Here is a 57671-nt window from a genome sequence, read left to right on the forward strand (position 1 = left end):
AAATTTACTCCAAAGTGTGGAAGTGGATGCGCATGTTGAGATCGATGGTAATCACTACCTGACAGTGGGCGAGGAGCAGAAGATTCAGGTGGGTCAAGACAGAGGGCTAGAGGTAGGCGGCAATAGCACCATAGATATTCAAGGAAATGAGCAAATTACCGTAGAAGGCAATCTTGAGCTTAAGGTGAACGGTACCTTAGACGAAACCATTAAGCAGAAAGTGACGCAAACCTATTTAGATCAACACAAACTTGATGTGCATGCTGACGCTGAACATACCTATTTAACTACGTTGCAGGAGCGTTTTAAAGGGGAGTACACCAGTACGAAAGAGGATTTAGCGAATTACGAGTATCAAAATAATTTGAAGATTACCGTCGATGGGGTAACCACAGTTCATTATAAAGATGACTACAACGTCACGTATGGTGGCAATGAAATAGTGAATTACGTAGGCAAGCGCACCGAGAATTACCAAAGCCTATGGGAAGAGTTTAGCAAATATACGATTAAAAAGAGCATAGGAAGAAGTAATTTTTTTGGATTAGTGACCAACGTGGTTGGGGCACAGGTTAATACCATGGGTTTTGTCGGCCAAATGATCGGTGCAGAAGGAAAGTACGTTCGACATAAATTGGATTATGCAAAATCTAACTACGAATTAAACTGGAGTAAGAAAAAGATAGTATTGAAAGAAGATAAGGTGAAGGCCTTGGGAAAGGATTTGAGCGCATTGCAGTCTGAGGTATCGGGCATAAAAAACGAGAAAGAAGGATTGAAGAAAGAAATGAGCGGGATTAATAAAAAAGTGGGTGCTTTGGAAAGCAGGACGAATGTGTTGATAATTTTTTCTTGAGTCTACAGGTGTTGATAAGCTTACAGGTAGAAGAATTGATTATTTAAATGGATATTAAATGGTTGCCATTGAGAAAAGAAAGGTGAGTAAATTGGATGGTTGGTTTTGTTTTCTACCAGCTATACTCTGGTATACCATTTTGCTGGCCTCCAGCTCACCTTATTTAATTTTGGGAATACCAGAAAATCACCAATTATCTTTTTTTGTGATTTTATTCATTATGATGGCAATTGGTTATCCAATGGTGAAAAGCGGTATAAAAGATAGGCCTTTTTGTATGCAGAATAAAATGATAAGAAAGATACAAGAAGTCGGAGGAGTGCCGCAAAAAGTGATAGTTTTGGCGGCAAAGGAAACCGGTATACGCGCACTTGATGATGACGTTGTTGAGGTCGATTTTGAGTATAAGCAGAACGATAAAATAATAAAAGCCAGCGCTTTAGGTTTATATGAGTGGGCAGATAAGTTGTTGCCGAATAAGTGTGTTGTGGTTTGGAAAGACCCCCGTAAAGATAATGTTTTTTTAATCGATACACTGCCTTGCGGTGAGGTGGGGGTTGACTAAAGGTGATGTTTTTTAAAAGAAAAAGAGAGGCCAAGCATGCTAGAGAACTACGCTGTTTACCCATGGGGAGTCGGGGAAATGTTGCTGTTGCTGCGTTATGACTATTAAGGTTATTAAGCCTTTAAGGCAGTCTTTGCTTTACCGACCTTATCGTTGGCATGGCGAACATTATCTTTGTGTGGCGGTGATTGTCCTAGCAGATTTATCGGGTGATACCGCCCGCGCGATGCCGGATATGAATTTATGGCGCGAGTGTTTACCAGAAATGGATTGTGATGGTGTGCTGGATCTCGTGTTGCCTAAACAAGTGCCCGAGTTCTTAGTCGCGGGGCGTGCTTATACCCATCATAGTGCAGATAAAACACAACTGGCTGTTCGCGCTCAGGTGGGCGAGCTCAGCAAAGAACTCCTTGTGTTTGGCGACCGCTATTGGCTTGATGAACATCATGCTAGTCAAGCCCAACCGTTCGACATCATGGACTTAAACTGGGCGCGAAGTTTTGGTGGGCCGGAGTACGCTTTTAATCCCCACGGTAAAGGGCACGGACCACTTGATAAGGGCCAAAGTATATGGCCACTGCCCAATGTTGAGGGGCTACAGCAACGTATGCAGCGTCGTACTCAGGCGCCACAGTTAACGGGTTTTGGGCCCATGAATATTCAGTGGCCACAACGGCATCAGTACTTGGGTACTTATTCTGAAAAATGGAAAAAATACGATTTCCCAGGTTTTTTTCCAGATATGAATCCCTTGTTATTTAATGTCGCGCAGCCCGATCAACATTGGTGTGGACGCGAGCAGGTGCCGCTAGGGGCAGAATTTGCGTTTTGGAATATGCATCCTGAGCATGCCTGCTGGCGGGGGCGTTTGCCGAATTGGCGCGCACGGTGTTTTCTGCGCCGTGATCATTCCACGGCACCCTTAGACGAGGAGCTTGCCTTACGGGCGAGTACGGCGTGGTTCTTGCCCCATCAAGAGCGTGTTGTGTTGATATTTCATGGCAATACGGCGGTTCGAGAACACGATGCCGCTGATATACGGGTACTGATGCCGGCGCTTGAATGTGGCCAGGAGAGTGCTAAACCTGCCGATTATTATTTTTCGGTGATGGAACAAAGGTTAGACCCCGAACAAGGCGGATTGTTGATGGATGCGGATCAACAGTTGATGGCTGCGCATTTGCTGGGGGCATTGAGTTTGGATGTTCCTGATTTGTACTCCACGCCTAGCTGGCGAAAAATGTTGGCTAGCCGAGCCCATGCGTTGCAGCAGCTTGAAGAACAGCTGGGGGCCGCCAATTTCAACGCTAATGACTATCCTTTCGAGCTGGTTGGCCCGCCTACTCACCAAGAGTGGGAGGAGCAAGAGTCCGGTTGGATGCAAGGTGATGTGCAGCATCAGCAAGGTGTTGTATTGCAAGAGATGGACGCTGTTCATACCGAATTTGGACAGTTTGAGGGGGGCGAGGAGTTTAGCGCCTTACCTAGCGAGGTTTTCGCCCAAGCGGAACATGCAAGCGCCATGCTTGATGAACAAGGTCCGCCTAAGCCGGTGCGGACACAGTTTGACCTGTTTATGCCTATCACCGGAGTGTTAGAGCAGGATAAGCCGGGCTTGCTTGCTGCAATGGCTAAGGGGCAGCTTCCCGAGGCCAAGCAGTTAGAGATTCTTGCTGCTCTGGCGCAGGCAGATAGTGTGCCGGAGCCCCTAGAGGGGTGGCAGCAAGCATTGCAGCAAGAGTTCTTGCAGGACGATCAACAAGGCCAGCCCATGCAACGTCTGGATGCCTTACAAGCCCAAATGTATCTGCATTCGGCTCAGCAACAAAGGCCGGTTGATCGTTTGAACGCGGCGCAAAGCCAAGCACGTAAACAGCGCTTAGTAGCGCAACTGACACAAGGGAAAAGTTGCCAGTATTTAGACATGAGTGGTGCTGACCTATCTGGTTTGCAGGTGTGCGATGCAGATCTGAGCGATATCTGGATGGAAAACGTGGTGTTGCACGGTGCGATTTTTGAACGTTGTCGTTTTGATAGAGCCGTACTGGCGCGAGCTGATTTGGCGGATGCACAGTTTGTCGATTGTCATTTTGAGCATACTAATCTTGCGTTAACTCAGTTGAACAACAGTTCGTTTACGCGCTGCGTTTTTAAGCAAACAGACTGGGAAAAGCTGTCTATGCAAGGCGCGTATTGGGCGGATTGTGATTTTCATGAGCTCATGCTTGAGACGCAAACGTGGTCAGATTCACGTTGGTGTGGCGGCTCGATGTCTATGTGTTCGTTCGATCACGTCATGCTGAACGATTGTCGCTTCGAGGGCATGACGATGAATAAGTTGACCTGGCAGTCGTGTCGCTGGCAGCACACGGAGTTTCATCAATGCCACCTCGAGGGTAGCGGTTTTTTACTAGGTTCTTGGAGCGATGTGCTGTGGGAGCAAAGTAGATGGGAAAACTGCGCATTGAATTATCAGAATACGGTAGAAGACAGTCGGTTTCGTAGGAGCCATTTGTATCAGTGTTTTTTCCGCGAAATGAACTTGCGTGAGTTGGCTTTTATCGATAGCGATGTGAGCATGTGCGATTTTAGTCGGTGTGAGCTAAGCGGAGCTCAGCTATCTAGGGTGCAGGCACGAGGAGCTAACTTTACGTCAGCGGTGTTGACGCATACCGATTTGTCGCAAGGACAGTTTATCGATGCTATTTTTACCGCCGCTGACTTACGGCATACCAACTTGAAGCAGGCTAATTTATTTCGTAGCCACTTGGGCTTGGCTCACCTAGATGACAGCACCGCCTTACATGACGCGTATCTAAAACAAGCCAATATTTATCCTCAGCGCAAAACAGGCCGCTAATCATGCAATTAACAGAAGTAGTGGATTTGGCGCAATATGGCGAAGGGATTAACGATCAAACGCTGTTCGGTTTGCATTTTACTGGGCATGACTTAGCCGCTATGAGTTTTGATCAGGTGGTGTTTGAGCGCTGTCATTTTGAAGCTGTGAACTTGGACGAAACACGCTTTTTCGCGTGCCGTTTTATTGATGTGTTATGGCAGGAGTGCCAGCTAAAGGAAACCACGTGGAGTGATTGCCATCTTGAAAGGGCTTGTTTTATTGCTTGCGATCTGACTCATAGTAGCTGGTTAAACGGGAGTGCGCCTGGATTACAGCTTACTGATTGCAACTTAACTCATACGGTGGTTCACGGTACGGATTTGACGGCAGCATGTTTTAAACGCAGTGTTGTGGAGCAGGTGGTGTTGTATCAAACCTGCTTAAATCAGGCTCAATTTATAGATATCTTTTTGTCTGAGTTCACTTTTTTTCGTGTTGACCTGCGTCAAGTCATATGGACGACGGTGAGCGCTGAAAAGACGGTGTTTCTTGAGTGTGATTTAAGCAAACTGAACTGGCAGGGTATGTCTTTACCGCATAGCCAGTTTATTGATTGCGCCATGAGCGGCATACGTTTAGCCCATGCACACCTACAGCAGTCCAGTTTTAAGGGCTGCCAGTTGGCAGAAGCCTCTTTTGATGGGGCTGAAGCAGATTTATGTTTATTTCCCCAAGCCATGCTTGAAAAGGCGAGTTTTATCGGTGCTCGGCTCGCGCATACCCTTTGGTTACGTTGTCAGGCCAATGGGGTGAAGTGGGATCAGGCACAACTGTATCAGGCTGTGTTCCATTATGCGGTAGCGCCTACCGCTACCTTCATCCAAGCGCGTCTACAGGAAGCAGATTTTTCCTACGCTGTCCTGCTGGGTGCCGATTTTGACCAAGCGCACTTTTCACGCACTAAGTTTCATGCCGCGGTCATGGATGCGTCAGCGGTCAAGCATCATCCGCAGGTGTTGGCTCAAGATCAAGAACTTTACGAAGCTGAGCTTTGGAGTCAGCAATTTCTATGAGAAGGATGCTTTATGTTCAGTAATACACAAATGATGGGTATGGATTTAGGTTTTCCAGATGTCTGTTTGACACCCCCTGCTTTGGTACCTATTCCTTATCCTGATATAGCGCTGGGGCCGACCGCCATTCCGGTCTGCTTTAATATTTTGCATTGCTTTGCCCCAGTGCATAATTTAATGACGATTACTCCTATCACCAATGGTGATAATCCTGGAATTGCCACTGGCGTTATTTCTCATACGGTGATGGGGCCATCGTCTCCCCGTACGGGGGCTTTTACGTGTTTGAATCGTTTTGCTCCCACGACACGTCTTACGTCTATTAATACACAAAATGCGATCAATACCGTCGGTATGCGTATTGTTCCAAGTCAGCTCAAAGTATTAGTTTTAGCTCCTTAACCTGTTTATATTTACGTTGACTGGTCGATCATGTCGGTATTAAATCGTGCGGAATTATTTTCTAAGCTTAACGCCCCGTGTTATCAGGCACTACAAGCGGCGACGGCATTTTGTAAATTGCGTGGCCATGCCTATGTCGAGATGGTGCATTGGATACATCAGCTGTTGGAGAACCCTCAGGCAGACTGGGCGCTTTTGCTGCAAGAGCAAGGTGTAGACCGAGGGGAGCTGCAGCGGGATATATTACGGGCGCTTGATGCCTTGCCTAGGGGAGCCAGTGCTATTTCAGATTTATCCATTTACGTGGATCAATGGGTAGAAAGTGCTTGGGTATATAGCTCTTTAACCTTAGGCGAACCAGTAATACGAGGGGCGAGCTTATTGATTTGTGCGCTTAGTCATCCCGCCTTACAGCAGCAATTACGGGGAATATCAACGCAGTTTGGCACCTTAAATGCTGAGTCCTTAGCGGCAGTGGCTGTGCATGGCTTGTCATCATCGATAGAGCAGCAAGCATCAAGCTTGCTAAGTTCACAGGCTCCCGCCACTACGGGCGGGGCACTGGCGCAATATTGCGACAACTTGACCGCTCGTGCTCAGGCAGGAGAGCTAGACCCGGTGGTGGGTCGCGAGGATGAAATACGTCGTTTATGTGATGTTTTATTGCGCCGGCGGCAAAATAACCCACTTTTGACGGGTGAGGCGGGCGTAGGAAAAACAGCCGTCGTGGAAGGCTTGGCCCAGCGTTTAGCCTTGGGTCAGGTGCCTGCCGCCTTGCAAGATGTGCAGTTGTATCGCTTGGACCTTGGCTTGCTGCAAGCAGGCGCAAGCATGAAGGGCGAGTTCGAGCAGCGTTTAGTGAGCCTGCTTGAGGAAGTGGCCCAAAGCCCGGTACCGATCGTTTTATTTATTGACGAAATCCACACCTTAGTGGGGGCAGGTAATACGCCTGGCGCCGCCGATGCAGCGAATTTACTGAAGCCGGCTTTAGCGCGTGGGCAGTTCCGTACTATTGGGGCGACTACGTGGCGTGAGTATAAAAAATACATAGAGCCAGATCCTGCTTTAACCCGTCGCTTTGAGCTAGTGCAGGTGGCAGAACCCAGTGTAGAGCAAGCGCAAAATATGTTGCGCGGTGTGGCGCGTCATTTGGCCGCTCATCATCAGGTGTTGATATTGGATGAGGCTATTGCCAGCGCCGTTAAGTTGTCGCATCGCTATATGGCGACGCGGCAGTTACCCGATAAGGCCGTAGCCTTGCTGGATACTGCTTGTGCACGCGTGGCGATCAGTCAGCACAGTCCCCCTGCTCAATTGGAGCATAGCCAACGACAACGCGACTACCTAGCTAGCGAGCTTGAATTGTTATTGGCCGAACAACGTATAGGTCGAGCTAATGAGTCACGCCTGCAAACGGTAGGTGATCAGCTCATTCAGGCAGAGCAGCAGTGTGAGCAATGGCAGCAGCGTTGGGAGCAAGAGCGTCACCTTATACAGCAAATTATCGCCTGCCAGCAGCGGCTGCTATCCATGTCCCTAGAGGATATGGGTAGAGAGGAACTTGAGGGTGAGCTACAGGCCTTATTGCAAGCTGTGGAGTGCTTGTGTGCACAGCAGCCATTGGTATTTAGTGTGGTGGATACGGCAGTGGTTGCCTCGATTGTTGCCGAATGGACAGGGATACCTGTAGGGAGCATGCAGTCAGACGAGCTGGACCAAATCAGCGAATTGGCTCAGACGCTGGGGCAACGGGTTATTCAACAAGATTATGCATTAGCGCAAATTGCTCAGCGCATACAAAGCTCTCGGGCGCGCTTGCTGGATCCCGAGAAACCTATTGGCGTATTTTTATTATGCGGGCCCAGTGGGGTAGGAAAAACTGAAACAGCCTTGGCTCTGGCCGAACGCCTATATGGGGGCGAGCATAATATTATTCTGATCAATATGAGTGAATTTCAAGAGGCGCATAGTGTTTCAGGATTAAAGGGGTCGCCCCCAGGCTACGTGGGCTATGGTGAGGGTGGACGTCTAACTGAAGCGGTACGCCGTAGACCACACAGTGTTGTGTTGTTAGACGAAATTGAAAAGGCGCATCCTGATGTACACGAGCTGTTTTTTCAAGTGTTTGATAAAGGCTGGATGGAGGACGGCGAAGGGCAGCGAATTGATTTTCGACATACGGTGATCTTGCTGACTTCTAACGTTGGCACAGAGCTATTCCATGAATTGGCGCAGTCGCCCGAGCGGCCCGCTGGGGATGAAGTGGTGGAGTGGTTGCGTCCAAGTTTGTTGAGCGTTTTTCCACCCGCCTTGCTCGGTCGCATGACTGTCTTACCTTACTTTGCTTTAGATCGATCAGGTCTAGAGCAGGTGGCGCGTTTACGTTGGGCTGCTTTAGCAGCAAGGGTAAAGGCTCAGTATGAGCTTGAGCTGGTTCTAGAGGACTCTGCTCTTAGCTTGTTATTGCAGTATTGCAAGTATCAAGAGTCAGGTGCAAGACTGATTGAAACTATGTTGCAACGGTACATTTTGCCGCCGCTGACCGAGTATTTGTTAGCTAGAAACTTACAGCACACAGAGCATACTCATATTGTGGTCAGCGCTCGGCAGGGTGAGTTCTACTGGGACTTTGTTAACCACGCGGAGATGGAAGCCCCATTGTCCGGAGGGGAGCTGTCTTGCCACTGAGCCAGTGGGTTGGCGGGGTTCCGGTTGGCGTTTGAGGCAGGTTCGAAAGGGTGCTGACCAAGCTGCTCAGGGTCAGCACCTATCGGCAAGGTTCCAGGGCTGCTAATGAGATCACTGAAGGGGTCTTCCAGCGACGTCTGATTAGAGGCTGGCATGGGCAGATCAAGCTCCGCTAAGTGCGGAGCTTTTTCGCTTTCTGTAAGGGGCTCCCAGTAGCAGCGATATGTGCCGACCTCAATGATGTGGCCGGATGGCCAGCTCAGCTCCTGCTTTACGCGAAGGGGCTGCCCATCTAATACCACGGGATTGTGTTCACTTAAGGTAAGGCAAGAGACCTCTTGGGCACTACGCCGCACCACCATTTGAAAGTTGGCGAGTGTTAAGTCTTGCTCAAGCTGTATGTCGCTTAATGGGTGAGCGCCTAGTAGCAAACCAGGCTCTGGTAAGGGATGACGCATTATTATGGTTTGGTCATCTTTGCGCTCTATGACTAGTTGCATAATTACCTTCCTATCGAATGCGAATCTGGCTTGAACGTACTTTCAAACTTTCTTCGGCGAAGATGGGGCCCCAAATAGGGTGTGTGTATTCGGCTGGACTTAAGCTATGCCCGGGGTCAATTTGCAGTAAGGCCCGAAAGCTGTTTCTGCATGCTGGAGCCTGCTCGAGTGAACAATAACTAAACGCTTGATAACGATAAGCCTGGGTTTGGAAAGCCTCTCCGCCCTGTTGTAACAACTGGTTATTCTCCAGCGAGCGCACAATTTCTTCGTAATTCCCTTGCTCATAATCATTACGTAGTTGGGCCAGCAGAGCCTGTTCTGCCGCGCTATAGCGGGGTGCTGGCTCGGGTTCTGGTTGAGGCTTTTTATGGGCACATGCTGCAAGGGTAGCAACAAAAAAACCCATGTAAATTAGCCGAAAATGTAAGTTTTTAGATACAGATGTAAGAGTTTTTGGGGACATATCACTGTAATGAAGGGTATTGATAATGGCATTGCGAAATGTTTAAACCAATACTTCACGAGGGATTGCTATAAGCATCCTACAAAAAAACAATGACAGTAATGTGTATTAATGTAGCTATCAAAGAGTGTCGCTTATGCGCGTAAGAACATCTGCTGGCAGCATCGCAGCAATGCTGATGACCGCGCTGGTGTTAAGTAGTTGCGCGGCGACTGAAAATAAGCTGGCTGTTCCGTATCAGGTGCGCTTTCAGGGTACCGCGGAGCAAAACCCGAATACTCAGGGACATGCTACGCCTGTACAAGTCACGGTGTACCAGTTGCGGGCTCAGGAAAAGTTTCAACAGGCTGATTATTTTGCCTTACAGCAGGCTGAGCAGTACTTGGGCGACCAGCTACTAGCCAAAGAAACCTTAATGGTGCCGCCTGAGGGGCAAGAGCAATTTTCATCTGCAGGCCATATCGAAGCACGTTACCTGGGCGTGGTGGCGGCATATCGTGATTTAGATCACGCAAATTGGCGCTTGTTGATTCCTTTACCTGCGGCTCGTAGCACAAATATCTATAAGTTTTGGCAATTTTCTCCGCGCCAAGCCGTACTCGGTATTTCCGTCAATGAGCACGGTTTAGATGTGATCTCTGAGCCTTAAGGTTTTCTTGTTAGCGTATACAGTGAAAAAATTATGATTTCTCCCAAAATCATCTGGACAGAGGGTATGTTTTTACGCCCTCAGCACTTTCAGTACTTCGAACAGCATTTGCTTTCTCAAACACAGATGAACCCACAAATGGCTTCCTTGCCTTATTGGGGTTTTAGTGTCTTGGAGCTTGATCAGGCAGCCTTGGCGTTAGGTTTTGTGCAGTTGGTCCAGGCTCAGGGAGTACTCCCCGATGGGGTGGTGTTTAGCTGTGTGGGGGATGAGCTTCCCACTCCTTTGCGAGTGCGAGCTCCGATTGCGGCGCAGCGAGTTTATTTGGCTAGGCCGCGTTTGCGTACTGACCATTGCGAGCTGGTATTCGATGAGTCTGCGCATAGCCAAGCGCCGTATCGCGTAGTGGAAAAAGAACTGTTAGATCGCAGCGACCCGCAAAATGAGCTGGCCTTGGTGCAACTGGGGCAAGTGCGTTGGAGCTTGTTGCTGGAGAGCCAAATGGACGCTGATTGGGTGGGGCTGCCGTTCTTGCGTTTAAAGGACGTCAACGGCTCAACCGATGAGGTACGCCTTGATACAGAGTACATGACTCCTGTGCTGCATTATCAGGTATGCCCAGTATTACGAGGTGTGTTGCACGAGGTGTATGGCATGTTGCAGGCCCGCAGTGAGCTGTTGGCCAATCGCTTACAACAGTTGGGACGTTTTATGACTGGGGACATGGCTGAGCTCATGGCCTTGCAAAGTCTGAATGCGTACCGTAATCGCTGTTGGGGCATGCTGCAACTGAAGCGCTTACATCCGCAAGAGTGCTACTTATTTTTGCTTGAATTATTGGGCAGCATGAGTACGTTTAGTGAAGCTAGGCGCTTGGCGACAGTGCGGCCCGAATATGTACATGATGATTTGCAACGCAGCTTTGCGCCTTTGCTAGAGGGCTTACGACTTGCGTTGAATACTTTGTTAGAGCAGTTGGCGGTACGCATTGAGTTGCAGGATAAGGGACAAGGTGTTTACGTAGGACAAATTAATGATCAACGTTTGCTCCAGCATGCCAAGTGGATATTGGCAGTGAAAGCAGAGGTGCCCGAGGCACAACTGCGGCAGTACTTTCCGGCACAGGTGAAAGTGGCAGGAGTAGACAAAATACGGGATCTCGTGCATTTGCAGTTGCCCGGAGTGGCTGTCAATAGCATGAGTCATGTACCGCGCGAATTACCTTTACATAGTGGTTATGTGTATTTCTCGCTCGCTCAGCACGGCGAGATGTGGCAGCAGTTACAGAGAACGTCGGCGTTGGCGGTACACCTGGCGGGTGATTTCCCAGGGTTGGAAATAGAGTGTTGGGCCGTGAAGCAGTCGTCAGAGCAGGTGGGTGTATGAGCGCCTCGGAACCCTTATTGGCAGCCGCGGCTCCCTTATTAAACTTGGTGGTGCAAATTCGCTATAGTCGTCATCACCCTGATCCGTCTCAGCTTCGATTGCGTCTCATTGATGAGGTGCGTCAGTTCGAGTTGCGGGCACAGCAGGCGGGCGTGAATACCGAGACTATTCTTGGAGCGCGGTATTGCTTATGTACCGTCTTGGATGAGGCCGCCGCGTTGACCTCATGGGGTGGCAATGGTGCTTGGTCTACCAATAGCCTGTTAGTCACGTTTCACAATGAGACGTGGGGCGGAGAGAAATTCTTTCATTTATTAGCGCGCTTAAGTCAGAATCCGGCGACTTACCGCGAGCTCTTGCTGTTGTTGTATTACTGCCTGGCGCTGGGTTTCGAAGGGCGTTATCGGGTCGTGGATAACGGCCGTACTCAACTGCAAACGGTGAAGCAGGGTTTGCTGCATAACTTGCAGCGGGTATCGCCAGCGTTACCCAGTCGGTTGTCACCCCACTGGCAAGATCAACCTGTTCAGCAGCAACTAAAGCGTTTTCCAGTGCCTTTATGGGCGCTAGGCGCGCTGGCTGGTGCGTTAGCGTTAGCGCTTTATGTCTCGTTAAGTTGGTCATTGGGCTCACGCTCCGATCAGCTATTCCCGCGCATTCTAGCGAGCCGAGCTCCTCAGATTGAGCTTGCCGCCAGTGCGCCACCCAATCCCCAAGCGGCGCCCCAAACTCAGCGTTTAAGCCATTTTTTAGCGGCAGAAATTGCGGAAAATTTATTAACCGTGCGTGATGAGTCCGATCGTAGCGTGATTGTGCTGCGTGGTGATGGCCTGTTTGAGTCGGGCTCGGACGCGTTGCGAGGAGCGTATGTGCCTGTATTAAGTCGGGTGGCAGATGCCTTAGATGCCACCGATGGGGTCATTCTAATTACTGGTTATAGCGATAACGTACCTATTAAAACCTTACGCTTTCCTTCCAACTGGGAGCTTTCTCAAGCACGGGCAGATGCGGTCAAAGGCATCTTGCAACAGCGGCTACAAGACGGCGGCCGTTTAAGGGCGCAGGGCAAGGGGGAGGCTGATCCGATTGCACCGAATGATAGCCCCGCTAATCGTGCGCGTAACCGTCGAGTTGAGGTGGTGTTGTTGCTTGCTGCGGATTCGGGGAAACAGCCATGATGGGTCGTCTGTTAGGAGTTGTACTCAGCCGCGGTGTATGGATATTTTTAGGTTTGCTCGCTCTGTGCTATGTCATTTGGGTAGCCGGTGCCGCGCTTGCCATTAACCAGTGGTATCCGCTTGAGACGCCAACGTCTCGTCTCGCTTTAATTGCTTTCATTTTAGGGGTTTATTTTTTACGTCTGATTTGGCGTAAATGGCGAGAAGGTCGGTTAAACGCCCAACTGTTGCGTCAGTTGCGTCAGCCCACTGCACCTAGCTCTAAGGATAGCAGCGTTGATAGCCCGGAGGCGTTGGAGCTCCGTAAGCGCTTTGATGAGGCCATTGATTTATTGAAAGATACGCGCTTTCAAGCCGATCAGGGGGCACATCGTTGGCGTAGGCGATTGGATCGCCAGTATTTATACCAATTACCGTGGTATGTGTTTATCGGAGCTCCTGGCTCAGGTAAGACGACAGCCTTAGTGAATGCTGGCTTACATTTTCCGTTAGCTGAAAAGTTTGGCAAGTCTGCCCTGAAAGGGGTGGGTGGCACGCGCCATTGCGATTGGTGGTTCACTGATGAGGCGGTGCTATTAGACACTGCCGGTCGTTACACCACCCATGAAAGTGATCCACGAGGTGATGAAAAAGAGTGGCACGAATTCCTGCAATTGTTAAGCCGTTATCGTGGGCGCCAACCTATCAACGGCGTCATTTTAACCGTCAGCGTGTCTGACTTGCTGGGGATGAATGACACTGACCGTGCAGAACATGCAGCGGTATTGCGTCAACGTCTGCATGAGCTGAGGAAACAGTTAGGAATACAGTTTCCGGTGTATGTGCTGGTGAGCAAGATGGATTTGCTGGGTGGGTTTAGCAGCTATTTTCAGCATTTAGATCGAGAAGCTTTAGAACAGGTGTGGGGGTTCAGTTTTCCCTATGATCAGAGCCAGCAGTTGGAGTTCGATTTTTTATCGAATTTTCAGCAGGAATATCGTCTGTTACAGCAGATTCTGGAAGATGGCTTAGCGACGGTTTTAGGCCAATTGAGCAGTGAGCAGGATCGCGCCGCTGCATTCATGCTGCCTCAGCAGTTCGCGGCCTTACGTGATGTGTTAGGTTATTTTTTAGCCGAGGTCTTTGCTAGCTCTCGGTTAGATCCTTACTTGCCCCCACGAGGGGTGTATTTCAGCAGTGGTACACAGGTCGGCGAGCCCTTGGACCCGGTGGGGCGGGCAGTGGGTAAGGATTTGCACTTAGATGCTGCCGTCAGTCCGTCTAGCAGTGGCCCAGGAAAAAGCTTCTTTTTGCATGATGTGCTCAAGCGTGTGGTGTTTCAAGAGGCGGGTTTGGCTGGTTTAAATATGGCCTGGGAACGCCGCTATAGACACTGGCGCTACGCCTCGTACCTAGGCATTGGCGCCCTGTTGGTGGGGCTGAGCTCGTGGTGGTTACTCAGTTATCAGCAAAATCAGCACTACCTAGAGCAGGTCGAAGCGCGTGTGCCAGAGTTGGATCAGTTAGGCAAGCAAACGGTACTACGCGAGGGGACAGAGGTATTGGCATTGATGCCGTATTTAAATGCCAATTGGGATTTGGCTGCAGGCGACGATTTTTATCCGCCTGAACGTCCGTTGAGTTATGGGGCAGGCTTGTATCAGGGCAATAAAATTCAGGCAGCCAGCAGCAGTAAGTATGAACAGGTGTTGCAAGAGCAGTTGTGGCCGCAGGTGGTGCGCCTGATTGAGCAACGTTTAGCCCACGCCCAGGCTCAAGACCTAGAACAGCAATACGAGGCCCTGCGCGCTTACTTAATGCTTTACGATGCGCAGCGTTATGACCCGGTGTTTTTAAGTGGTTGGGTTTTACGCGCTTTACAGCCAGACCTGCCCGAGCATTACACGCGGGCTCAGTATCAGCGTTTAAGTATGCACGTGAAACATTTACTCTCGACGCAGGTGCGGCGCTCTCCCTACGCGCGTAATGACGAGTTAATTCAACAAGCGCGGGAACGTTTAGATCAGTATGGGTTGGCACAGCGGGTCTACAGCCGTCTTTTGCGTTTGCATACGAATCAGGCCGCTAAAGATATTAGTCTGATCGCTTTGGCCGGCGCGGAGGCCAGCAGCATATTTGAACGTGTGAGTCAGGGGCCACTTAACGAGGGCGTGCCGAGTCTGTATTCCTATCAGGGGTATTGGAATGATTTTGCCAAGCAAGTCGAAGGGGTGACCGATCAGTTACATCGTGACGACGCGTGGATATTGAATGTTGATCAGCGTACCCAACAGCCAAGGGCGAGCGTGTTAACAGAAGTTAGACGTTTGTATTTGAGTGACTATGTGCGTTATTGGGATGAATTTTTAGCTGATGTCCGGGTACGTCGTCCACAGAATTTAATTGATGCGATTGAGTTAAGCAGAAGCCTTTCTGCGGCGCAGTCCCCCTTAGGGCGTTTTGTTCGGCGCGTGGCAGCAGAAACGAGCTTATTGCGTGAGGATGACCAACAACAGCGCTCAATTATCGACAGGGCAAAGGATAAAGTCAGCAGCTCTACGCAAAGCCTTGAGCAAATGTTTGGCCCCATTGGTTTGGATAAGAGCCAACGAGACGATACCAGTGCACAGCGTCAAGAAGAGGTCGTGGATCGCCACTTTAGGCGCTACCACGAATTGGCGCAAAGTCCGGGTGCAGGGGTAGCTCCTCCTTTGGACAGCACCTTGGCTCTACTCAATGAGCTCTATACCTATTTGACGGCAGCTGACTCTGCTTTGCGTAGTCAAAGCCCTTTGCCACCGGGGGATGTGTTGAGTAAATTGCAAGCCGAGTCGGGGCGTATGCCTGAGGCCGTAGGTCATATGCTGCAAGACCTCTCTTCCGCGTCCGGTCAGGTCGTGAATCAATTAAGGCAGGCTCAGTTAGGTGAGGATGTGCAAGCCGTACTGGGGGCATATTGTCAACGCACCATTGCGGGTCGTTATCCTTTCTCCGCCAAAGGACATGATGTTGCCCCGAATGATTTTGCGCGTTTTTTTGGTCCGCAGCAGATGATGGAACAGTTCTTTGACCGAGAGCTGGCGGCATTGGTGGATCGTTCTGGCACGCAACTGCGTTTTAAGCCGGGAATCGATGGACGGCAAGGACAAAGTAGCCGGTATTTGCGTTCGTTCGAACAGGCGGCGGTGATTCGTGATGTGTTTTTTATGGCAGGTCAAAGTCAGCCGCGCTTTCAGTTGGCGGTGCGCGTGGTTGACATGGATGCCAGTATCAATCAAATGAGTCTCGATATTGATGGGCAAACGCTGACGTATGCCCATGGCCCTAGTCTGACCAGTACCGTGACATGGCCCAGTGAACGGGGAAGTCATCAAGTGCAACTGAGTTTGATGCCTTTGCAAGGGCGCTCTTCGATGAGTGCTCAGGGACCGTGGGCATTGCATAGGCTTTTAGATGCGGCGGTCGCGCTGGAAAAAGGCCCGTCGCCGGAAATTACCCTTGCCCGTTATGACTTAGATGGCCGTCAGCTAACCCTAGAGTTTCGCTCGTACTCGGCACTGAGTCCTTTCAATCTGGCGCAGTTGCGCAGTTTCACGTGTCCCGTCAAAGGTTAAGTTATGGCCCCCTTAACGATTGATCAGTTATACGCAGGCCTAGGCTGGTATGGCAAGCTGAGCTCTGCAGGCGACTTTGTCCACAGGCGCGTAGATCGGCAACTTATTCAATTTTGGCATACATGGATTAGCCATAGTTGCCTGAGTTTAAAAAACAATACCGGTCTTGCTTGGTCAACGCAGTATTTGCAAGCACCGATCTGGAATTTTGTGATACCCGCTAGTCTTAGCCCCGATGGGCAAACCTGGCAGTTGGGAGCGATCGCACCCAGTCAGGATAGGGTGGGGCGCTTGTATCCCTTGCTGATTGTTTTGGCCCTGCCTGCGCAGTCCTATAACAAGCAGATGTTAGCGGGCTCCCATCGGTACTTGTCAAGTGTGGGGCAGCTATTACGGCAGGCCACACAGTTGCGTTGCTCGGTGCCGCAGTTTGAAGCGGAGTTAGGTGATCGCCTAAGCAGCCTAGCCCCCTTGTTGCATCAAGAGGCAGCGGTGCCAGTTCGTGCACACGACATACTCGATATTCTCAATGCGGGTCATAGCCAGGCGCCTCTAGCGAGCTTGCCTAATGAGACCTTGAGCTGGCCTGACTTAGAGCAGGTGTTTCATCCGTATGGCACGCACAGTTATTGGTGGACCAATCGAGCCTGTGGAGCAGCACATCGAGCGTTAACACATGCAGGCAGTTTGTCTTCTATTTTGTTTAATCGTTTATTCAGTCTGTGAGCGTCGTGTCGTTATGCGTAAATCTTACATCGTAGATCAAGCACAAGCGGGTTGGACTCCCTTACTGGAGTCTGCTTTTTGGTTACAGCCGGTCAATCAAACAGAACTGATGCGTCTGATTGAGGAGCTGGGGCAGGCGTTGATCACGTTGCATCAAGCAGGACGCCACTACCTCCAATGGGATACGCAAAATATTTTTGTAGATCAAGGGCATATTTATTTGCTTGACGCGCCTGCGCGCTCTGATTCCTGTCTACAGGCTTTTGAAGTGTTAGCTCAAGATCCTGCATGGCCGATTGGTGCCGCCGCGGATGTTTACGGTCTAGCAAGCCTATTGCGCGGTCTCATCAGCAAGCATTTTTTGCCCCCGGCGAGTGCCCGCTGGCTGCAACCCAGTGGGGCGGTTAGCAGCGTGAGTAACGGCGATTACCAACCACGATTTTTACGGGCGATAGATTTAGCGACCGAGTTAGATCCCCAGTTTCGTCTCAGTAGTATTCAAGAACTATGGATGTATTTGGGTTTGCCTGTGGCCTCGGCCACCGAGGCAGCATTGGTGTCTGGCAGACGTAGTGCGGCAGCGATAGCCACCACGCAGCAAGTGATAGAGCCTGTTGCTCCGATGGTGTCCGCTAAACGTCACGTGGGTCCTTGGGCGGTAGGTTCATTATTGTTGGTCTTGGCTATAGGCATAACTGGCTTGCTGTTTTATACCTTTAAGGATGGCTTAGGGGATAAGCAAAGTGTACAGGCTGTGATGGCCCCACCAACACACCCCAGTGAGCCCCTATCTACATCGCCAAGCAAGGCAGCGCCGGTACAGCCAGCCGCGTTGGAGAAGCCGTCAGTATCCGATGACTGGGAACTCGCTGGCGATTCGCCGAATGCTGCCGTATCGGTTTTATCTGAACCGCAAGAGTTGGTGTTTACCGAGCCCACGCCTTTAGCGCTGCGTGACGAGCCGCTTTTGGCGAGTGCCTCAGAACCGGCAGATAGTGAGGCGGACGATTTACGCGTAATGGCATCGGAGCAGTCTCAGGGTTCTTCCACAGAGACTACTGCTGTAGTCGTGAGCCCGGCCCAGGAGGTGGCCACAGTGCTTGTTACGCCACCGGCTCGTGCCGACTCGGCAGGCGCTAAGCCGGTTTCTAAGCAAGCCGTAAGCGTAAGCCTGCGCATTCAGCCTTGGGGTGATGTGTATGTGAACGGGAGGCGCCACGGTGCTAGTCCGCCATTACGCAGCTTGAACCTTAAGCCTGGTTCCTACCGTATTCAAGTGCGCAATGGTGACCTGCCCGTGCATGAGGAAAAGATAGAAGTTAAAGCAGGGCAAGCCTTAACAATCAGTCATAAATTCTGAGCTTTACACAACACTATGAATCCGTCTTGCAGACGTCAAATCAGCGCCATATAGGCTTCATATTTACTACCTAGAATTTTGTTTATGAAATATCTTAATCTTGAAGCATTAGGTGCGCAGGCTGAGTTCACTCGCGGAGTGAGCAACCTAGAATATGATCCGCGCTTTTTGGCGCTCCAGCAAGCGGCGGTAGAAAAGCCTGAGCAGCAGTTCGGGGACACCATTATTGCGGCTCAGGCTCCCGATTGGGGGTGGGTGGCCAAGCAAGCAGAAGAGCTTTTGCACGAGACCATGGATTTGCGTGTTGCGTTGCTCTACACATGGGCCAGGCTGGAAACACATGGCTTGGCGTCCTATCTGCAGGGCTTGGAGCTGATGCTGTACTGGTTTCAAGAGCATTGGGAGCAGGTTTATCCGCCGCTTTGGCAAGACGGCGAGGTTGACCCGTTTCCACGCATGAATGCCGTGGTTGCCTTTCTAGACTTTCAAGGCATTGTGAAAGCCTTGCGTCAGCAGGTGTTATGGCAGGATCAGCATCATGTGCTGACTTTGCGCGACGCCGAGCAAGTGATTGAGCAAGGCAAAGATGGCCTGTTTCCTGGCGGGCGTTTGCGTTTGCAGGAACTGCTTAAGCAGGCTCAACAAGATAGCACGTCGGCAGCGGCGGTGGTAGTAAGGATAGAGCAGCGCGTGGAGCAGTTGCGCGAGTTGCTGCAACAGCAAGTAGGTGCAGAGTGGATGCCTGACTTGGCGCCTTTACTGCAGCTTCTGGCCACGTTTACACGCTTTTATCATACGTCTGCCGTGGTGCCAGAGCCCAGTTTATCCCAGAACCAGCAGCCGGCTTTTGGGGCAACGCCACCAGTGGAAACTGGCCTGTTAGTTGAGCCTTTGCTAACGGAACCAGATTGGCGCGCTGTGGTGGTGCATAACCGCGCCGATGCCCTATTAATGCTAGAGAAAGTATGCAGTTACTTCGAGACGCATGAGCCTAGCCATCCAGCACCTTATTTAATTAAGCGTGTGCAAGAAACCGTACCCATGAGCTTTCCCGAAATTTTAGAAAATCTGATGCCTTCAGGTGTCGATCAATTTGCTATGTGGATGCCTAAGAGTAGTTAGCACCCAAGGCAGGCTCAGTTAACAGATAAACATCTCACCAATTAGGAGTCAACAATGAGCAACAGTGGACAAAAATTTATCGCTCGCAATCGTGCGCCTCGGGTACAGATTGAGTATGACGTCGAGGTCTATGGCGCCGAGCGCACCGTGCAACTGCCTTTTGTGATGGCCGTGATGGCTGATTTAGCGGGTAAATCTAAAGTCGAACAAGAGCCCGTGGGCGAGCGGCGATTTATGGAAATTGATATCGACAATTTCGACGAACGTGTGAAAGCCATCGCTCCGCGGGTGGCGTTTCAAACGCCTAATACGCTTACCGGAGAAGGCACGCTGCAGGTGGATCTGCAGTTTGACAGCATGGACGATTTTAGCCCTGCCCGCATCGCAGAGAAAGTTGAGCCTCTTAGTGCCTTATTAGCGGCGCGTACACAGTTGGCTAACTTATTAACTTATATGGACGGTAAAACCGGCGCCGAGGAATTGATCCAGCAGCTTTTGCAAGATCCGGCCTTATTGCGCAGCCTAGCTAGTCAGGCGGCACCTTCGTCGGTGGACTCGCAGGACGAAACCAGTCAAAAACAAGAAGGGTAAAGATTATGTTGAGTACGCAAAAACAGTCGGCCGTGGCTTTGAAAACCGAATTGGCCGATGATGAACTCAGTCAATTATTACAAAAAGAATTTAAGCCAAAAACCGAGCAGGCTAGGGCGGCAGTCAAGCATGCCGTACATACTTTGGCAGAGCAGGCATTGAGCCAAGCGGTGCAAAGCAGTGGGGATGCCTACGTCACGATACAGGCCATTATTGCTGAGATCGATCAAAAGCTGTCGGAGCAAATTAATCAGATATTGCATCACGAGGAGTTCCAGCGTATGGAAGGGGCGTGGCGTGGATTGCATTATCTAGTGAACAATACCGAAACCGACGAACAGCTGAAGATACGTGTGATGTGTCTGAGCAAAAATGAGTTGGCCCGCACCTTAAGACGCTATAAAGGTGTGGCGTGGGACCAAAGCCCTATTTTTAAACAAGTATACGAAGCTGAATACGGACAGTTTGGTGGGGAGCCTTTGGGGTGCTTAGTGGGTGACTACCACTTTGATCATAGCCCACCCGATGTAGAGCTCTTAAGCGAAATAGCCCGTATTGGTGCCGCCGCGCACTGCCCCTTTATTGCTGCAGCGGCACCCGCTGTTATGCAGATGGAAAGCTGGCAAGAGCTTTCTAATCCACGTGATTTAAGCAAAATATTTACTAACACCGAGTATGCGGCGTGGCGTAGTTTGCGCGAGTCTGAAGATGCGCGGTACTTAGGCTTGACCATGCCTCGATTCTTGGCGCGTTTGCCTTATGGGGCGCGCACCAATCCAGTCGATGAGTTTGATTTTGAAGAAAACACGGATGGTGCCGATCACAGTCGTTATACCTGGGCCAACTCTGCCTATGCCATGGCGGCCAATATCAATCGATCGTTTAAAGAGTATGGCTGGTGTACGTCTATACGCGGGGTAGAGTCCGGTGGGGCGGTGATGAACTTGCCGACCCATAGCTTTCCTACCGACGACGGTGGCGTAGACATGAAATGTCCGACTGAAATCGCGATCAGCGATAGACGTGAGGCGGAGTTGGCCAAAAATGGTTTTATGCCGTTGGTGCACAGGAAGAATTCCGACTTTGCGGCCTTTATTGGGGCCCAGTCGCTGCAAAAACCGGCCGAGTATTACGATCCCGATGCCACTGCTAATGCAAGGCTAGCAGCACGTTTGCCGTACTTGTTTGCTTGTTGCCGATTTGCGCATTATTTGAAATGTATTGTGCGTGACAAGGTGGGATCGTTTCAAGAGCGAGATGATATGGAACGCTGGTTGAACGACTGGATCATGAACTATGTGGATGGCGATCCGGTGAACTCATCGCAAGAAACCAAGGCTCGCAAGCCGCTGGCGGCGGCAGAGGTGCAAGTGCAAGAAGTTGAAGACAACCCAGGTTATTATGCGGCGCGTTTTTTCTTACGTCCGCACTATCAGTTAGAGGGCTTAACCGTCTCGTTGCGATTGGTGTCTAAGCTGCCCTCATTAAAGCAGAACGAAGCGTAACGTTTATTTTTCAGGCTAGTTGTCTCGTACAGGGGCAAATAGCCTTCGGTGGGGGAAACCTCATGCTTATCCAGCGTGTTTATTGAAAGGGAGTAATGTTGTGGCTGTTGATATGTTTATGAAGATAGAAGGGGCTAACGGTGAAGCTAAGGACGCTAACCATAAAGACTGGAGCAATATTCAGTCTTTTTCCTGGGGTGCTACTCAGCCAGGGTCGATGTCCTCAGGTGGTGGCGGTGGTACAGGAAAAGCCAGTTTTAACGACTTGCACGTGGTGGCGCTGATTGATCGTGCTACGCCTGCTGTGCTTAAGCATTGCGCAACCGGAAAGCATCTGGGGAAAATTGAAGTGTCGGTGTGCAAAGCCGGTGGCGAGCAGGTGGAGTACACCCGTATTACTTTAGAGGATGTCTTGGTGACTTCCGTGCAATACAGCGGTGTGCAGGACGGAGATGCCGTAGAGGTCAGCTATGCCTTCCAGGCCGCGAAAGTGAAGCAACAGTATTGGGAGCAGACTGACAAGGGCGGTAAAGGTGCTGAGTCCGTTGTGGGCTATGACATCAAGCAAAATAAGCTGGTGGCCTAGAGGTAGAACGCGTGAGGGGTTTGCCTGCGCAAGCGCCTCACGTTTTCTTAAGGAATACATATGGCAGAACGTCTCTTGGCGCGCCAGCCTTTACAAGCCTCACTACTGGATCGTTTGCGAGATGAGCAGCCCGAGCAACGACGCGATGTAAATCAAGGTGGTCACACAATTGAGCAAACCAAGCAGCATGTTTTACGTGACTTGGCTTGGTTGTTAAATACGGTGAACCTTGAGGCAGGGGTGTCTTTGCAGCGTTACCCCCAGGTACAACGCAGCAGCGTCAATTATGGTGTGGCAGCGCTGGCGGGAAAAAGGCTGTCGGACATTGAGTGGCATACGCTAGAGCGGGCAGTGCAGAGCGCTATTTTGCGTTTCGAACCACGGATTTTGCCTCATTCTTTACAGGTGCGCTGCTTAACAGAGGCCGGCGATTTGCAGCAGCATAATGTGATTGCTTTATTGATCAAGGCTCAGTTATGGGCCCAGCCCTATCCGCGTGAACTGTTGGTTCGCACCGAAATAGATTTGGAAACGAGTCAGATTGTTCTCCAGGAGCTTCATCAAGCGCCTGAGGTGGACGTGGTTATCGACTCGTGAATATTGTGCCACGCACAGAAGGATAATCATGTCAGCATTACCGCAACAGCAAGTATTTATGCATTATGACCCCGTGCATTTATTGGGTGAAGTCACACAGTTGAGCACTGAGGGTGTTCGGGTGCATTGCGATGGCAAAGACTGGCATTGTCACATCGCTGCGAGTTGTCTTTTACAGGTCAACGTGGGTGATACGGTATTGATTAGTGGGCCAGATACGGAGCGCGTGTATATTATTGCGGTCATTACTCAGGCTGACGCAACGCAGGCCTGTATTCGCACATCGGGTGCGTTGGCTATCCATAGCCAAAGCCTTAGTCTGGAGGCGGAGCAGGGGCACTGGAAAGTAGAGCATTTGCATTATCAAGGCAAGAAACTACACGCTAGCCTCCAAACCATCAAGGTGTTGAGTCGCATCCTAGAGAATGTGGTGGATCGTCTACGCACTATGGCACGTTGTTCAGTTAAGGTCACCAAGGAATCTGAACAGTTGCACGTAGGCACTTATAGCTTAAAGGCCGAACATAAAGCTCGGCTACATAGTCAGTTCACCTCAGTCACCGCTAGCGAGCTGGTTAAGGTTGACGCTAAGCAGATACACATGGGCTAGCGAGCGCTTTTTATATGACACGAGAGTTTTTAGAGTATTACAACGACGAGCTGGCATTTATTCGTGAAATGGGGCATGAGTTTGCGCGGCAACACCCCAAGATAGCTGGCCGTTTAGGCATGCAGGGGATTGATGTCGCCGACCCTTACGTTGAGCGTTTGCTGGAAGGCTTTAGCTTTTTGACCGCGCGCATACAAATGAAAATGGATGCGCAGTACCCCCAGTTGACGGCTAATCTGTTGGATATATTGCACCCCGCCTATACAGCGCCCTTGCCCTCTATGACTGTTGTGCAATGTACCCCCAGTGTCAATCAGGGGAATATGGCACAAGGTGCTTGCTTGCCAAGGCATACCGTCATGAGAGCGGGCTTGCCCAAAGGGGAGCAAACCAGTCCCGAGTTCTTAACCACTCAAGATGTTCAGTTGAGTCCTTTGCAGCTACGCTCCTTGCAGTGGGGGGGGCTGGCACCTCAGTTGAAAACTCAAGCGCTTAGTTTGGGACGCAAGTACGCCATACAGCCTAATCAGTTACAGCGTGTGCTAAGTTTGGAGTTCTCACTTGAGGGAGGCGTGGCGTTAAAAGATTTGCGCCTAGACCAATTAATGATGTATTTGCATGGGCAAGGCCAGCATATGTATGCCTTGCTAGAGTATTTGCTGACTAAAACGGCGGGTATTCTTGTGCACGATCATGTGCAGCCTTTGCGCTGGGCAAATTTCTTACCTGCCAGCGCTTTATGTCACGAGGGCTTTCGCCCTGAACAGGCGATGTTGCCCGTAGAGGCAAGGCAGTTTCAAGGGCATAGACTTTTGCAAGAGTTCTTTGCCTTTCCCGAGCGTTTCTTGTTCCTTAGTGTGCAAGGGCTGCAAGCCGCCTTGCAATTGCCCGATGCACTACGAACGCTCACTGATGGCCGCGAGCCGGAGCAAACGCCACGAGCATTTCAGCTTTCTTTTTTGCTGACAGAGGCGGCACCGGAGCTAGAAAATATTATTCAAGCCCGACACTTTGCCTTGCACTGTACCCCCGCCATTAATCTTATGCGTAAACGAGCGGATCGGGTGGCGATACAGAACAATCAACACCAATATCATATTGTGGTGGATCGTACGCGCCCGTTGGATTTTGAGATCTACGCTATCGAAAAAGTGATCGGTTATACCGGCCACGGCGCACGCCAAGAGCTGGAGTTTCGCCCCTTCTATCAAACACGAGCCAGCGATGGGGAGAATTACGGTACCTATTTTACGGTGCAGCGTCAGGCCCGCTTACCTTCCGAGCAGGTGCAGTTGGCGGGGGGGCGGAGTGCTTACTTGGGATCCGAGGTCAGTGTGCAATTAGTCGACCAGCAGCAGGATTCTGTGGTCCCCGAGTGCCGGCATTTGGCGGCAACAGTGTGGTGTACCAATCGGGATTTGCCTTTAATGCTGCAATCGTCGGAAGCCGCTAGCTTTACTTTGAAGAATATTTCAGCACCCGTACAAAGTATACGCATGCTGCGAGCGCCGAGTGCGCCCCAGGGGCCGTTAGCACAAGGGGAGTACGCCTGGCGCCTTATAAAGCAGTTAGAGCAAAACTATTATTCATTGGATGGTAACGATGGCGTGGCGCATTTACGGGCTTTATTAAGCTTGCATGCCCGGCAACACGAGAGCCACGCCAATATGTTGCAGCAAAGCATACATGAAGTATCAGTACAAATGACTCACCAGCGCTTGCCTATGCCTGGCCCTATGGTGTTTGGGCGGGGTGTGCAAGTGCGCTTAGTGCTGGATGAGCGTGCGTTAGCAGGCTGGAGCCCCTTTTTATTAGGCGCAGTGCTGGAGCAGTATATATGCCGCCATGTAGGGATCAATATGATGAGTCAATTGAGCCTGCATTCCTTACAGCGTGGCCATGTGGCAACATGGCCAGCGCGTGGGGGGGCACGGCCAGCCGTCTGAACAGCGTTGTTAGATCCAACCCCAAAAATACAGTAAAGCGGGAAGTAAAGCGGTCAGTATGCCTTGGGTGGCCGAGACAAAACCAGTGAGACGTGCAATGGGCTTGCCTAAAACCAACAGTAAAAAGAACATAAACCATAGTACAGACCAGGAAAGCCAGCTAATTACTTGCCAGTAATCAAAGACGGTGTTGGCTTGAAGCCAATTGCTGTAGGCGGCCGGCACGGCAATACCTGCCACCACTAGGGAATACCACCCTAAGGCACGGCCGTCGCTACCCGTAAAGGCGCTGACGCCTACCCAAAAATAGGTCAGCGCGAATAAGCCTAGATAAATAGCAGCGAGGGGTGAAAGAGTACTGGCGTTGGCAGGGTTAAGAATATGTGCCATGCAAACCATACCCAGTACTGCGGTGAATAAGTTGACGACTGCGGCGTCTTTGGCATCGACAACTTTCTTGGGCTGATGACCCGAAGAGTAATACAGACGAACACCATTAACGAACAGGCACAGGCCTGCAAACGCTAGAAAAGCGACCACCAACATGAGATCAGATCCTACACAAATAAGGGGCGACGCAGAACGCGCCTAAAGAGTTGTTTGCCGTTCGCACAGAGCGGTCTGGCGTGATCATAGGACCTAATTTGGTCTTGTTGATGCTTATTTATTATATAAGTAATATAAGCGAAAGGTGACTTGTTTTTATCCGGGATTGTTCTGGTTTATTGTTTATTTACAATCACATAGCTTGAGTTATTATTTCACTAGCAATGGTTGCCTAGTAAATTATTTGGAGCTAAATTAATTTGCGCTCGGGCAGAACGTTAAGGTTCCTCCGAGCGCGCTCATCGTTGACTGCTTAGGGGTTCATTTTTTGTTTCAAGGCTAAGCCTAGCAGTAGTGCTGCCCAACCTTGGGTGAGCAACTCAACGCCTAAAATAAGCCCTAGTACCCAAACGCTATTGTCGGGCCAGCCCGAGGCAATAATCAAGCCTACGGCCAAGCTCATCAGAGCTGAAATAGCCATCCAGCCGGCCCCTTTCTGAGCCCGGTTTTGAGCCCAGATCCATAAACGCAGTGCACCAGTACCAATCAGCGTAGCGCCAAATAGTAAGGTTAGAATGGCAGCGCCTTCGAGCGGGTTCACCACGGCAAATACCCCGGCAAGCAGATATAACAAACCAGTGATGGTCCAGAGCAAAAAGCTGCTCCAACCTTTGACGCTCCAAGCGTGGAATAAATGCAGCACACCACCCGCCAGCATCAATACACCGACATAGACCACGCTCACTAAGGTAGCGCCGACGACGTAGGCTAAGGCCAACAGTCCCAAAACCACTAAAGCAATGCCCAGTGTAATGAGATGCCCAGGCTTAAGAGGAAGCTTTTTTAGGTTTTCGGTGAAAGCAGACTGCGTATCTAAAGACATGGTGTGTACTCCAAAGTTGAAAGGCTATTGGAACTGTAACGCATAAGCGTGGGTTTTCCTTTGTTTGTCATGGGGGCGTCATACATAAAACGTAGCATTCATTTCATAGAGTTGTTTATGCGTAGCGTATTTCATGTTCGTGGCAGGTTTCAGCTTGGTGCACAAAAAACACTATTGGCGGGCGTGCGGGAAGCACTCGCTCGCCTGTTATTTGCTGATGGTCGCTGGCCTAAAAAGCGTCGTTGCTGTTCAGGTTCAGGCATACGAACAAGCCTATTCGTTTGATATCCCTGCTACCACCTTAAGCGGTCTTATCGAACTTCTTGGTAAGCAGTCAGGGGTGTCCATCGCTGTTGACGCGGCGTATATGCATTATCCGGTGGGGCCATTACAAGGTCATATGTCTGCCTTACAGGCTTTACAGCTGTTGCTAAAGGGAACAGGCTTACAAATGAGGCAACTGCAACAAGGAACCGTGGTGTTACAGCCTGCCTCATCAGCGTCCCCCAGTACTTTGCCAGCGAGTTCTTTAACTCAGTTGCAGGGCGACGAGCTCTTTGGCCTAGATACTCAAGATCCTCAACACAGGGTCTATGCCGCTCAACTGCAGGCGGCTGTCACTCAGGTATTATGCCAGCATGAACTCACGCGTCCAGGATCATACCGAGTCGCGTTGTTGGTACAGGTCAATCAGCAGGGTAGGGTGCAGACTTACAAGCGCTTAGCCAGTACCGGTAATGTGCGTCGAGATCAACACATCGATCACCTCATCGCCCCACTGCAAGTGGGTATGCCCCCACCTCAGGGCTTGGCACAGCCATTGGTCATGTTGATCTTGCCCGCTAGTATCGAGAGTCAACCTCCTTGCCGGCCTACCAGGAGGCGACCTTGAGTTTAGTTGACCATTTACGTGCACGCTTAAGCCATCGTTATACCTATTTGCGGGGACGCTTAAGTGGTTTGTTAGGTTCGCGTGAGCATGCTTCTGAGGCCTTGCACGAAACATGGTTGCGTCTCGAGCGTATGTCCACCGACACCCCGGTAGCGGATGCCGATGCCTATTTACTGCGTATGGCTGCTAATATTGCGCACAGACAATACAAACAAAGTAGTTTTTACCTCTCTGCCGACGATATAACAGAGCTAATCGATTTTGCTGATGAACAAGCTAATGTTGAAGAACTGGTTAGCAATCGCTTAGCCACCGAGCACTTGCTCCAAGCCTTGCAAGGGTTAACGGTGCGTCAGCGGGCAATCTTGATTGCGGCGCGTTTGCACGGTGAGCGCAATGAGGATATCGCTCAGCACTACGAGGTATCTGTCAGCACCGTACAACGTGAGCTACGTATTGCCTTACGCTATTGCGAGCAATATATGCAAACACAGCACGACACAGTATTTACCTCCGCAACAGGGCGTAGGCGTGCTCGTTCCTAAAAGGCTGCGTTAGAATTTGTTATGAGTACACCTGAATCTCCTATCTCCCCCGCGTTGCTTGAGCAGGCGCGCCAATGGCGCGTACGCTTGAACTCGGGAAAAGTTTCCTCCAGACAGGCAAAAGAGTTTCGGCAATGGTGTACGCTCAGTGCTGAACATGCCCAAGCTTGGAAGCACAGCGCTCAGTTATGGGATGACCTAACACCGAACTTACAACAGATATTAACGCAGCATCCCTCCTTGGCGGTGGACGCTCGTGTGACGCAACAGTTGCGTCATCGTCACCGCTTGCAGCGGCGGGCATTACTGGGTGCAGGCATGGCGGCCTCTCTAAGCGGGTTCTTATTGATTAAGCCTCCCCTCGACCTGTGGCCCTCTTTGTTAGAGTCTGGCGCTGACTTTAAAACAGCTACGGGTGAACAGAAAAAGATTGTATTGGGTAATGTCGCCACGGTGCAGCTCAATACACGCACTCGCCTTAATTGGCATGACTCTCCTGAGCAGTCCGCGGTGGAGTTGCTGGCCGGTGAGGCTGAGTTAGATATACATCGCACCTTAGCGGTGCGTGCGGGGCAAGGTGTGCTACAGATTGAGCATGCGCGCATCAATCTGCGCTGGTTAAGCGAGCAACAAGTGTGTGTTAGCTGTTTGCGTGGCCAGGGCTCTGTGCAGTTGGAAAAACAGTATGTGTTTGAACAGGGCGAGCAGCTTATTTATGATGCGGCCGGCTTAGTGCAGCGCCGACCAGCCGATCTGACACAAGTTAGCGCGTGGCGCCAAGGCATGTTGTCGTTTGCTGATGTGCCTTTACACGAGGTGGTGGCTGAAATTAATCGCTATCGGCCCGGTAAGGTCATTATTTCTAATCAAGCATTAAGCCAAAGACAGGTGCGGTTGGTCGTGCCTATCGATGAGACAGATCGTGCTTTGCAAATGTTGGGGGAACTCTATCAGGCAAAGTTGTTGCACTTGCCCGGTGATATTGTAGTCATTACGTAAGTTACACGTTGTTTCACTTTTCTGTAAAGCTTAAGTCTGCGGCCAAGACTCCTATTAAGTAGGGATGCATGTTATTGGGGTAGAGCAAGGCGTGATATCTACACAAAGCAAGCATACAGACAACCATAGATTTGCCAGACAGATCTAACGGTCGAGCTTAATTTGGCGCACGCAGCGCAGTGCTGGTGAATGCCGTTACAGGATATGGATCATGTTGCTACAACAGGGCGTTATTCCCACTAAGACCTCCTCACCTTTTACTACGAAACGCACTTTCTCGTTAAAGCCTTTGGCTTTTTGCATTGCAACCTTATGTGTAGATGTTAGCCTTAGCACCCAAGCCCACGCCCAACTTCGCGGCGCCTGGTTCACCCAAAGCAATGCCGCCCAGCAACACCAAAACGCCAACAATAACCATGCCATACGCGCCGCCCAACAGGCGGCCAGCATGCAGCAACAACAAGCCGCGGCCCGCGCGCAACTATCGCATTCGCTGGACAACCTAAATCGTACCGCCAGTGCCATTGCGGCCCAACAAGCTGCCCAAAACGCTGCCCGCTTAGCGGCACAGCAACAAGCCAGCAGCGTGGCCGAAGGTTTAGCACAGGGTGGCTTAGAAGTGGCAGTAGGCGACAAGGCACAATGGTTAGGCGCTGAAGCACCGGTACATACACAGCAAAACGGCCAACACCATGTAGGCATCAAACAAACTAACGCTAAAGCCATCCTGAACTGGAACCGCTTTGATGTGGGCCGCAACACCACTGTAGAATTTCAACAAAAAAATACCGATGCGGTGCTGAACCGTGTCGTGGGCGACCAAGTTACCCCTAGCCAAATACAAGGAAAAATCAAAGGCGACGGCACTGTCATGGTGGTCAACCAGAACGGGGTGGTGTTCAGCGGTACTAGCCAGGTGAACGTGCGTAATCTGGTGGCGGCGGCGGCACAGATAAACGACGAACAATTTCTGAAGGGCGGCCTGTACGTCAACGCAGAAGGCTCTCTACCCACCTTTACCGATGCTCTGGGCAGGGTGGACGTCCAGGCCGGTGCTCAGATCCAGGCCCATAGTCCAAGCCGCTCTACCGACGGTGGCGGCTATGTGCTGCTGATGGGGCAAGAGGCTCACAATGCTGGTCAAATTCATACACCTAAAGGGCAGGCTGTATTAGCGGCCGGCGACACCTTTTACATACGCAAAGGGCAGGGCACGGACGGCAACGCCCAATCTACTACACGTGGCAACGAAGTCGTCGCGCACCGCAAGACCGACAGCCAGGCCGGCCTGGTCACCAACCACGGCCTGATCAGCGCCGCCACTGGCGACATCACCCTGACGGGACACGACGTACGCCAAGCCGGCGTGCTGGTCAGCACCACGTCTACCAGTCAGCGTGGCACCATACACTTGTCCACCCGCCGCAGCGATGCGGACGGCCGCGTCACACTGGCGACGGGTAGCACGACTGCCATCCTGGTGGATGCGGAATCGGCGGATGCTCTGGACAGTCAACGTGATACACAAATGGTTCAGGCGGGCACGCCCAACGCCTTTTCGCGCATCGACATTTCCAGCGGTAAAACCATCGAATTCCAATCCGATTCCCTGACCCTGGCCACCGGCGGCGAAATCGCGACTTACGCCGAACACCGAACCCTGCTGCGCCGCGGCGCAGAGCTGGACGTGGCCGGTCAGGTGGGCGTGCGGGTCGCCATGGACAGCAACCAGTTGCTGATCAACGCCCAGGGCAATGAACAGCGCGACGCCCCAATTAACCGCGACAGCAAGAACCTGAACAACAAAGATATCTGGGTGGACCGCCGTCTGCTGGTCTTCGTGCCCAAGGGTACGCAGGGTTACGATTCAGACCGCTGGTATACGGCAGGCGGTCTGCTGGAAGTCAGCGGCTACCTGAATACCGCCCGGCACAGTATAGGCGAATGGCTGGCCCAGGGCGGCACCATTACCGCGACCGGCAAGGACTTTGTGTCCGAAGCCGGGTCGCGACTGAACCTGTCCGGCGGCACGCTGGACGTGCAATCCGGCAAAATAAACCTGACCTGGCTACGCGGCGAAGATGGCCGCCTGTACGAGGCCAGCCGCGCACCCGGCGATTTACTGTACCAAGGCGTGTATCGGGGCTGGGAAGCCCTGCACCCACGCTGGGGCGAACAAGCGACACGCACCTTCTACAACCCCTTGATCGGTCCCCGCACCCGCTTCGAAGCGGGCTATACCGTAGGCCGGGATGCGGGGCATTTGATCATCGGCACCAATCACGCTGCGCTGCACGGCGACATTATCAACGAAGTGTACCAAGGCCCGCGCCAGATCCAGGCCGTGCAAGCAGGAATGGACGGCTATCACCAAAGCCAGACGGCGGTGGCGCGACGCGCCGCCTTGACCGTGGCCTACCCGATTCCCAACTTCAATGCTGCCGGCAACCGTTTTGACGACAAACTGCTGGGCTTGTTCAAGAAAATCCACATTCAGGACGCTGCGACGACGGAATCCATCGACCTGGACGATGCCATCAGCGAAGAACGCCAATCGCGCCTGAATCTGTCCGGCGACTGGCTGAACAGCGCGCAGTTCGGTCGCGTACGGCTATGGGCCCTGGAGTCCGTAGACCTGGACAGCCCTTTGCACTTGCCGCCGGGTGGCGAACTGCACGTTCAAGCGCCGCAAATCGACGTACGTGCCGACATATGGGCGCCATCCGGCGCAATCCGTCTGGATGCCCCCAAGGCCAATCCCCCCTTGCCCATTCAAGGGGATAAAAAAGTCGCCGAACACATTATCGTTCACCCCGGCGTCACCCTGAGCGCACGCGGCCTGCGCATGGATCTAAGTCAGAGCCCGGCACACGAACAAGCCTACCTGCATGGCGGCGACATCGCGCTGACGTCATTGGGCAACCTGCTGCTGGAAGCCGGCAGCACACTGGATGTCTCCACCGGCACTCTGCGCAAGCTGAATCAACAATATACGGGCGGGCGGGCGGGCTCTATTACCCTGAATAACCATACTGGGAACATCAATAACCCTGCAGAACTGAAGCTGGAAGCAAAATTACTAGGCTATGGCCTCACCGACGCCGGCACCTTGGATATCCAGACCGACAGGCCTATTTCCATAGGCGGCCCGCTTCAACATGCCACCGGCGCCCTAAATGCCGGCGAAGAGGCGCATGCAACCCTGATCCTAGAAGACGATTATCAAATTCAGAAAGGCGAGCAACTGCCGTTTGATTATCAAATTCTAACTTGGACGGTAAGCCCAGGAGAAAGGGTCGTAGCATCTGGCTACCTAGACTGGACTATTCAGTACACTCTGCCTGTCGATTGGCACATGGACCAGGACAAAGACGGTAGGATTACTATTTATGATATTAACGGTAACTATTACGCCTCACAAAATTTTCCAATAATCCCCAAAGGGACAATCATCACTTTTGCTCGTTCTAATTTCTCCCAGCACCAACCATTCCTCGTCCGCAAAGAAATTTTCCCGGATGGGGTGACTCTCAAGCCAAGTGCTGGAAAAAAAATAACGCTTCAAAAAGGCTCCGTCGCCGAAAAAGACTATAGCGTCAAGGCAGGAAGCCTTATTCCTGTTGGATCCAGGCTCGAACGCGCCATTCGCCACACGAACCGGGAACTCATCCCACAGACCCAAATCTTTGAAGCCGGTTTCAAAAAATACAATATCAATTCCACTGCCGGACTCTTTGTCCCTGAAAATCAGACGCTGGACATACAACGCAAGATCCTGAATCCCGAAACTGGCGCAGCCTATTTGCCCGCGCTTTACGTACTGGATCCGAAAGGCACGATCAAGCAGCGCCCTGGCGCATCGCTAAGCTTCCAAAGCAATGCCATTCACATTGCAAGCGGCGCTCGCGTCAAAGTTGACCCCTTGCAAGTTATCGCCTTGAAAAGCGGTCAGACCCGTTTGGACGGATCGTTGATCGCTCCAGGCGGGCAAGCATTATTAGAACCGGGCCCACTATTAGGTAGTAATGAAACGCCAACAGGTACCCTACATCTGGGGCCGCAAGCGCACATTGATGTGTCCGCCGCTGCCTGGACCGGCATGGACAAGCATGGGCGCAGCATCGGCACGCTCAGCCCCGGCGGCAGCATCATGCTGGGGGGCCAACTGTTTGAAGATACCAATACCGCTCCGTCAACCAACGCGTCGCTGATTCTAATGCCAGGCAGCCGCCTGGATGCCTCGGGCGGCCAGATCTCGATAAATCCGGACGGAGGCGACCTTCGCACCCTGGCCAGCGACGGCGGCAGCATCATGCTGGGCGCCTCCCGCACGCTGCTGCTGCATGGCGCGGTAAGCGCCCACGGTGGCGGCGCGGGCGCCCAAGGCGGGCGACTGGAAATCCTGCTGGATACGCCTATGTACGCACGGGGCTCCACCGATCTGGATATTCGCCAGCCGCGCGAGCTGTGGCTAAGCCAGCAGCATCCGCAATGGCAAGAACCAACAACCGCATTAACATCCAGCCAGAACCACGTGGGCGTGGACTGGATCCAGTCCGGTGGCTTTGCCGACCTGACGCTCTTCAGCGGCGGGCTGATCGGCTTTGACGGCAGCGTGGCCCTGAGCATGCCGCGCGAGCTGCGCCTGTACGCCGGCGGCCTGGGCGTGGCGGACAAGACCGCCCAGGCCGGGGTCAGCTTGGCCGCGCCTTATGTGCGCCTGGCCGAATATGGCGACATCACTACCCCCGAGGGATTTGCCCGCACACAGCTTCGCTCCAGCAACGAGCCTACTTCAGGAACTGCGTCTTTGCAGGTCCAGGCTAGCCACCTGGATATCCAGGGCGTTGTCAATCTAAGCGCGACCGCCCATTGGGATGTTCCCTACGAACCCTCGCAAGCGCGTCCTTACCAGGGCTTCCAGAACGCTGTCCTGTCCAGTCAAGGAGACATCCGATTCATCCAGGGTCAATCATATGTCACTGAACTGAATGCTCCCGAAAGCCTGACCCTGGAAGCGCAACGTATTTATCCCGACAGCCACACAGCAGCGCGGGTCAACGTAGGCTTACAACAGTCGACGCTTGCACCCGAAGGCGCCTTGTTGATCCGCCGTCCCCACGCCGGCGCGTCGGCCATTCCGCATTCCGTCTTTGGCAGCCTGTATTTGAATGCCGCCCATATCCAGCACGATGGCTCCCTGTATGCGCCCATGGGACTGATCCAGTTCGGCAACAGCTCAATTGAGGCCATCCAGACCCTAAGGCTAAGCGCCGGCAGTCTGACATCCATCAGCGCACAAGGCCTGACTCTTCCCTACGGCGGAACACTAGACGGCCTGGACTATGTCTACAAAGGGCCAAGTTCCAGCTCCGTCTTGCAGCCCGCCATAGGCCTGCGCGCCGAATACGTGCAGGTGGACGATGGCGCACTTTTGGACCTGAACGGCGGCGGCGAACTACTGGGTGCGGGATTTATTGCAGGCCGGGGCGGCTCGGTCGATACCCGCCTCTATCCCTTGATGCAGGTCAACCGCAACGGCAAGGGCTTCACGCTGCCGTCGATCGCCAGCAACCCTGTCTACGCCATCGTACCCGGCTACACCGCCGACTATGCCCCTTTTGGTCAAGGCGAAGGAGCCGTCGCGCCCGCCCATGGCCAGCACATCACCCTGGAACACGGTCTCCCCGGCCTGCCCGCCGGCACATATACCCTGCTGCCGTCCAGCTACGCCGTGCTACCCGGCGCCTTCCGTGTGGAATTCAATGGCGCGGCCCAGGTTCCAAACAAGCTGGCGCCCACCACCCTGCGCAACGGCTCCTGGTCTACCCAAGCCTGGGTAGGGCGCGCCGGCCAGCCGGCCCAGCGCCATCTGGCCCAGGGGCTGATCATCTCCAGCGCCGATATGGTGCGCCGCTACAGCCAATACAACAGCACCAGCTACAGCGACTTCATCCGTCAAGAGGCCATTCGCAATGCCACGGTACGCCGAGTACTGCCGGAAGACGGCAAACAGCTACTCATCGACCTCGTCAACGATATCCACTTCAGCCTTCCGACCGACAACACACCATTGCGTCTATTGGACTTCCGTGGACAAGCCCGGTTTGAAGGAACGGCCGATGGCTATGGCGGCGCGGCAACCCTGTCCAGCACCAATGGCCATTTGCATATTCTGCCCGACCACGACATACCTGTTGCCACAAAAGACCGGGCTTACGCCAAAGCCAGTGACCTGAATCGCCTGGGCGCGACCCGTCTGACGTTAGGATCATGGGACGGTAACGACACCAAAACCATTGCCGTACATTCTGAATCCGCCTTGCGGGCGCCCGAGATCATCTTGATCGCAGAGCATATCCAGATTCAGGCCGGGGCTATTCTTAGCACCCTGGGAGCAGGACCTGCCGACAGCAGCGCCGCCAGACAAGGACGCCTAGATACACCGGCACATAACATGCTGGTCCTGTCCAATAGCCAGTACGAGATTCTGCCCATACCGTCCAATCGCACAGTCACAGGCCGTATTGATATTGGAGCCTGCGACTCGAACACCGTTTCTTGCGCAACGCCGGCTCGCCTTTATTCTGAGGGCATGCTGGCCCTTGTTACCAATGGCCCACTAAGATTAGGCGAACAGGCCCGCTACGGCGCCCGCCACCTGAGCCTGGCCACCAGCAACATAAACGTGGGCAGCGAGCACGCTCTGGACGCCGCCCGCGCCCAGGGCATGCTGCCCGCGGGCCTGACGCTGAACCAGGGCATTCTGGACCGTCTGCTGCAAGGCGACACGTCCTGGGGCGCGCCGGCGCTGGAGCAGCTCAGCCTGACCGCCGGCCAGTCCCTGAACTTCTGGGGCAATGTGGCCCTGGACACCACGGACCCGGCCACGGGCCTCAGCCGCATGGAACGCCTGGTGCTGCGCACGCCCGCCATCTACGGCGCCGGCCAGGCGGGCGAGCAAGCTTACTTGCGCACGGGCGACCTGTACTGGACCGGCCTGATGCAAGCCGCGCCCGCCCCCGTGCTGGGCGGCGCCGGGCACGGCCAGGGCACACTGCGCATCGATGCCGAGCAATTCATCCTGGGCTATGACCCGTTCAGCCGGCCCAACAATACCGACCGGCCCGAGCGCCTGACGCTGGGCTTCGATACGGTGGACGTGACCGCCCGCCGCGCCTTTACCGCCAGCCACGAAGGCAGCCTGAAGGTCTACCGGCGCTGGACCGGCGAAGACCAGAACGGCTCTGTGTACGACGGCGGCCATCTGCTCATCCGGACGCCCTTGCTGACCGGCCGCTCCGGCTCGGCCTCGCACATCACGGCGGGGGGCGCCCTGCGCGTGCAGGGCCTGCCCGGCGCCACCGCCGATGCATCCCTGGCCGGCATGGGTTCGGAAATCCGCCTGGCCGCCCAGGAGATCGAAGTGGACACGCAGGTCGTGCTGCCCAGCGGCCAGTTCCAGGCCCATGCGCAACAGGATCTGATCCTGGGGCCGCAAGCCAGCCTGAACCTGGCGGGCAAGACCACGACCTTCTTTGACGACGACGAAGCCACCCAGTACAGCTGGGGCGGCGACGTGACCCTGGCCTCCCGGCATGGTGATGTGATCCTGGACGCCCAGTCCCTGATCGACGTGTCCGCCGTCAACAATCACGCCGGCTACCTGACGGTACAGGCTTCCGAAGGCCGCGCGGCGCTGGAAGGCCGAGTGCTGGGCGGAGCCTCCGGCCAATATGACGCCGGCGGCACCTGGGTGCCCTATCGCCATGCCCAGCTGGAACTGCAGGCCAAGCATCTGGGCCTGACGGGCGATCTGTCCGAACAATTCGCGCTGCTGAACCAGCGCCTGGACCAGGGCGAAGTCTGGGGCGCGCGCCAGTTCCAGTTCGGCGAAGGCGATCTGCACATAGGCGGCGCCGTGCGCGCCGGCCAGATCGGCATCGCCCTGGACCAGGGCCATCTGACGGTAGACGGCCTGCTGGACGCCAGCGGCGCGCAAGTAGGCCAGATCCGCCTGAACGCCAAGCACGGCCTGACTTTGACCGGCCGCGCCGTGCTGGATGCCCATGGCCGCCTGCTGCGCGTGGACAGCTATGGTCAGGTCATTCACAGCCCCAACCGGGCCGTGGTGGAACTGAATAGCGGCCGGGGCCAATTGACATTGCAAAGCGGCGCGCGCATCGACCTGCGCCATGGCACGGACACCCCCGAACGCGATCCCGAGGCCCGAGGCAGCCTGTGGCTGTACGCGCCGCGCCTGGATGCGGCGGACTCCGGCCGCATGGCCGTGCAGGCCGATGCCGGTCTGGACATTGCCGGCGCGCGCCAGATCGTGCTGCATGCGGTGCAGCAGTATTTCGATGCGCCGGCGGGCACGGACGCCGCCGCCAGCGGCCGTCCGTACCAGGTCATCACCCAAGGCTGGCTGGACGCCAAGCACACGGAAAGCACGCGCTTCATCAACAATGCCCTGGCCAATACCGGCCTGATCCAGAACCAGTTGGCCGGCCTGACCGCCTACCGCGACGCCTTTCACCTGCGTCCCGCGGTGGAAATCCTGAGCGCGACGCCCGATGGCGACCTGGTCGTGCAAGGCGACCTGGACTTGTCCAAGTACCGCTACAACAGCTTGAACCCAAATAGCCCCCTGACCGCTGTCTACGGCTCGGGCGAAGCGGGCGCCCTTGCCATCCGGGCCGGCGGCGACCTGGCCATTTACGGCAGCATCAACGACGGCTTTGCGCCGCCGCCCGCCACGCCCGATGACGACGGCTGGGTATTGGTGCCCGGCAAGCAGCCCTTCGGCGGCGATGTGATCGTGCCCATTGCCGGCGTCAAGCTGGAAGCCGGCACGCAATACCCGGCCGGACGGGCGCTGAACTTCGATCTGCCCGCCGGCAATGTGACGCTGCCCGCCGGCACGCGCCTGCCCGTCGACGTGACCCTGGATGCGGCCTACACCCTGCCCGCCGGCAGCGTATTCCGCGCCGACGTGCATGCGCCGGACGGCAGCCTGCTGCTGCCCGCCGGCGCCCCTGTCCCCGAAGGCGGTCTGGCCTTGCAGCAAGGCGCCAAGCTGGGCGCCGGCCTGCACCTGCCTGCCAGCCTTACCGTGCAGAACATCACCTGGCCCAAGGGCGTCACCCTGCCCGTGGCCATGAATCAGGCCGACCAGATCAGCCTGCCGGTCGGAGCATTGCTGCCGGCGGACACGGATATCAAGTTGGCAGACGGCCTGTTCCGCGTGCCTCTGCGCCCGCTGGACGGCGACCGCCAGGCCTACAACTGGGCGCTGGCGCCCATGCTGCCCAGCGGCTCGCAATCCTGGAATATACGGCTGGTGGCTGGCGCAGATACGGCTGCCGCCGACCCGCGCAGCCTGCGCAGCGACGCCGCCCACGGCAGCCTGGTATTGGGCGACACGCACTATGGCATGGAAAAGGAATACAAGGCGGCAAGCATCTGGGTGTGGGCGCCCGGTAACTGGGCCGACATGCCCGCCGGGGAGGCCGTGCCTGAAGAATACCTGGAGTATTGTGAATCAGACCCAACTTTGTGCGTGCGCCAAGCTCCGCCGCCTCAGTACGTCTGGGCGGAAGGTAACTGGGCCGATATGCCGGCCGGGCAGCCTGTACCGGCGGAATACCTGGAGTATTGCGAAGGCGACCCAAGCCTATGCACGCTCATTGATACAGCAAAAACCGAGCTGGCCGCCGTCCATGCCCGCCAGCCCAACCTGAGCGTACTGCGTACAGGCACAGGCGATCTGGAGCTGTCTGCCCGCCAAAATGTAACCATGCGCAGCCCCTACGGCATCTACACGGCAGGCACAAATACGTTATTGGGAGGCGATCAAGACGCGGCCTTCCAGCAAACTCTTGCCCAAACAGAAATAAAACATCTGCTGAACTCTACAGACAGTCACTACGAAAGCCGTGTTGAGCAGGCCCATCAATACGATAGTCTGCGCAATCCATCCCAACCCAATTGGTATCCAGACCACGGCGGCAACCTGCTCCTGCGCGCGGGCGGCAACCTAAGCGGTGATTCCTGGGGAGTGCCGGCTTCCCTGTCTAACGCACAGACCAACACTAACAGTAGCGATGTGGCGAACTGGCTTTGGACCCAAGGCGCTGACACCGCCACGCCGGCAGCATGGTCGATCAATTTCGGCAGCTATGTCCTGGATTCTCGGACAGCGGAATGGAATACATTTCAGCCTTGGCCCCGCCAGATCGGATTCAGTGGCATAGGCACCTTGGGCGGCGGCAATCTGGACGTCCAGGTGGACGGACAAGCGGGGCTGATACAGCGCCGTAACCATATCTCGGCCCAGCAAGACATCCGCCCGCGTTCCGACGGCCTGGTATTGGCGATTGCCAGCAATGGCCGCGTACTGAATGGGCAGCAAGCGCGAATCGGCGGCGGTGGCGACTTGTCGCTGCGTCTGGCCGGCGGCTGGAACAGCCGGCCCGAAGCCGTGCAGATTCAGCAAACAGGACAACCTATCTTAGCCCAAGCCCATAATCTGGCCGGCGGTATTGTCAATCTGCGCGGCCAAGTACAGCTGCGCGGCAGCCAAGTCGGGATTCTGGAACAACGTTATGGGCTTATGGGGAATGTCGACCTACGCGATACGCGCGCCCTGGACCCCTACGTCTCCAGCAAAGCCCATTCCTTGGCCGGCTTGATATTGACACTGGGTGACGCCAGCGCCAATCTGGCGGCCCGGCGCAGCCTGGTCATGGCGGGTGTAAACGATGCCGGTCGCCTGCAGTCGCCGGTCTATCGCGATAATAGTCGCGGCATGGAGCAAAGCTGGTTCACACTTTGGACCGACAGCACCTCTGTAAAGGCATGGTCGGCAGGCGGTCAACTGGGCGGGGATACGCGTTTTGCAGAAAGCACGAATACCAACCTGAATATGCCGTACTTCAATAACTTCCAGGCGACGGACAGCTTCTACATGCTGCCCGGCCAATATACGCTGGTCGCCACTCAAGGCAGTATCTACCAGGGTTATTCCAATGTATCGGCAAGCAACTCCATCCTGTACGCCCCCTTGATGCTCGCCCCTCAAGGCAAGCGTCAACTGACCCTGCTGGCGGGGCAATCGTACTACGGCAGCGGGCTGCCTATCGCCCAGTCCGCCGCCTCGCCCAATGTACTGGCCACTCCGTTGCAGCCGGGTTTTTACGCATACGAAACGGATGGAACCCCAGCCTATACGAACATTTCCGACGACGCTTACCAGATCGGTACACCCCTGCATGCCTTCGGCATCATGGCAGCGGCGGACACAATCGCCCTGCGGACTGCTCCCTACACAGCATCACGCGTATTTGCTCGAGATGGTGACATCGTGGGTCTGTGGCTGGGCGGCATGATTGAGCATAATATCTATGGCATCAATGGCGGCCAACGCTGGCACACCAGCACTGGCGCCGCGAGTATCCGGGCTGGCCGCGACATCATCTGGTCGGGACAACGCAACGACGAAGCTCCCATGTCCCTCAGCTATTATTTGGGGAGCCCCCGTTATTCTGGCAACCTAATCCTGCACACCCACCCCAACGACATCTCCACCATCATCGCCGGGCGCGATATCCGCTACCTGAACCTGAACGTGGCCGGCCCCGGTACGGTGGAGATCACCGCCGGGCGCAACATCATCCAGGAAGACAAGGCTAGCATCGTCAGCCTGGGGCCGGTGGTGGCGGGCGATACCCGTCCGGGCGCCAGCATAGCTTTGCAAGCGGGCATGAACAACAGCACCTATGCAGGTCTGTTGCAGCAGTACCTGAACCCGGCCTTGCGCGCTGACGCCGGCAAATCCCTGGCCAGCCAGCCTGGCCGCGTGGTGCACAGCTATGAAGGGGAGCTGATGGACTGGCTGCAGGAACGTTACGGCGTGACTTTCAGCGGCGACGATGCCGTGCCGTCCGCCCTGGCGTACTTCCAGGCGCTGCCCGCCGCCCAGCAGCGCATTTTCGCCCGCGATATTTACTTTACGGAACTGCGCGAAAGTGGGCGCGAATATAACGACCCTGGCAGTGCACGTTTTGCAAGCTATGTGCGTGGCCGTCAAGTGATTCACACCTTATTTCCTGATGTGGACAGCCATCAGCAGCCTATTGTGTACCAAGGCGATATTCTCATCTTCGGTGGGGGAGGGGTGCATAGCAACCTGGGTGGTGACATACAAATGTTGGCACCCGGTGGTGGCTTAACCTTTGGTGTGGAAGGTCCGCAGCCACCGTCTACCGCCGGTGTAATCACTCGTGGACTAGGCAATATACAGCTTTACTCTTTAGACAGTATTTTACTGGGGCAAAGCCGCATCATGACCACTTTTGGTGGCGATATACTGGCTTGGTCTGCACAAGGTGACATTAACGCGGGTAGGGGATCCAAAACCACTGTGGTGTATACCCCGCCGCGTCGCGTTTACGACAGTGTGGGTAACATCACTATTAGCCCAGACGTCCCCAGCACCGGCGCCGGTATTGCTACCTTAGCCCCTATTGCCGAAGTTCCAGCGGGTGATGTTGACCTCATCGCCCCCCTAGGCACCATCGACGCAGGCGAAGCGGGTATACGCGTGTCGGGTAACGTTAACCTAGCTGCCTTGCACGTGGTGAATGCCGACAACATTCAAGTCCAAGGCGAATCGAAAGGCATGCCGATTGCGGTGTCTGTGAACGTAGGTGCGTTGACTAGCGCCAGCAGTGCGGCGTCATCGGCGGCTACCGCTGCCCAAGAAACCCTCAGCCGCGCTCGCGACGCAGCCCGCAGCACTCAGCCGTCGCAGATTCAGGTGCAGGTGTTGGGGTTTGGGGCAGGGGGGCAAAGCAGTCAGGCGCCTGCTACGGAGTCCGCTATAGAGCGGCATGCAAGCTACGATAAAAACAGTGCGGTACGTTTGTTGGGTTTTGGGCCATTACAAGCGGCACAGTTGCGCCATTTAAGCCCACAGGAGCAAGCTAGTCTTCATCAGTTATAGGGTAATAAGCTGTGTAGGGGTGCGGTGCTAGAAATAGGCAGCGCGCCCCTATTTTTTTGCAGGAAGTTTAGACACTGGGTAACGTAGCACTACGCATGGATATGTTGTGTAGCACGCCTAGATTCTGCTGACAATGTGTATTTGTTATTGATGCTAGAGTTTCAATCTAGTGTGGAGCCTAGTATGGCATTGCGTCTTAGCACGTATGTCACCTTGATGTATGAGCAGTTATTACGGCAGCAGCGTATTCGCTTATGTGAAGGCTTACCGGCAGTGCTGCCATTAGTGTTGTATACAGGTACTGCTCCGTGGACGGCAGCACGTGAACTTTCTGCTTTGATTCAACCTGTCTCGACGCGCTTTGCTACGTATCAACCGCAACAACGTTATTTATTGATAGAACAAGGTATATGGGCTAAAAATAAAGCGTTGCCGCATACTAATTTGACTGCTCTTTTATTTTTGCTGGAGCATTGCACCGATACTGAGCAAGCACAACAGTTATTACGGGCCATTGATCGTCAATCTAGCCCGTATGCTACTTTACGAAGAGCGTTTTTAGCGTGGTTCCGAGATGCCTACTTAGCCCGTGTTGCTCCCGGGCTGTCTACATACCTTTATCATTCATCGCGATATTGTTACGTCAGCTTGAAAGTAAGTTTGGCCGCTTACCCGCAGGAGTGCAACAGCGTCTTGAGGCTGCAAGTCTTGAACAACGAGAAACGTGGGCCTTGAACTTACTTACAGCGCAAAGCATAGACGAGGTGTTTGAGTAGGAAAGAGCAGTCCTCAGTCGTCGTATGTCTTGGCTAATGAAGCATTGCTTGTTGAGTTTGCTGCTAAAAATTGAGTGCTAGGGCGGCCATCGGCATTATGCTGCATGATGCAGGTGGGACGCCCTAGCTCATCTAGCCACACCTGTCCTATACCTGATCCATTCCACACACGTTCGCCGCGCTGACGTTGATCGGGCAAGCGTGGGCTAATCGCTAGATCGCGGCGTTGAGTAAACCAATTCAGAGGTGAGCGTGGCGAGTAAAGCCAACGGTTTAAGCGATCTAACCAGTCTAGCAAGCGGTGGGGAAATTCATTCTTGATACCGCTGCTGGTAATTTGCCAAATATGAGGAATGGTATCGCTATCCCGCACTTGTACATCGTAAGCGAAAGAGTAATGCACATCGCCAGACAAAATAAGATAGTTGCCTGGGGTGCGCGAGTGGCGAAAGATATTGAGCATGGTGTTGGCAGTTTCTTTATGGGCCATCCAGTTCTCTGCATCCACGGTTAAGGCAAAACCCGCATAGGTACATACGCGTTGAATGACTTCAATCAGTTTGACCCCAAACATCGGAGTGGGTGAGACGATAATGGCCGCTTTTTTACCAATGAGTTGGTGTTGTAGCTCAGTTAAAGACTCCCAGTCCATCAGACCAGATGGTTGGCTGGTGAAATGACGGTTACGCCAGCGACGAGTACGAGTGTTCAGCACAATAATGCAAGGTTCAGTAGGTAATACATAGCCCCAATGTTCAAAGGCTTGTACTTGTTCTATCAACTGATCTTGCTCACGGGCCATAAGATAGCCTTGCTTGTCAGTAGAGCTTGTCAAGCCGTGGGTGGCTTGTATCAGTGCATCAAAGGCATCGGGGTTGTTACCCCAACCTTGGCAAAGTAGGTATGCTACGAGGGCATTACCCACAATGCGACGCGAAAATGGATGCTCATAAACCGTGCTTTCCCATTTGGCAGAAAGATTCCAATCATCCGTAATATCATGATCATCAAAGATCATTAGGGTAGACAGATGGGCAAATAGCCGGGCTGCATAAGGTAATTCTTGTTGAAACAGACTGATTGATTGTGTCTCGCGCCGCCACCGTTGTTGCAGTCCTACGCTCAAGGGGCTGGGCGCCTCTGGTGGAGTAATGAGTTGCCAAGGTATAGGCGACCAAACCAGTAGATACATGGCTATTACCTCAGCTAAAGTGACTAGGTGGTTATGGGCATTGGCAGTAGTAAAAATAGGTTTTTCTACGCCGCCAAAGAAGCGTTCGCGCAAGGCTTCGTTAGATTTGAAAGCGGGGAGTAACTTGATGCGCTGGTAGTAGCTATCTGGGTGGGTATAAAGCGTTGCACTGTCCGCAACGACAGCGCCTTCTAAATACTCACCGAATAACCCTAAGCGTTGGATCAAAGCGTGAATGGCCGCTAGCATAGGGCCAGCGACGTCATCCACATAAACCTGATCACCACACAGCATTAGGAGAGCAGGGTGTGCGCTTGTATCGTCTGAGGAATTGGCGAGCACTTGATCCGCTTTAGCCAGTCCGTCGCGCGCGTGGTGATGCGGTTTGCGACATGAGCCAAACAGTATGTTGTTAGCCTGACTACGTAAGACGAAATGTGCGTGTTGAGCCGAGGCGTATAGCAAATGCGGCGCCCAGTGAGCGATCCCAAGCAATTGTCCGGAATCAGTCTGCACGCGCACATCATAATGGATCAGAGTGTCTTGTGGCAGTGGCGTGTTCAGCGCTAGGTCAACCAGTTGGATAAACGCGTGCCGACCGACAGGAACTGTTTGGCAGTGTTCGTCGCCTAGAGTATGAACCTGAGCGGCGTGCCCTTCAGGTTTGAGCCAAAGTGTCATGACGACAGGTTTACTCGTGACTAACCAAATAATCAGACGGTCCGGACTGAGACGGCGTAATAGAGGCCCCACCAACACAGGAGGGAGTTCGTGAAGCAAAGATGCTGACATGCAATGGGAGTAAAGCAAATTAGAAAGCTAATGGACCGTTTAGTCTGAGGAAAGTTGCACAAGCGCGTAGCGGTTCTTACACTGGAAAAGTGGCGAAAATTTGCTTCAGTCGTGTCACAGCTATGCGTAGTTCGTCGGGAGTATAGGCAGCAAATCCCATCAAAAACCCGCGCTGATAAGGGGCTTGTTGGCATAGCCCTTGTAAACCTAATAGCTCAATATTGGCGCGACGTGCGCGGCTAATAATATCGGATTCTGCATCTTGCGTTAATAAACGACACGCCATTTGCATGCCGCCTGCGGGAACCTGAGCGTGCAGATAATCGCTCAGTTCCTGTTCGAGTAAGCGAGCCAATGTGTCGCGTCGTTTAGCATAGAGTTGGCGCATTTGACGTATGTAAGCACCAAAGTGGCCGCCCTCGATAAAGCGCGCTAAGGTTAGTTGTGCAATGGCGGCACTATGGCCATCTTGTAGCGAACGTGCAATGGTGAAGGCCTCCACCAACGGTGGCGGTAACACCATATAGGCCAAACGTAGAGCAGGAAAAAGCGACTTAGTAAAAGTGCCTATGTAAATCGTGCGGTCTTGGCTATCTAGCCCTTGTACACAGGCAGTGGGTTTGCCGTCATAGTGGAACTCGCTATCGTAGTCATCTTCAATAATCCAGCCTTGATGGCGATGTGCCCATTCTATGATGCTGAGACGCCGCTGCAATGACAAGCTGGTGCCGCTTGGAAATTGATGCGAAGGGGTTAGGAAAACAGCCTTGGCCGCATTGGGCATATTAAGGATATGCTCAACTTGCATACCCTCTTGATCCAGGGGTATGGGTATACAGCGTAAGCCCGCAGCGATGAATGCTTTGTAAGCGCCTTGGTAGACAGGATCTTCGATAAACACCGCATCGCGTGGATCTAATAACACGTTTGCCACTAACGTTAACGCTTGTTGCGAACTGGTTAAGATCAGCACACGGTCGGCGCTAGCGCGGGCTCCTCGCTCTAGGTTGATGTAGTCAGCAATCGCTTGCCGTAAACTTAATAAGCCTTGGGGCGGGCTATGACTTAATACTTGAGTGCCGTGTTCTTTCAGAGCTTGACGCTGCAAACGCTCCCATAGAGCGAGCGGGAAACGTCGGGTTTCCGGCACACCAGGTGCAAAAGGGCGTGGAATTAAAAAATCTCGCAAGCCACCACTTTGAAAGATGGCTTTGCCGCGGTGGCTAAGGTGCATCGTGCTGCTAGGAGGGAGCTGCGCTGGTTTAGGCCCTTTCACGCTCATGCCGCGTGCACGTTCGGATACATGCGTGCCACTGCCCACTTTGCGCACAATGAATCCTTCGGCGTGCAACTGTCCATAGGCTGTTTCAATGGTGTCGCGGGATACTTCTAATGATTGGGCTAATGCTCTTGAAGCAGGCAATGCTTTACCCGCCTCAAGGGTGCCGTCAAGAATCATCTGCCGGATGGCCCGGTGAATACGGCCATGCAGGGGAAGCGGGCGATAGTCGGGGTGGTTAATCCACGTTTTAACCGACTCCAACTGAGCATGCTTGAACAATGGTCTGCTCCATTCTCTTAAAGTGGCGGGATAGCACCATCCATTTTAGGGCTATAAAAGAATTTTGCTACGGCTAATTCAGCCCTGTTTGGAGTTACGGTTCACCATGTCGCTATCGTCTGCCTCATCGTCCCCTGTGCGACTGTCTGATGTGATGCACCCAGTGGTGGCTGGCCTGATTTCAGTGCTAGTCAACTATGGTGGCACCTTTATACTGGTGTTTAAAGCGGCTCAAGTTGCAGGCTTGAGCCCTGAAATGACCGCCTCTTGGGTGTGGTCGGTATCCATCGGTGTAGGAGTCACAGGACTCGTTCTATCTTGGATTAGCCGCGAACCGATTATTACCGCTTGGTCTACACCTGCCGCCGCATTCTTAGCTACAGCCTTAGCTACTACGCCTTATGCTGAGGCGATTGGCGCCTATCTGCTGTCCGCGGCTGCATTTGTGATTTTAGGTCTGTCTGGCTATTTTGATCGTCTTATTCGGCTGATTCCCGCGGGTATTGCTTCCGGGCTCTTGGCTGGCATTTTATTGCAATTTGGCATTAGCGCTTTTGCGGGGATCACTCTTGACCCAGTGCTCATTGGCATCCTTGTGCTGGCCTATTTGTTGGTGAAGCGTTACACCGCGCGCTATACCGTGGTGGCTATTTTATTTATAGGCCTAACCGTATTGGTGCTGCAACAGAGGGTGGATTTTTCCAGTGTGCACTTGAGTCTGGCTTACCCTATTTTTGTAGCGCCCCAGTTCAGTGTGAAGTCTTTGTTAGGTTTGGCTATACCTTTATTTCTCATCACGCTTACTGGGCAGTATATGCCAGGCATGTTGGTGTTGCGCAATGATGGTTTTAGAACCAGTGCTAATCCTATTGTTTTGATTACAGGTCTTGGCTCCTTAATCATGGCGCCATTTGGTTCGCATGCTTTTAATCTAGCGGCGATCACCGCTGCCATCTGTACCGGCCCTGAAGCGCATGAAGATCCCTCTAAGCGCTGGATTGCAGGGATCGCCGCAGGTGTCTTTTATATTGTGATTGGCGTTTTTGGGGTGACTTTAGCTGCCCTGTTTATGGCTTTCCCCGTCGAGTTTATTAGTGCTTTAGCGGGCTTGGCTTTGCTAGGCACCATAGGTGGCAGTCTGGCTAATGCCTTAGCAGAAAGCAAAACCCGCGAAGCGGCTTTAATCACTTTTTTAGCCACGGCGGCAGATATTCAGTTTTTAGATGTAGGAGGCGCTTTCTGGGGCTTGGTAGTTGGGCTTTTGGCCTATGTTTGTCTGAATGTTCGTTTTACTGGCCGCTTGCGTCAGTGATGCGTTGTTGACTCTCTTGCCGTTGGCTGAGAAGTATATTTAAGGGTAGGTTTATGTACGACAATACGATTACATTAGAGCAGTTTGATGCGCAGTTGGCTCAAGCCTTGCAGCATGAACAGGCTCGTCAAGAAGATCATATAGAGCTGATCGCTTCCGAGAACTATGCCAGCCCCTTGGTTATGGCTATTCAAGATTCGGTGTTTACCAATAAATATGCCGAAGGTTATCCAGGTCGCCGTTATTACAGTGGTTGCGAATATGTCGATGTTGCTGAGCGGCTTGCGCAAGAGCGTTTGCGCGAATTATTTAAATGTGATTACGTCAATGTACAGCCGCATGCAGGCGCGCAGGCCAATGCGGCCATTTTTCTGGCTTTAGCACAGCCAGGTGATGTGGTCATGGGGATGAATTTAGCGCAAGGGGGGCACTTAACACACGGTAATCCGGCCAACTTTTCAGGTCGACACTATAAAATTGTGCCATATGGCCTAGACCCCGAAACAGGTTTAATCGATTACGAAGAAATGGAGCGTATCGCGTTAGAGACACGCCCCAAAATGTTGATTGGCGGCTTCTCCGCGTATTCACGCTATAAAGATTGGGCTCGTATGCGAGCCATTGCGGACAAGGTAGGGGCGATATTTTGGGTGGACATGGCCCATGTAGCCGGCTTAGTGGCGGCGGGCGTTTACCCAGATCCTCTGCCTCATGCGCATGTGGTCAGCAGCACCACGCATAAAACCTTGCGGGGGCCTCGTGGTGGCATCATCCTGACCAAAGGGCAAAGCGAAGAGTTTAATAAAAAACTGGATTCTGCTGTGTTTCCTGGGGTTCAAGGCGGCCCTTTAATGCATATTATTGCGGCCAAAGCGATTGCCTTCAAAGAGGCATTAGACCCCTCGTTTATCGATTATCAGAAACAAGTGGTGGCGAATGCGCGTGCTATGGCGACGGTCATTCAAGAGCGTGGATTTAACATTGTCTCGGGGGGAACGGATAACCATCTGATGCTCATCGATTTGTCCAATAAGCCTTACACGGGTAAAGAAGCGGATCTCGCGTTGAGCCAAGCCTATATCACCACCAATAAAAACTCTGTGCCTAACGATCCGCGTTCGCCCTTTGTGACTTCTGGTGTGCGCCTAGGAACGCCGGCGGTCACTACGCGTGGGTTTAAACAAGAGCAGTGCCAGCTATTAGCTCATTGGGTGTGCGATATTTTCGATGCGCTAGAGCGTAATGAACTAGAGGCGGCTCAAGCTTGTGTGCGCGGGCAAGTGGTGGATTTATGTCGTCAGTTTCCCGTGTATGCTAAGCGATACTGAGTAGACTACGTGGAAAGCCGGCGCTATCAGTTTTTTTTAAGGGCTAGGCAATACCTTAGATAAGTAGATACTCCATGCCCTTGCTCAGCGTTTATGGCTGTGCAGAGGCGGCCTATTAGCGCTAAGATGGTGGTTTGCTGATTTAAAGAAGGTTTTGCTAAGTCTATGAATACGCGTGTCAACGACGAAAATCAACCTAGTGGGGATGAGGTTCAGGCAGAAATTGCCAGCGAATTTGCTTTATTTGGCGATTGGACTGAACGTTATGCCTACGTAATAGATTTAGGCCGTAGTTTGCAGAACTTTCCCGAGCAGTATAGAACCGAAGAGTATCGTTTTCATGGCTGTCAGGCTACGGTATGGTTTCGTTCCGAGCTAGGAGAAGACGGTCGCCTGTATTTCGATGGTACGAGCGACTCTACGATTGTCGCGGGTCTTATGGCATTGGTTTTTCGGCTTTACTCAGGGCGCACCCCCCAAGATATTTTACAAATTGAGCCCTATTTTATTGATGAAATTGGCTTGAAAGCTCATTTGTCTACACAGCGAGCTACTGGTTTGCTAGGGATGCTGCAAAGCATCAAGCAGCAGGCACAAGCACAAGTGGCTTAAAGCTGGATGCCTTGTAGGCGTGCGCCTGCTACCGCTCTTGGACACATAAAAAAGCCGCCTGTTTTTCAGGCGGCTATAATTATTAAGCAGGTAATACTTATTCGGGATACACGCCTAGGCTGTATTCCATGTCTTTGTACTGCTGGCTGTTTAGTGTGATGGCATGCAGTTCGTACGAGCCTGGCACTAAATGTACCTCTAGTAAGGAATTTAGATCGCCGCCCGAGTCGTCATCCTCAGCAATTAAGCCGTTTTTATCATACAGCTCAATGTAAGTGTCGAAGTCTGGTGCTTCCATCAGGATTTTGTAATCACCCTCCTGCTCAATGGTGAACTGATAAATATTACGTCCCATGCCGACGAGCATTTCAGCTTCGTGGGTAGTCCCTAGTTGTAGCTCTCCACCACTGTAAGGGCTGCCGGGAGGCAGTTCTTGCGCGGTTAAGCTAAAAAAGCTAATGCTATTGTTAGGGCGAATGATTTCTATGGTGTGTGTGCCTGGCGCTAATTCAGTACGAATCTTATTGCCGCCCCGTGCATTACTAGAAGAGTTAGGATTCTTCAGGCGTAGTTCAGGGGTGGAGTTGAGGCCTGTAACCTCGATAGCGACGATAGTTGGCTTTTCCACGGTTAAGGTATAGCTGGCACGCGCTTGTTCAAGTAGGCCATGACGCTGAACGCCATCTAGTGTAATTTCGCCTTTATCTTGTAAGGTTATATCAGACGGTAAGGCCATCGTTTGTATTTGCACGTCATACCCACCTTGGAAGTTGTCTTCCCCCAAGGCAGAGGTAGTCTCAAGAATATACTCACCGGCTTTTAAATAAGCCTGAATTTGTGCGTCGGTGCCGCCACCGCTGTCATCATCGCTGGCAATTTCACGGTTGCGACGATCTTTGACTTGTAGATAGGCATCCATTCTTGATTGATGGCTGCGCATGTCAATTTGGTAGAGGCCATCTTTTTCAATATTGAGGCGATAGCGTCGCGGTTTACCCATGCCCCAGTCGACGAACTCGGTCTCACCAGTGATAATTTCGCCTGCGTGCGACTTCAGAATAGAGTTACTTAATTCAAAGGGACCGTAGGACTGCGCGTTCAGGCCGCTTACCACAACGGTATAATTTGTGTCGGGTTTCGCCTTAAAGCCTACGCTTAGCTTTCTGTCTTTTTCTTGACACTCTTCACATGCGGATTGGGTCAATAAGTTGTTATCTTTTAAGACGCTTATTTGAGCATTCAGCGGGCCTTCTACATTCAATAAAATAATTTGATCGGTTGTAGAGGGTAGGGTGTAGGCTTGACTGCGCACGCCATTCACAAGATTTAGAAAGCTTTGACTGGTTAGTTCGCCCTTCGCACTAGCGCCCAATGCTAGCGTAGGTATATCGGCAGCCGTTACGCTAGTAGAATCAACGACATTATTGATACGTGTTTGGTGATTTTGAAAATAGCTTACACCTACTGCGCCTAGAATCACGCCTGCTACGGCTGCACTTAGAGTACTGAGCTTCATGTTTTTTTCTTGTTCGTTAATAATGTCGGCAATGTAACCGAAATTGGAAGGATGGTTTCAGCGATATATGCTACAGGATGAAACCCTGTGAATATAAGTGTCTAGTTTAATATCCTCCCCCAGTCTTAGGGGCATTTTTTATTGCGCTTGCAGCGTTTGTTTAGGAGACCAGCCTAGGCAGGAAACCAACTGAGGCAGTTGATATCGCGCTAGGCTAAGCATTGGGGTGAAACGCTACTTAGTTACAATTTTCCGTCTGCGCGTGGGCGTAACAATGTCGGTAAAAAGCGCCATAAATACAACACGAGACAAAGTATCCAGGCTAAGGAGGCCATATGCAACAAGGGCAAACGCGCTGCAGTAAATGCGATGGCGGCCAAGCGTAATAAAGTGGCACCAATAAATAGTGCATACATGGTGAATATGCTGCGGTCTGTTTTTAGGGGTAAGCCCAAGTGCCCTAATGCGGTGCGGGTTATCATGCCAATGATGAGTAGGCCAAAGCCTGCCATACCTATAGTATGTGCCGACCAAGCAGGATTATGAATGAGGTCTAGTGATTGGGCGGCAGTGACCAGTAGACCGCCCGCTAGACCTAGCCAGCCTAAATATAAAATCCATAGTAGTGGTATGTGCCTTGCGGGAGCGGACCACCAGTGCCAGGCTTGAATGATGGCTAAGACGGCTATCAACATCAGGGCGAAGGCTTGGGCTGAAGGCCATGCTAGCCACACGCTGGCTACGGCCACTACGGTAAGCGCTAACTGCGCCATGCCAGTGCGCAAGTGCGTGGGTACTTCCCGATTAGGAATAGCCCGGCTAGTAAAAAAAGGAATGACTCTACGGCCTATAAGTAGTGTCACCAAGCACATGAGTAATAAGCCTGTTTGTAAGTATTGGCTAAGGACTTGATAGTGGTTTTGGTAGGCTGACCATAGAAATAAGAGATCGCTTAGCCCTAGGCCACCGACAAATACGGGCATGAGCAGGTTACGCCGATTACCCGCAAGCATGATAACGCGCGCCAGGGCAGCGGTTAATAAGGCATAGAAAGCGAGGCCAGCTGTAAAGCTCAGATAAAAACCTAAGGCTTCAGGTAGTAGCAAGCCTAGGCGTATGAATACCCAGAACAAAGCCAGTAAAGCGAGTGGTTTTCCGCGTAGGGGATTGTGTCCTGTCCAATTGGCACTGGCGGTCAGTAAAAAGCCTGCCGCTATCGTCACTACAAAACCCCATAGCATTTCATGTGCATGCCAATAATAGGCGGGTAGCCAGCCAGTCAGTGCAGTAGGGTAGTAGACCCAAACAGCAATGGAAACGATGCCCCACAGGCAACTTAGGGCATAGAAAGGGCGAAAACCAATAGAAAAAAAAGCAGACCAGGAAAAGGGAGTGGCAGCAGGCATAGGCTAAACCTTTTGAAGATTTATATTAAATATATCTTATGCCAGTGCATTGTACCTTGATGAAGATCAGATAAGCGGCAAGTGGGAAGAAATACTTACCGCATGGGGTAAAAACTTATACGAAACGGCACACTTGATGAGCAGGAATGCGCGGCTTTTGTACACTCGCTGTGTCGGCGGTTGGATACCCAAGGGTGATCATAATAGCGGGTAACTCCTGTTCTTGCAGCGCAAACTCTTGTGCCAAGGCTTGTGGGTCAAAGCCTATCATGGGGCCAGTGACCAAACCTTGTGCCTGCGCAGCGAGCATGAGTGTCATTCCGGCTAGAGAAGCAGAACGTATAGCTTCGTCGCGTTGCCTGAGCTGACTAGTAGAGTAGGTACGGTTAGCTCCCGCTGCCCACTGAGCAACGTGTTCTGCTTGCGCCAGGCCTTGTGTTATTAAAGGGTCGAAACGCTCAGTAAAGCTTGTATGACCGTCTAGTAGGCCGTTGACGATAATAGTTGCTGCGGCATCCACGACTTTTTGTTGCCCATAGGCAATGGGGAGTAAGCGTTGCTTAGCGGCGGCCGAGTGCACCACTAAAAATGACCAGTTTTGCATATTGTAGGCAGAAGGGGCGCGTATCGCCTGATCTATCAGTGCCAGAATGTCGGCTTCGCTTAGCGAGCGACTGGTATCAAAAAGGCTAGTAGAAACGCGTTGTGCTAGCAGCTCAGGAAAAGAAGTCATCATCGTTGAGAATAATTAGGGTGGTAGAACAACCTCAGTGTAATGGATACAGGGGGCTAAGGCAGTGTGGCGATAGAACGTCGAGCTGCCATCTTTAACGTTTGAGTATTTTCTTGGCTTAATGTTAAAATTGCTGTATAAAAATACAGCTTATGAGCCTTCCTGACCTACCCCCGCTTTATTATCTGACTAATTTTCACCTCGTCCATCAGTGGGTGTGGCAGCATAGTGCCGACCTCTTACAGGCAGAGCAGCAGGCGCTGAGTCAGCGCTTTGTTACTCTCACTACGGATGCGCAGGCCTTATTGCTACGTTTACTGATGCGTAAAGGGCTTTGGTTTCGGGTAAGTAAGTTGCACTATGCGGAAATTGCCTGCTCACCTACGGCGTTAGGGGAACTACAGCAAGCTGGTCTGCTTGATCAGCCTACTGTTATGGCCGCAGAGTCTTACGCACACTTACACACCATGGCTGAATTGCGTCAACGTTTTCCTCCTTTGGCTCACCATGCACGTAAGGCAGAATTTACACAGGCACTATGTCAGGCTTATCCTCAAGGGGTGAGTAGCGTGACCTCGGTAGTCTACCTGCAGCCCGAGGCACGGGCTTGGGCCGAGCGTTTGTTATTGCTGTTTTTTGGTAATGGACATCAAGATTGGACTGAGCTTGTCTTGAGTGATCTGGGCTTGTATCGCTACGAACAAGTGGCTTTTTCCATAGGTAGTCGAGCCTTCAGGCATCACGCTGACGTGCAGTGTTACGAGCTACTGTATCGTTGGCGCACCCAGATTGCACAGGCAACTGAGCAAGACCGAGCGACGTTATTGCCTGCTGCCGTTCAGGCCGTGCTTGCACTAGAGACGGACAGCGATTGGCTCAGCGAGCGTAGAGCCAAAACTTTATACGTACTAGGGCAGTGGGCGGAAAAAAAGGCCACTAATTTAGATTTGGCTGAACAAGCTTATGCAGCCAGTCGTTGGCCTATGGCTTCTTTGCGTCGGGCCCGCGTACTAGAGCTACAAGGGCGCCATCAGCAGGCGTGGGAGCAAGGGCAGCATATTATGGTCGACAGTCAGCATGAGGCAGTACTGCAGAAATGGGCGCGGATAGCGCTTCGTTTGCACAAAAAGCTGGCCCTGCGTGATGCCCCCTTGCCTTGCTCGACGGGGTTTGAGCCTTCACGAGTAGACCTAAGTTTACCGCCCGACCCATTGGGTGCCCGTATTGAGCAGCAGGTTTGTGACTATTATGACCACCCGCAAGCGCCTGTTTTTTATGTAGAGAACACCTTAATTCAAGCCTTGTTTGCCTTATGGTGTTGGGATGCTTTGTATGCTCCGGTAGCAGGGGCGTTTTTTCATCCGTACCAACGAGGGCCTGCTGACCTGTATAGCCCTACTTTTTATCAGCGTCGCCAAGGGTGGTTCGAGCAAGCTTGGGAAAGCTTAAATGACGATAGTTATAAGCACCTAATCGAAACCAGTTGGCATAGTAAGCACGGTTTGCAATGTGGTTGGGTGCAATGGCAGGCCTTGTCGTTGGATCTTTTGCGTATGGCCTTGCAGTGCATTTCAGCGGCTGACTTACGTGTAATTTTTCAACGTCTGTTGGACGATCTGCGCGAAAATCGTTCAGGCCTGCCTGATCTTATCCGTTTTTGGCCGCTGGAAAAACGTTATGAGTGGATAGAAGTGAAAGGGCCAGGGGATCGCCTACAAGATAATCAACTGCGGTGGTTGAGGTTCTTCGCTGATCACGGCATGCAGGCCAGTGTTTGTCATGTTAGGTGGTGCTGATGTATACCGTAAGTGTGCGTAGCTTGTGTGATTTTGCGGCGCGTAGCGGGGACTTGGATTTGCGTTTCACGCCAGCACCCAGCGCTCAAGAGGGCATAGCAGGTCATGCGGCAGTGCATCGTAATCGCGCCGATACGTATCAATCAGAATTACGTTTAAGCTTGCATTGGCAGGGCGTATTGGTACAGGGCAGGGCCGACGGTTACGATGCGCCAGCACACTGCTTAGAAGAGATAAAAACCTATCGCGGCCATTTTCGTAATATTGCTGCCAATCAGAAAGCGCTACACTGGGCGCAGTTAAAACTGTATGGTGCCATGCTTTGTGAAACACATGAGCATGAATGCGTAACGTTAGCGCTCATTTACTACCATATCGATACCCACAAAGAGACACGCGAGCAACAGACTTATTCGCGCACTGAGTTGCTGCAATTTTTTCAGCAACTCACAGGGCGATTTTTGATTTGGGCTCGACAAGAAGCGGCTCACCATGATTACAAATTACGCGCCAGTGAGCTGTTGCAGTTTCCTTATCCAACGTTTCGGTCTGGGCAACGTGAATTTGCGGTGCAAGTCTTTCGTGATCTTAGGGATGCGCGCACTTTATTGGCTCAAGCCCCCACGGGCATTGGTAAAACATTAGCGGTGCTGTTTCCGGCATTAAAAGCTGTGCAACCTGCCGGGCTGCATAAAGTGTTTTATTTAACCGCTAAAAACTCTGGACGCCAAATGGCGCTGGACAGTATGCGCACCTTGCAACAGGGCGAGCAGCAACAGTGGCGCGTGCTAGAGTTAGTCGCGCGGGATAAGTCTTGTGTGCATCCCGATAAGGCGTGTCATGGCGAATCGTGTCCCTTGGCGCGTGGTTTTTACGACAATTTGCCACAGGCTCGTCAGATCGCGATTACACATGCTTTATTAGATGAGTCCACCCTGGCTCAGATTGCTGATGAGCATCAGCTTTGTCCCTACTATTTGCAGCAGGAAATGGTCCGTTGGGCCGATGTCATAGTAGGTGACTATAACCATTATTTTGATGCTGCTGCCTTATTGCATCACCAAACCATTGAGCAAGAATGGCGGGTGGCAGTGGTACTTGATGAGGCGCATAACTTGCTCGATAGAGCCCGCTCTATGTACAGTGCTACCTTATCAGAGGCCGCATTAGTTGCAGCCCGCAAGCAGGCACCTGCCAATCTTAAGCGTTGCTTTGGGCAGCTAAAGCGCGTTATGCATGATGCTGCCGCCGATTACGAATCTGGCATACATTACACCGATACCATGCATGACGAGCTCAGTCAGATTAGCCAACACACCGCTTCGCGGCTTGCCTCCTATGTCGCCGAGAACGCTTTACCCAATTCGCACCCTTTGTTGGCGTTTTATTTTGATTTATTGTTTTTCGCGTATTTAACTGAACAGTTTTCCACTCATTCTTTGCTTGAATTTCAGCAGACGGCTTTAGGCGTGGATATCTCTATCCGCAATGTGGTGCCGGCCTCTTTTCTATCGCCTCGCTATGGCGATGCACATGGGTGTGTATTGTTCTCTGCAACCTTGAGTCCTGCTGGCTTTTATAACGATGTGTTGGGTTTACCGTCAAACAGTTCACGCTGCGATATTGCTTCGCCGTTTAAGGCCAAACAATTACAGCTTTATATACAGCCGGTGTCCACTCGTTATGCTGATCGTCAATCCAGTCTAGAGCGAGTTTGTCAGGCTGTAGGGCAGCAATATGAACGACAAAAGGGCAACTATCTGTTGTTTGCTAGTAGCTTTGAATACTTACGTCAGCTAGAGCAGGGTTTGGGAGGCTGGTATCCTGATATTCCATTGTGGACACAAGCCTCGGGCATGGGAAGTGAGCAGCGACAAGCCTTTCTGGATCAGTTCCATGCAGAGGGGCAGGGTATAGGTTTAGCTGTGCTGGGTGGTGTATTTGGGGAAGGGGTAGACCTGCCAGGAAAACGTCTTATTGGTGCTTTTATTGCCACCTTAGGTTTGCCCCAGTACAACGATTGGAATGAGGCAGTACGTGATCGTATGGCCAGTGCTTTTGGTGAGCAGCAGGCTTATAACTATGCGTATTTGTATCCGGGCATGCGTAAAGTTGTCCAGGCAGCAGGTAGGGTAATACGAAGCGAGCACGATGAGGGGGTATTGTTTTTATTGGACGAGCGCTATGCTCAAGCGCGCGTGGCCAAGTTATTGCCAGCATGGTGGCCCGCGGCACGGCGGCTAGGGTAGTGTGCGAGTGGCAGTGTAGGGGGCGGCGTTGATGCGCTACCCGATAGCGTAAGGAGTAAGGCCCACGCCTTATGGGCGGGGCCTTAGAAACCTTACTTACGCGGTGTGTTCGCTTTGTATTATTTGTGTGACCATTTGCGCGGTGGCCGCCGACAGTGTCCAACCTAAGTGGCCGTGCCCCGTGTTGTAGTACACACCAGGACGGCTACCTTTTTGTACGCGTGGCATCATATCGGGCATCATGGGACGCAAGCCTGCCCAAGGAACCACTCTATCCGTAGCGGCT

40 protein-coding genes and 1 pseudogene (2 of these 41 running past the window's edge) are annotated in these 57671 nt (G+C 52.7%); 30 read left to right on the forward strand and 11 right to left on the reverse strand.

Translation table 11 applies throughout. From position 1 onward, the window contains the following. The 6 genes from OSH01_RS05700 to tssH all read left to right on the forward strand — a co-directional run. Positions 1-856 carry the 3' portion of a type VI secretion system Vgr family protein gene (locus OSH01_RS05700; RefSeq protein WP_266123109.1) on the forward strand. 1496 nt of this gene lie to the left of the window's left edge, so 856 of the gene's 2352 nt are visible here — the last part of the coding sequence; the start codon falls outside the window, past its left edge; the stop codon is at positions 854-856. 58 nt (positions 857-914) lie between these two features. Further along, a complete protein-coding gene (locus OSH01_RS05705; protein ID WP_266123110.1) occupies positions 915-1421 on the forward strand; it encodes a hypothetical protein in 507 nt (168 codons plus the stop codon). A 97-nt stretch (positions 1422-1518) separates the two neighbouring features. Beyond that, positions 1519-4281, forward strand: coding sequence for a DUF2169 family type VI secretion system accessory protein (locus OSH01_RS05710; RefSeq protein WP_266123111.1), 2763 nt, complete (start codon positions 1519-1521; stop codon positions 4279-4281). A 2-nt stretch (positions 4282-4283) separates the two neighbouring features. After that, complete coding sequence (locus OSH01_RS05715; RefSeq protein ID WP_266123112.1) at positions 4284-5336, forward strand: pentapeptide repeat-containing protein; 1053 nt, start codon at positions 4284-4286, stop codon at positions 5334-5336. Positions 5337-5348: 12 nt separating this feature from the next. Next, positions 5349-5738, forward strand: coding sequence for a DUF4150 domain-containing protein (locus tag OSH01_RS05720; protein ID WP_266123113.1), 390 nt, complete (start codon positions 5349-5351; stop codon positions 5736-5738). Between the two features lie 30 nt (positions 5739-5768). Continuing rightward, positions 5769-8426, forward strand: a complete 2658-nt coding sequence (tssH, locus tag OSH01_RS05725; protein WP_266123114.1) for a type VI secretion system ATPase TssH — start codon at positions 5769-5771, stop codon at positions 8424-8426. Here the strand turns inward: tssH and OSH01_RS05730 are convergent. Together OSH01_RS05730 and OSH01_RS05735 are read right to left on the reverse strand one after the other, a co-directional pair. After that, positions 8357-8926 (reverse strand): FHA domain-containing protein, encoded by a 570-nt coding sequence (locus OSH01_RS05730; protein ID WP_266123115.1) that lies wholly within the window; start codon positions 8924-8926, stop codon positions 8357-8359. The genes tssH and OSH01_RS05730 overlap by 70 nt on opposite strands. A 10-nt stretch (positions 8927-8936) precedes the next feature. Further along, positions 8937-9335, reverse strand: coding sequence for a TssQ family T6SS-associated lipoprotein (locus tag OSH01_RS05735; RefSeq protein WP_266123116.1), 399 nt, complete (start codon positions 9333-9335; stop codon positions 8937-8939). Positions 9336-9528: 193 nt separating this feature from the next. Between OSH01_RS05735 and tssJ the strand changes: the two genes are divergently transcribed. The 13 genes from tssJ to tssF all read left to right on the forward strand — a co-directional run bounded on the left by tssJ (position 9529) and on the right by tssF (position 25241). Then, the gene (gene tssJ, locus OSH01_RS05740) at positions 9529-10041 is read left to right on the forward strand and encodes a type VI secretion system lipoprotein TssJ (RefSeq protein WP_266123117.1); all 513 of its coding nucleotides are present in this window, start codon (positions 9529-9531) and stop codon (positions 10039-10041) included. A 33-nt stretch (positions 10042-10074) separates the two neighbouring features. Next, positions 10075-11427, forward strand: a complete 1353-nt coding sequence (gene tssK / locus OSH01_RS05745) for a type VI secretion system baseplate subunit TssK (protein ID WP_266123118.1) — start codon at positions 10075-10077, stop codon at positions 11425-11427. Then, positions 11424-12605, forward strand: a complete 1182-nt coding sequence (locus tag OSH01_RS05750) for a DotU family type VI secretion system protein (protein WP_266123119.1) — start codon at positions 11424-11426, stop codon at positions 12603-12605. The genes tssK and OSH01_RS05750 overlap by 4 nt, the downstream gene beginning before the upstream one ends. After that, positions 12602-16198: a type VI secretion system membrane subunit TssM gene (gene tssM / locus OSH01_RS05755; RefSeq protein WP_266123120.1), complete on the forward strand. Its 3597-nt coding sequence runs from the start codon at positions 12602-12604 to the stop codon at positions 16196-16198. Before OSH01_RS05750 ends, tssM begins: the two co-directional genes overlap by 4 nt. Positions 16199-16201: 3 nt before the next feature. Beyond that, positions 16202-16924 carry a type VI secretion system-associated protein TagF gene (gene tagF / locus OSH01_RS05760; RefSeq protein WP_266123121.1) on the forward strand — a complete coding sequence of 241 codons (723 nt, stop codon included), beginning with the start codon at positions 16202-16204 and terminating at the stop codon, positions 16922-16924. Positions 16925-16937: 13 nt separating this feature from the next. After that, positions 16938-18284 carry a hypothetical protein gene (locus tag OSH01_RS05765; protein ID WP_266123122.1) on the forward strand — a complete coding sequence of 449 codons (1347 nt, stop codon included), beginning with the start codon at positions 16938-16940 and terminating at the stop codon, positions 18282-18284. An 84-nt stretch (positions 18285-18368) separates the two neighbouring features. After that, positions 18369-19406, forward strand: a complete 1038-nt coding sequence (tssA, locus tag OSH01_RS05770; RefSeq protein WP_266123123.1) for a type VI secretion system protein TssA — start codon at positions 18369-18371, stop codon at positions 19404-19406. Between the two features lie 54 nt (positions 19407-19460). After that, positions 19461-19997 (forward strand): type VI secretion system contractile sheath small subunit, encoded by a 537-nt coding sequence (gene tssB / locus OSH01_RS05775; protein WP_266123124.1) that lies wholly within the window; start codon positions 19461-19463, stop codon positions 19995-19997. A 5-nt stretch (positions 19998-20002) separates the two neighbouring features. Continuing rightward, entirely contained in the window at positions 20003-21502 is a 1500-nt protein-coding gene (gene tssC / locus OSH01_RS05780; RefSeq protein WP_266123125.1) for a type VI secretion system contractile sheath large subunit, read from the forward strand. 100 nt (positions 21503-21602) lie between these two features. Further along, entirely contained in the window at positions 21603-22088 is a 486-nt protein-coding gene (locus tag OSH01_RS05785; protein WP_266123126.1) for an Hcp family type VI secretion system effector, read from the forward strand. A gap of 60 nt (positions 22089-22148) precedes the next feature. Next, positions 22149-22685, forward strand: coding sequence for a type VI secretion system baseplate subunit TssE (tssE, locus tag OSH01_RS05790; protein ID WP_266123127.1), 537 nt, complete (start codon positions 22149-22151; stop codon positions 22683-22685). Positions 22686-22713: 28 nt separating this feature from the next. Then, positions 22714-23295, forward strand: coding sequence for a DUF3540 domain-containing protein (locus tag OSH01_RS05795; RefSeq protein WP_266123128.1), 582 nt, complete (start codon positions 22714-22716; stop codon positions 23293-23295). 14 nt (positions 23296-23309) lie between these two features. Next, the gene (gene tssF, locus OSH01_RS05800) at positions 23310-25241 is read left to right on the forward strand and encodes a type VI secretion system baseplate subunit TssF (protein ID WP_266123129.1); all 1932 of its coding nucleotides are present in this window, start codon (positions 23310-23312) and stop codon (positions 25239-25241) included. Positions 25242-25250: 9 nt separating this feature from the next. Here tssF and OSH01_RS05805 read toward each other — a convergent pair whose 3' ends face one another. Further along, positions 25251-25787 carry an AmiS/UreI family transporter gene (locus OSH01_RS05805; protein WP_266123130.1) on the reverse strand — a complete coding sequence of 179 codons (537 nt, stop codon included), beginning with the start codon at positions 25785-25787 and terminating at the stop codon, positions 25251-25253. Positions 25788-26100: 313 nt separating this feature from the next. Further along, a complete protein-coding gene (locus OSH01_RS05810) occupies positions 26101-26670 on the reverse strand; it encodes an HdeD family acid-resistance protein (RefSeq protein WP_266123131.1) in 570 nt (189 codons plus the stop codon). 154 nt (positions 26671-26824) lie between these two features. On the opposite strand from OSH01_RS05810, the gene OSH01_RS05815 reads away from it, so the two are divergent. From OSH01_RS05815 to OSH01_RS05825, 3 genes are read left to right on the forward strand one after another with little or no spacing between them, the layout of a single operon-like run. Then, positions 26825-27562: a hypothetical protein gene (locus OSH01_RS05815; RefSeq protein WP_266123132.1), complete on the forward strand. Its 738-nt coding sequence runs from the start codon at positions 26825-26827 to the stop codon at positions 27560-27562. Next, positions 27559-28107: an RNA polymerase sigma factor gene (locus OSH01_RS05820; protein ID WP_266123133.1), complete on the forward strand. Its 549-nt coding sequence runs from the start codon at positions 27559-27561 to the stop codon at positions 28105-28107. Before OSH01_RS05815 ends, OSH01_RS05820 begins: the two co-directional genes overlap by 4 nt. 21 nt (positions 28108-28128) lie before the next feature. Then, the gene (locus OSH01_RS05825) at positions 28129-29106 is read left to right on the forward strand and encodes a FecR family protein (RefSeq protein WP_266123134.1); all 978 of its coding nucleotides are present in this window, start codon (positions 28129-28131) and stop codon (positions 29104-29106) included. Positions 29107-29416: 310 nt separating this feature from the next. On the opposite strand, the gene OSH01_RS05830 is transcribed toward OSH01_RS05825, so the two are convergent. Beyond that, positions 29417-29569: a hypothetical protein gene (locus OSH01_RS05830; RefSeq protein WP_266123135.1), complete on the reverse strand. Its 153-nt coding sequence runs from the start codon at positions 29567-29569 to the stop codon at positions 29417-29419. Here OSH01_RS05830 and OSH01_RS05835 point away from each other — a divergent pair. The 3 genes and pseudogenes from OSH01_RS05835 (at position 29555) to OSH01_RS16510 (ending at position 42888) form a co-directional block, all read left to right on the forward strand. Next, a complete protein-coding gene (locus OSH01_RS05835; RefSeq protein ID WP_266123136.1) occupies positions 29555-42112 on the forward strand; it encodes a filamentous haemagglutinin family protein in 12558 nt (4185 codons plus the stop codon). The two genes, OSH01_RS05830 and OSH01_RS05835, sit on opposite strands and share 15 nt — an antisense overlap. 135 nt (positions 42113-42247) lie before the next feature. After that, positions 42248-42604 (forward strand): annotated as a pseudogene (locus OSH01_RS16505) (Rpn family recombination-promoting nuclease/putative transposase); the annotation flags it as partial. Between the two features lie 188 nt (positions 42605-42792). Next, the gene (locus tag OSH01_RS16510; protein WP_376918130.1) at positions 42793-42888 is read left to right on the forward strand and encodes a hypothetical protein; all 96 of its coding nucleotides are present in this window, start codon (positions 42793-42795) and stop codon (positions 42886-42888) included. Between the two features lie 13 nt (positions 42889-42901). Here the strand turns inward: OSH01_RS16510 and OSH01_RS05845 are convergent, their stop codons facing one another. Together OSH01_RS05845 and pdxR are read right to left on the reverse strand one after the other, a co-directional pair. Next, positions 42902-44872, reverse strand: coding sequence for a metallophosphoesterase family protein (locus tag OSH01_RS05845; protein ID WP_266123138.1), 1971 nt, complete (start codon positions 44870-44872; stop codon positions 42902-42904). Between the two features lie 76 nt (positions 44873-44948). Then, entirely contained in the window at positions 44949-46433 is a 1485-nt protein-coding gene (gene pdxR / locus OSH01_RS05850; protein WP_266123139.1) for a MocR-like pyridoxine biosynthesis transcription factor PdxR, read from the reverse strand. A 106-nt stretch (positions 46434-46539) separates the two neighbouring features. On the opposite strand from pdxR, the gene OSH01_RS05855 reads away from it, so the two are divergent. The 3 genes from OSH01_RS05855 (at position 46540) to OSH01_RS05865 (ending at position 49685) form a co-directional block, all read left to right on the forward strand. Then, a complete protein-coding gene (locus OSH01_RS05855) occupies positions 46540-47745 on the forward strand; it encodes a benzoate/H(+) symporter BenE family transporter (protein WP_266123140.1) in 1206 nt (401 codons plus the stop codon). Between the two features lie 53 nt (positions 47746-47798). Beyond that, positions 47799-49073 carry a serine hydroxymethyltransferase gene (glyA, locus tag OSH01_RS05860; RefSeq protein ID WP_266123141.1) on the forward strand — a complete coding sequence of 425 codons (1275 nt, stop codon included), beginning with the start codon at positions 47799-47801 and terminating at the stop codon, positions 49071-49073. Between the two features lie 165 nt (positions 49074-49238). Beyond that, entirely contained in the window at positions 49239-49685 is a 447-nt protein-coding gene (locus OSH01_RS05865; protein ID WP_266123142.1) for a SufE family protein, read from the forward strand. Positions 49686-49782: 97 nt separating this feature from the next. Here the strand turns inward: OSH01_RS05865 and OSH01_RS05870 are convergent, their stop codons facing one another. The 3 genes from OSH01_RS05870 to OSH01_RS05880 all read right to left on the reverse strand — a co-directional run bounded on the left by OSH01_RS05870 (position 49783) and on the right by OSH01_RS05880 (position 53343). Then, a complete protein-coding gene (locus tag OSH01_RS05870) occupies positions 49783-51201 on the reverse strand; it encodes a hypothetical protein (RefSeq protein WP_266123143.1) in 1419 nt (472 codons plus the stop codon). A 242-nt stretch (positions 51202-51443) separates the two neighbouring features. Then, a complete protein-coding gene (locus tag OSH01_RS05875; RefSeq protein ID WP_266123144.1) occupies positions 51444-52607 on the reverse strand; it encodes an NnrS family protein in 1164 nt (387 codons plus the stop codon). Positions 52608-52722: 115 nt separating this feature from the next. After that, a complete protein-coding gene (locus tag OSH01_RS05880) occupies positions 52723-53343 on the reverse strand; it encodes a nitroreductase family protein (RefSeq protein ID WP_266123145.1) in 621 nt (206 codons plus the stop codon). Positions 53344-53492: 149 nt separating this feature from the next. On the opposite strand from OSH01_RS05880, the gene OSH01_RS05885 reads away from it, so the two are divergent. Continuing rightward, complete coding sequence (locus OSH01_RS05885) at positions 53493-55136, forward strand: VRR-NUC domain-containing protein (RefSeq protein WP_266123146.1); 1644 nt, start codon at positions 53493-53495, stop codon at positions 55134-55136. Continuing rightward, a complete protein-coding gene (locus tag OSH01_RS05890) occupies positions 55136-57385 on the forward strand; it encodes an ATP-dependent DNA helicase (RefSeq protein ID WP_266123147.1) in 2250 nt (749 codons plus the stop codon). The genes OSH01_RS05885 and OSH01_RS05890 overlap by 1 nt, the downstream gene beginning before the upstream one ends. Before the next feature lie 96 nt (positions 57386-57481). Here OSH01_RS05890 and OSH01_RS05895 read toward each other — a convergent pair whose 3' ends face one another. Continuing rightward, a protein-coding gene (locus tag OSH01_RS05895) for a D-amino acid dehydrogenase (protein WP_266123148.1) crosses the window boundary here: on the reverse strand, positions 57482-57671 show its 3' end. It continues 1046 nt past the right edge of the window; 190 of the gene's 1236 nt are visible here — the last part of the coding sequence; its start codon lies off the right edge, out of view; the stop codon is at positions 57482-57484.

This window comes from Alcaligenes endophyticus, from assembly GCF_026344035.1.
In the GTDB taxonomy this organism is placed as follows: Bacteria; Pseudomonadota; Gammaproteobacteria; order Burkholderiales; family Burkholderiaceae_B; genus Alcaligenes; species Alcaligenes endophyticus.

Coding starts and splice junctions, on each gene's coding strand:
- OSH01_RS05705 (WP_266123110.1), top strand. CDS start 915: ATGGTTGCCATTGAGAAAAGAAAGGTGAGTAAATTGGATGGTTGGTTT.
- OSH01_RS05710 (WP_266123111.1), top strand. CDS start 1,519: ATGACTATTAAGGTTATTAAGCCTTTAAGGCAGTCTTTGCTTTACCGA.
- OSH01_RS05715 (WP_266123112.1), top strand. CDS start 4,284: ATGCAATTAACAGAAGTAGTGGATTTGGCGCAATATGGCGAAGGGATT.
- OSH01_RS05720 (WP_266123113.1), top strand. CDS start 5,349: ATGTTCAGTAATACACAAATGATGGGTATGGATTTAGGTTTTCCAGAT.
- tssH (WP_266123114.1), top strand. CDS start 5,769: ATGTCGGTATTAAATCGTGCGGAATTATTTTCTAAGCTTAACGCCCCG.
- OSH01_RS05730 (WP_266123115.1), bottom strand. CDS start 8,926: ATGCAACTAGTCATAGAGCGCAAAGATGACCAAACCATAATAATGCGT.
- OSH01_RS05735 (WP_266123116.1), bottom strand. CDS start 9,335: ATGGGTTTTTTTGTTGCTACCCTTGCAGCATGTGCCCATAAAAAGCCT.
- tssJ (WP_266123117.1), top strand. CDS start 9,529: ATGCGCGTAAGAACATCTGCTGGCAGCATCGCAGCAATGCTGATGACC.
- tssK (WP_266123118.1), top strand. CDS start 10,075: ATGATTTCTCCCAAAATCATCTGGACAGAGGGTATGTTTTTACGCCCT.
- OSH01_RS05750 (WP_266123119.1), top strand. CDS start 11,424: ATGAGCGCCTCGGAACCCTTATTGGCAGCCGCGGCTCCCTTATTAAAC.
- tssM (WP_266123120.1), top strand. CDS start 12,602: ATGATGGGTCGTCTGTTAGGAGTTGTACTCAGCCGCGGTGTATGGATA.
- tagF (WP_266123121.1), top strand. CDS start 16,202: ATGGCCCCCTTAACGATTGATCAGTTATACGCAGGCCTAGGCTGGTAT.
- OSH01_RS05765 (WP_266123122.1), top strand. CDS start 16,938: ATGCGTAAATCTTACATCGTAGATCAAGCACAAGCGGGTTGGACTCCC.
- tssA (WP_266123123.1), top strand. CDS start 18,369: ATGAAATATCTTAATCTTGAAGCATTAGGTGCGCAGGCTGAGTTCACT.
- tssB (WP_266123124.1), top strand. CDS start 19,461: ATGAGCAACAGTGGACAAAAATTTATCGCTCGCAATCGTGCGCCTCGG.
- tssC (WP_266123125.1), top strand. CDS start 20,003: ATGTTGAGTACGCAAAAACAGTCGGCCGTGGCTTTGAAAACCGAATTG.
- tssE (WP_266123127.1), top strand. CDS start 22,149: ATGGCAGAACGTCTCTTGGCGCGCCAGCCTTTACAAGCCTCACTACTG.
- OSH01_RS05795 (WP_266123128.1), top strand. CDS start 22,714: ATGTCAGCATTACCGCAACAGCAAGTATTTATGCATTATGACCCCGTG.
- tssF (WP_266123129.1), top strand. CDS start 23,310: ATGACACGAGAGTTTTTAGAGTATTACAACGACGAGCTGGCATTTATT.
- OSH01_RS05805 (WP_266123130.1), bottom strand. CDS start 25,787: ATGTTGGTGGTCGCTTTTCTAGCGTTTGCAGGCCTGTGCCTGTTCGTT.
- OSH01_RS05810 (WP_266123131.1), bottom strand. CDS start 26,670: ATGTCTTTAGATACGCAGTCTGCTTTCACCGAAAACCTAAAAAAGCTT.
- OSH01_RS05825 (WP_266123134.1), top strand. CDS start 28,129: ATGAGTACACCTGAATCTCCTATCTCCCCCGCGTTGCTTGAGCAGGCG.
- OSH01_RS05835 (WP_266123136.1), top strand. CDS start 29,555: ATGCAGCAACAACAAGCCGCGGCCCGCGCGCAACTATCGCATTCGCTG.
- OSH01_RS05845 (WP_266123138.1), bottom strand. CDS start 44,872: ATGTCAGCATCTTTGCTTCACGAACTCCCTCCTGTGTTGGTGGGGCCT.
- OSH01_RS05855 (WP_266123140.1), top strand. CDS start 46,540: ATGTCGCTATCGTCTGCCTCATCGTCCCCTGTGCGACTGTCTGATGTG.
- glyA (WP_266123141.1), top strand. CDS start 47,799: ATGTACGACAATACGATTACATTAGAGCAGTTTGATGCGCAGTTGGCT.
- OSH01_RS05865 (WP_266123142.1), top strand. CDS start 49,239: ATGAATACGCGTGTCAACGACGAAAATCAACCTAGTGGGGATGAGGTT.
- OSH01_RS05870 (WP_266123143.1), bottom strand. CDS start 51,201: ATGAAGCTCAGTACTCTAAGTGCAGCCGTAGCAGGCGTGATTCTAGGC.
- OSH01_RS05875 (WP_266123144.1), bottom strand. CDS start 52,607: ATGCCTGCTGCCACTCCCTTTTCCTGGTCTGCTTTTTTTTCTATTGGT.
- OSH01_RS05880 (WP_266123145.1), bottom strand. CDS start 53,343: ATGATGACTTCTTTTCCTGAGCTGCTAGCACAACGCGTTTCTACTAGC.
- OSH01_RS05885 (WP_266123146.1), top strand. CDS start 53,493: ATGAGCCTTCCTGACCTACCCCCGCTTTATTATCTGACTAATTTTCAC.
- OSH01_RS05890 (WP_266123147.1), top strand. CDS start 55,136: ATGTATACCGTAAGTGTGCGTAGCTTGTGTGATTTTGCGGCGCGTAGC.